51 protein-coding genes and 2 pseudogenes (1 of these 53 running past the window's edge) are annotated in these 56810 nt (G+C 71.7%); 20 read left to right on the top strand and 33 right to left on the bottom strand.

Annotated elements, in window-relative coordinates; all coding sequences use genetic code 11:
- A protein-coding gene (locus tag PUR53_RS25445) for a glycoside hydrolase family 6 protein (protein WP_329895125.1) crosses the window boundary here: on the bottom strand, positions 1-1696 show its 5' portion. Its footprint begins 17 nt before the window's first position; only the first 1696 of its 1713 coding nucleotides appear in the window; its start codon is at positions 1694-1696; its stop codon lies off the left edge, out of view.
- 376 nt (positions 1697-2072) lie between these two features.
- On the opposite strand from PUR53_RS25445, the gene PUR53_RS25440 reads away from it, so the two are divergent.
- The 3 genes from PUR53_RS25440 to PUR53_RS25430 all read left to right on the top strand — a co-directional run bounded on the left by PUR53_RS25440 (position 2073) and on the right by PUR53_RS25430 (position 8882).
- On the top strand, positions 2073-4988 hold the full coding sequence (locus PUR53_RS25440) for a glycoside hydrolase family 48 protein (protein WP_329909740.1): 2916 nt from the start codon (positions 2073-2075) through the stop codon (positions 4986-4988).
- Between the two features lie 112 nt (positions 4989-5100).
- A complete protein-coding gene (locus PUR53_RS25435) occupies positions 5101-7767 on the top strand; it encodes a cellulose binding domain-containing protein (protein ID WP_329909739.1) in 2667 nt (888 codons plus the stop codon).
- 161 nt (positions 7768-7928) lie between these two features.
- Positions 7929-8882, top strand: a complete 954-nt coding sequence (locus tag PUR53_RS25430) for an endonuclease/exonuclease/phosphatase family protein (RefSeq protein ID WP_329909738.1) — start codon at positions 7929-7931, stop codon at positions 8880-8882.
- A 52-nt stretch (positions 8883-8934) separates the two neighbouring features.
- On the opposite strand, the gene PUR53_RS25425 is transcribed toward PUR53_RS25430, so the two are convergent.
- On the bottom strand, positions 8935-10800 hold the full coding sequence (locus tag PUR53_RS25425) for a rhamnogalacturonan lyase (RefSeq protein ID WP_329895121.1): 1866 nt from the start codon (positions 10798-10800) through the stop codon (positions 8935-8937).
- A gap of 39 nt (positions 10801-10839) precedes the next feature.
- Positions 10840-11829, bottom strand: a complete 990-nt coding sequence (locus tag PUR53_RS25420; protein WP_329909737.1) for a helix-turn-helix transcriptional regulator — start codon at positions 11827-11829, stop codon at positions 10840-10842.
- Between the two features lie 39 nt (positions 11830-11868).
- Between PUR53_RS25420 and PUR53_RS25415 the strand changes: the two genes are divergently transcribed.
- A complete protein-coding gene (locus PUR53_RS25415) occupies positions 11869-12351 on the top strand; it encodes a hypothetical protein (protein ID WP_329895119.1) in 483 nt (160 codons plus the stop codon).
- Positions 12348-12824, top strand: coding sequence for a hypothetical protein (locus tag PUR53_RS25410; protein ID WP_329895118.1), 477 nt, complete (start codon positions 12348-12350; stop codon positions 12822-12824). Before PUR53_RS25415 ends, PUR53_RS25410 begins: the two co-directional genes overlap by 4 nt.
- Here PUR53_RS25410 and PUR53_RS25405 read toward each other — a convergent pair.
- Both PUR53_RS25405 and PUR53_RS25400 read right to left on the bottom strand, forming a co-directional pair.
- A complete protein-coding gene (locus PUR53_RS25405; RefSeq protein WP_329909736.1) occupies positions 12784-13536 on the bottom strand; it encodes a class I SAM-dependent methyltransferase in 753 nt (250 codons plus the stop codon). The genes PUR53_RS25410 and PUR53_RS25405 overlap by 41 nt on opposite strands.
- 5 nt (positions 13537-13541) lie before the next feature.
- Complete coding sequence (locus tag PUR53_RS25400; RefSeq protein WP_329895116.1) at positions 13542-13847, bottom strand: 4a-hydroxytetrahydrobiopterin dehydratase; 306 nt, start codon at positions 13845-13847, stop codon at positions 13542-13544.
- Positions 13848-13976: 129 nt separating this feature from the next.
- Here PUR53_RS25400 and PUR53_RS25395 point away from each other — a divergent pair, with 129 nt between their 5' ends.
- A complete protein-coding gene (locus tag PUR53_RS25395; protein WP_329895115.1) occupies positions 13977-14828 on the top strand; it encodes a helix-turn-helix domain-containing protein in 852 nt (283 codons plus the stop codon).
- 3 nt (positions 14829-14831) lie between these two features.
- On the opposite strand, the gene PUR53_RS25390 is transcribed toward PUR53_RS25395, so the two are convergent.
- Positions 14832-15275 carry a hypothetical protein gene (locus tag PUR53_RS25390; RefSeq protein WP_443078036.1) on the bottom strand — a complete coding sequence of 148 codons (444 nt, stop codon included), beginning with the start codon at positions 15273-15275 and terminating at the stop codon, positions 14832-14834.
- 216 nt (positions 15276-15491) lie between these two features.
- Between PUR53_RS25390 and PUR53_RS25385 the strand changes: the two genes are divergently transcribed.
- A complete protein-coding gene (locus tag PUR53_RS25385) occupies positions 15492-16355 on the top strand; it encodes a helix-turn-helix domain-containing protein (protein ID WP_329895114.1) in 864 nt (287 codons plus the stop codon).
- A gap of 58 nt (positions 16356-16413) precedes the next feature.
- Here PUR53_RS25385 and dnaK read toward each other — a convergent pair whose 3' ends face one another.
- The 6 genes from dnaK to PUR53_RS25355 all read right to left on the bottom strand — a co-directional run bounded on the left by dnaK (position 16414) and on the right by PUR53_RS25355 (position 24777).
- Positions 16414-18294 carry a molecular chaperone DnaK gene (gene dnaK / locus PUR53_RS25380; protein WP_329909735.1) on the bottom strand — a complete coding sequence of 627 codons (1881 nt, stop codon included), beginning with the start codon at positions 18292-18294 and terminating at the stop codon, positions 16414-16416.
- A gap of 123 nt (positions 18295-18417) precedes the next feature.
- Positions 18418-18843 carry an OsmC family protein gene (locus PUR53_RS25375; protein ID WP_329895112.1) on the bottom strand — a complete coding sequence of 142 codons (426 nt, stop codon included), beginning with the start codon at positions 18841-18843 and terminating at the stop codon, positions 18418-18420.
- 87 nt (positions 18844-18930) lie between these two features.
- Positions 18931-20742 (bottom strand): vWA domain-containing protein, encoded by a 1812-nt coding sequence (locus tag PUR53_RS25370; RefSeq protein ID WP_329909734.1) that lies wholly within the window; start codon positions 20740-20742, stop codon positions 18931-18933.
- Positions 20739-21800, bottom strand: a complete 1062-nt coding sequence (locus PUR53_RS25365; RefSeq protein ID WP_329895110.1) for an ATP-binding protein — start codon at positions 21798-21800, stop codon at positions 20739-20741. Before PUR53_RS25365 ends, PUR53_RS25370 begins: the two co-directional genes overlap by 4 nt.
- A gap of 96 nt (positions 21801-21896) precedes the next feature.
- Entirely contained in the window at positions 21897-24023 is a 2127-nt protein-coding gene (locus PUR53_RS25360; RefSeq protein ID WP_329895109.1) for a phage holin family protein, read from the bottom strand.
- 238 nt (positions 24024-24261) lie between these two features.
- Positions 24262-24777, bottom strand: a complete 516-nt coding sequence (locus PUR53_RS25355; protein WP_329895108.1) for a hypothetical protein — start codon at positions 24775-24777, stop codon at positions 24262-24264.
- A 162-nt stretch (positions 24778-24939) separates the two neighbouring features.
- On the opposite strand from PUR53_RS25355, the gene PUR53_RS25350 reads away from it, so the two are divergent.
- Positions 24940-25713 carry an MBL fold metallo-hydrolase gene (locus PUR53_RS25350; RefSeq protein ID WP_329895107.1) on the top strand — a complete coding sequence of 258 codons (774 nt, stop codon included), beginning with the start codon at positions 24940-24942 and terminating at the stop codon, positions 25711-25713.
- A gap of 43 nt (positions 25714-25756) precedes the next feature.
- Positions 25757-26371, top strand: coding sequence for a DedA family protein (locus PUR53_RS25345; protein ID WP_329895106.1), 615 nt, complete (start codon positions 25757-25759; stop codon positions 26369-26371).
- 10 nt (positions 26372-26381) lie between these two features.
- Here PUR53_RS25345 and PUR53_RS25340 read toward each other — a convergent pair whose 3' ends face one another.
- From PUR53_RS25340 to PUR53_RS25325, 4 genes are all read right to left on the bottom strand, one after another.
- Positions 26382-27455, bottom strand: coding sequence for an MBL fold metallo-hydrolase (locus tag PUR53_RS25340; RefSeq protein WP_329909733.1), 1074 nt, complete (start codon positions 27453-27455; stop codon positions 26382-26384).
- Complete coding sequence (locus tag PUR53_RS25335) at positions 27452-28669, bottom strand: aminotransferase class I/II-fold pyridoxal phosphate-dependent enzyme (RefSeq protein ID WP_329909732.1); 1218 nt, start codon at positions 28667-28669, stop codon at positions 27452-27454. The genes PUR53_RS25340 and PUR53_RS25335 overlap by 4 nt, the downstream gene beginning before the upstream one ends.
- Before the next feature lie 202 nt (positions 28670-28871).
- Positions 28872-29567, bottom strand: a complete 696-nt coding sequence (locus tag PUR53_RS25330) for a PT domain-containing protein (protein WP_329909731.1) — start codon at positions 29565-29567, stop codon at positions 28872-28874.
- Between the two features lie 322 nt (positions 29568-29889).
- A complete protein-coding gene (locus tag PUR53_RS25325) occupies positions 29890-30606 on the bottom strand; it encodes an ANTAR domain-containing response regulator (protein ID WP_329895101.1) in 717 nt (238 codons plus the stop codon).
- Positions 30607-30716: 110 nt separating this feature from the next.
- On the opposite strand from PUR53_RS25325, the gene PUR53_RS25320 reads away from it, so the two are divergent.
- Positions 30717-31829: a PAS domain-containing protein gene (locus PUR53_RS25320; protein ID WP_329895100.1), complete on the top strand. Its 1113-nt coding sequence runs from the start codon at positions 30717-30719 to the stop codon at positions 31827-31829.
- A gap of 104 nt (positions 31830-31933) precedes the next feature.
- On the opposite strand, the gene PUR53_RS25315 is transcribed toward PUR53_RS25320, so the two are convergent.
- The gene (locus tag PUR53_RS25315; protein ID WP_329895099.1) at positions 31934-32725 is read right to left on the bottom strand and encodes an RNA polymerase sigma factor SigF; all 792 of its coding nucleotides are present in this window, start codon (positions 32723-32725) and stop codon (positions 31934-31936) included.
- Between the two features lie 233 nt (positions 32726-32958).
- Here PUR53_RS25315 and PUR53_RS25310 point away from each other — a divergent pair, with 233 nt between their 5' ends.
- From PUR53_RS25310 to PUR53_RS25285, 6 genes and pseudogenes are all read left to right on the top strand, one after another.
- The gene (locus PUR53_RS25310; protein ID WP_329895098.1) at positions 32959-34767 is read left to right on the top strand and encodes a thiamine pyrophosphate-requiring protein; all 1809 of its coding nucleotides are present in this window, start codon (positions 32959-32961) and stop codon (positions 34765-34767) included.
- A 72-nt stretch (positions 34768-34839) separates the two neighbouring features.
- A complete protein-coding gene (locus tag PUR53_RS25305) occupies positions 34840-35307 on the top strand; it encodes a DUF2795 domain-containing protein (RefSeq protein ID WP_329909730.1) in 468 nt (155 codons plus the stop codon).
- Between the two features lie 90 nt (positions 35308-35397).
- A pseudogene (locus PUR53_RS25300) lies at positions 35398-35826 on the top strand (CBS domain-containing protein); the annotation flags it as partial.
- A 432-nt stretch (positions 35827-36258) separates the two neighbouring features.
- Positions 36259-37755: an aminotransferase class I/II-fold pyridoxal phosphate-dependent enzyme gene (locus PUR53_RS25295; RefSeq protein ID WP_329909729.1), complete on the top strand. Its 1497-nt coding sequence runs from the start codon at positions 36259-36261 to the stop codon at positions 37753-37755.
- Positions 37756-37876: 121 nt separating this feature from the next.
- Entirely contained in the window at positions 37877-38419 is a 543-nt protein-coding gene (locus tag PUR53_RS25290) for a type 1 glutamine amidotransferase domain-containing protein (RefSeq protein WP_329895095.1), read from the top strand.
- Positions 38419-40524: pseudogene (locus tag PUR53_RS25285) on the top strand (catalase). Before PUR53_RS25290 ends, PUR53_RS25285 begins: the two are co-directional and overlap by 1 nt.
- Positions 40525-40666: 142 nt before the next feature.
- On the opposite strand, the gene PUR53_RS25280 reads toward PUR53_RS25285, so the two are convergent.
- The 3 genes from PUR53_RS25280 to PUR53_RS25270 form a co-directional block, all read right to left on the bottom strand.
- The gene (locus PUR53_RS25280) at positions 40667-41260 is read right to left on the bottom strand and encodes a TIGR03086 family metal-binding protein (protein WP_329895093.1); all 594 of its coding nucleotides are present in this window, start codon (positions 41258-41260) and stop codon (positions 40667-40669) included.
- Positions 41257-41490, bottom strand: coding sequence for a DUF6158 family protein (locus tag PUR53_RS25275; protein ID WP_329895092.1), 234 nt, complete (start codon positions 41488-41490; stop codon positions 41257-41259). The genes PUR53_RS25280 and PUR53_RS25275 overlap by 4 nt, the downstream gene beginning before the upstream one ends.
- 87 nt (positions 41491-41577) lie before the next feature.
- A complete protein-coding gene (locus PUR53_RS25270; RefSeq protein ID WP_329909728.1) occupies positions 41578-43197 on the bottom strand; it encodes an ABC-F family ATP-binding cassette domain-containing protein in 1620 nt (539 codons plus the stop codon).
- Positions 43198-43316: 119 nt separating this feature from the next.
- Between PUR53_RS25270 and PUR53_RS25265 the strand changes: the two genes are divergently transcribed.
- From PUR53_RS25265 to PUR53_RS25255, 3 genes are all read left to right on the top strand, one after another.
- The gene (locus tag PUR53_RS25265; RefSeq protein ID WP_329895090.1) at positions 43317-44810 is read left to right on the top strand and encodes a bifunctional phosphatase PAP2/diacylglycerol kinase family protein; all 1494 of its coding nucleotides are present in this window, start codon (positions 43317-43319) and stop codon (positions 44808-44810) included.
- Between the two features lie 126 nt (positions 44811-44936).
- Positions 44937-45758: a class I SAM-dependent methyltransferase gene (locus PUR53_RS25260; RefSeq protein ID WP_329895089.1), complete on the top strand. Its 822-nt coding sequence runs from the start codon at positions 44937-44939 to the stop codon at positions 45756-45758.
- Positions 45759-45801: 43 nt separating this feature from the next.
- On the top strand, positions 45802-45972 hold the full coding sequence (locus PUR53_RS25255) for a hypothetical protein (protein WP_033529789.1): 171 nt from the start codon (positions 45802-45804) through the stop codon (positions 45970-45972).
- Between the two features lie 2 nt (positions 45973-45974).
- Here the strand turns inward: PUR53_RS25255 and PUR53_RS25250 are convergent, their stop codons facing one another.
- From PUR53_RS25250 to PUR53_RS25190, 13 genes are read right to left on the bottom strand one after another with little or no spacing between them, the layout of a single operon-like run.
- Positions 45975-46256 (bottom strand): gas vesicle protein K, encoded by a 282-nt coding sequence (locus PUR53_RS25250; RefSeq protein WP_045556598.1) that lies wholly within the window; start codon positions 46254-46256, stop codon positions 45975-45977.
- Positions 46253-46441, bottom strand: a complete 189-nt coding sequence (locus PUR53_RS25245; protein WP_033529791.1) for a gas vesicle protein — start codon at positions 46439-46441, stop codon at positions 46253-46255. Before PUR53_RS25245 ends, PUR53_RS25250 begins: the two co-directional genes overlap by 4 nt.
- Positions 46438-47214, bottom strand: a complete 777-nt coding sequence (locus PUR53_RS25240) for a GvpL/GvpF family gas vesicle protein (RefSeq protein ID WP_329909727.1) — start codon at positions 47212-47214, stop codon at positions 46438-46440. Before PUR53_RS25240 ends, PUR53_RS25245 begins: the two co-directional genes overlap by 4 nt.
- A complete protein-coding gene (locus PUR53_RS25235) occupies positions 47211-47576 on the bottom strand; it encodes a gas vesicle protein (protein WP_220645509.1) in 366 nt (121 codons plus the stop codon). Before PUR53_RS25235 ends, PUR53_RS25240 begins: the two co-directional genes overlap by 4 nt.
- Positions 47573-48826 carry an SRPBCC family protein gene (locus PUR53_RS25230; RefSeq protein ID WP_329909725.1) on the bottom strand — a complete coding sequence of 418 codons (1254 nt, stop codon included), beginning with the start codon at positions 48824-48826 and terminating at the stop codon, positions 47573-47575. Before PUR53_RS25230 ends, PUR53_RS25235 begins: the two co-directional genes overlap by 4 nt.
- Complete coding sequence (locus PUR53_RS25225; RefSeq protein ID WP_329895086.1) at positions 48819-49397, bottom strand: DNA primase; 579 nt, start codon at positions 49395-49397, stop codon at positions 48819-48821. Before PUR53_RS25225 ends, PUR53_RS25230 begins: the two co-directional genes overlap by 8 nt.
- The gene (locus tag PUR53_RS25220; RefSeq protein ID WP_329895085.1) at positions 49394-49657 is read right to left on the bottom strand and encodes a gas vesicle protein GvpG; all 264 of its coding nucleotides are present in this window, start codon (positions 49655-49657) and stop codon (positions 49394-49396) included. Before PUR53_RS25220 ends, PUR53_RS25225 begins: the two co-directional genes overlap by 4 nt.
- A gap of 29 nt (positions 49658-49686) precedes the next feature.
- On the bottom strand, positions 49687-50436 hold the full coding sequence (locus PUR53_RS25215; RefSeq protein WP_329895084.1) for a GvpL/GvpF family gas vesicle protein: 750 nt from the start codon (positions 50434-50436) through the stop codon (positions 49687-49689).
- A complete protein-coding gene (locus PUR53_RS25210) occupies positions 50433-50858 on the bottom strand; it encodes a gas vesicle structural protein GvpA (protein WP_033529797.1) in 426 nt (141 codons plus the stop codon). Before PUR53_RS25210 ends, PUR53_RS25215 begins: the two co-directional genes overlap by 4 nt.
- Before the next feature lie 45 nt (positions 50859-50903).
- Positions 50904-51278 (bottom strand): gas vesicle protein GvpO, encoded by a 375-nt coding sequence (locus PUR53_RS25205; protein ID WP_329909745.1) that lies wholly within the window; start codon positions 51276-51278, stop codon positions 50904-50906.
- A 52-nt stretch (positions 51279-51330) separates the two neighbouring features.
- Positions 51331-52254, bottom strand: a complete 924-nt coding sequence (gene ligD / locus PUR53_RS25200) for a non-homologous end-joining DNA ligase (protein ID WP_329909724.1) — start codon at positions 52252-52254, stop codon at positions 51331-51333.
- 36 nt (positions 52255-52290) lie between these two features.
- Positions 52291-54138: a transketolase gene (locus PUR53_RS25195; RefSeq protein WP_329895082.1), complete on the bottom strand. Its 1848-nt coding sequence runs from the start codon at positions 54136-54138 to the stop codon at positions 52291-52293.
- Positions 54135-55556: an NAD(P)/FAD-dependent oxidoreductase gene (locus tag PUR53_RS25190; protein WP_329895081.1), complete on the bottom strand. Its 1422-nt coding sequence runs from the start codon at positions 55554-55556 to the stop codon at positions 54135-54137. The genes PUR53_RS25195 and PUR53_RS25190 overlap by 4 nt, the downstream gene beginning before the upstream one ends.
- A 167-nt stretch (positions 55557-55723) precedes the next feature.
- Here PUR53_RS25190 and PUR53_RS25185 point away from each other — a divergent pair, with 167 nt between their 5' ends.
- The gene (locus PUR53_RS25185; RefSeq protein ID WP_329909722.1) at positions 55724-56689 is read left to right on the top strand and encodes an LLM class F420-dependent oxidoreductase; all 966 of its coding nucleotides are present in this window, start codon (positions 55724-55726) and stop codon (positions 56687-56689) included.
- Positions 56690-56810: the final 121 nt, after the last annotated feature.

Here is a 56810-nt window from a genome sequence, read left to right as displayed (position 1 = left end):
CGTTCTGCATCAGCTGCTGGAACTGGGCGGAGAACCAGTGCCCGGAGAGCGGCGAGTTCGGCAGGGCGCCGGACATGTTGTTGCCGTTGCGCGGGTTGCCCGTGTACGTCGGGTCGCACATGCGGTCGAAGCCCTTGCCCTCGTCGTTCGGGATGGCGGAGCTGGACCCGTCGGACTCACCCGGCGGCTTCATCCACACATAGGCGTCGATCCCCGGCTCGGGCGAGGCCTTCGGCCGTTCACCGAGCCCGGCCCCGGACTGGTTGCACCAGTTGCCGATGTGGATACGGCGGTCGTAACGGCCACCGTTGACGAAGGTGTCCACATTGGTCGTGGCACCCGGACCGGTCGGCCGCGCGCTGCCGCCCCAGCCGTTCCTGGAGGTGTCGATCAGCATGCCGATGCTGGAGTTGAACCCGACCGAGACCAACTGGTTGCGGAAGGCCTGGGCGAAGGACAGCTCGTCGACGTAGCGGTTCCAGTCGACCCACTTCGACTCACGGACGGAGGTGCCGCCCACGGTCGAGTTGATGGTGAAGTTGTTCTCCTTCAGGGCGCTGTAGTTCGCCGTGTTGGTGATGAAGCCGTGCACGTCGTTGACGGTGGCACCCTCGGCGGTGGCCGCCTCCTTGAAGGTGTTCGCGGAGGCCCCGAAGTTGTCGTCCCACCCGATCCAGCCGTGGTGGCCGGCGTCGACGTAGTTGTAGACGTTCGGCACGTCACCGAGCTTGTTGAGCGCGTAGCCGACGCCCTTGACGTAGTTGCCGTTGGCCTTCATGACATCGCACTGGGGAGTGGCCGTCGGGCGGCTGCCGGTGTTGGTGACCAGGTTCGGCAGCGAGTCGATCTCGACGGTCGTGACGATCCGCAGGCCCGCGTACTTCGGGTCGGCGAGGATCGCCTTGATCGGGTCGATGTACTGCGTCTTGTACTTGTCGATCTCCGTGGGGCCCAGTTCGCCGTTGGAGGCGAGGGCCGCGCAGTCACGGCCGGGCAGGTTGTAGATCACCAGCTGGATGGCGAGTTCGCCGGAGCCCTTCTGGCGCAGCGCCTCGTCGAGGTGGTCGCGCAGGCCCATGCCGCTGCCCACGCCCTCGATGGCGGCGATCCGGTCCAGCCAGACGCCGGTGGGCTGGTTGGAGATCCGGCTGCCGCCCGGCTCGGCAGCGGCCTTCGCGGACCACTCCGGGTTCACGTACACCTTGGCGCCGGTGTACGGGTTGTCGACCTTCGTGCCCGGCGTGCCCGGGCCCGGATCGGTGCCGCCTCCCCCGCCGTCGTCGACGTTGCAGGTCACGCCGTCGAGGGTGAAGGTCGTCGGGAGCGCGTTGGTGCCGCTGTAGGAGGCCTGGAAGCCGAAGCTGACCGAACCGCCGGTGGCCAGCGTCCCGTTGTACGACTCGTTGGCGGCGGTCACCGCCGTACCGCTCTGGGTGATCCGAGAGTTCCAGCCGCTGGTGACCTGCTGGTTGCCCGCGTACGACCACTTCACGGCCCACGAGGACTTGGCGGCGCTGTTGTTGGTGACCGTGACGGCGGCGGTGAAGCCGGTGGACCATTGGTTCTGCACCTTGTAGTCGACCGTGCACGGGATCGCCTGGGCGCCGACGTCGTCGGGCACCGCGGCCATGGCGGTCCCGGCGGCGCCGGCGACCAGCGCCATCGCCGCGAGGAGTGCTGTTCTGGTACGGCTCATGAGTGCGGGTTCCTCTTCCGTAGTGGGGTGTACGAGGAGGAGTCGTCGCGCTGTCGCCGAGGCGAGTAAAAGACCTGAACGCTGGGGGTGCTCGGAGCGTCCCTCGCGGCTCGGACACGCCTGGGACGAGCGCGCCGACGGGTGGAACCGCTCCCACTGGTGCTGGTGAAGGTAGCGCCAAGTGACGGTAAAAAACAGAGGTGTTGCGTTATTGCGCTCGATGAATTGTTTCCGCCTGATCGAATCTTTTCGACTCTTCAAACACCTTGACCCCCTCGGCCCTCCTCCTCAATATGGGAGCGCTCCCACTGGTTCAAGGCTTGTTGTTGCTGCTCCGCCCCCACCTTCGCAAGAGCCGCACGGAAGGAACCAGAGCATGCACCCCAGACGGAGACGCCGTGCCTCGCGGCGCCTGTGGACGGCCGTGGTCGCGGCCCTCACCCTCCCCTTGACGATGCTCGGTACGGGCTCGACTCCCGCCAGCGCGGCGGCGGTCGCCTGCAACGTCGACTACAAGACCAACGACTGGGGCTCCGGTTTCACCGCGGAGCTCACCCTCTCCAACCGTGGCACCGAGGCCATCAGCGGCTGGACCCTGACCTACGACTACGCGGGCAACCAGACGCTCACCAGCGGCTGGAGCGGCACCTGGTCGCAGTCCGGGAAGACCGTGACCGCGCGCAACGCCTCCTGGAACGGCACGATCGCCGTCGGGGCCGCGGTGACCACCGGCGCCCAGTTCACGTACAGCGGCACGAACGCGGCGCCGACCAACTTCGCGATCAACGGCACCACGTGCGTGGGCGCGCACCAGCCGCCGATCACGGTACTGACCAGCCCGGCGCCGGGCGCGGTGTACTCGCAGGGCACGGCCGTGCCGATGGCGGCCACCGCCGCCGCGGCGGACAACGCGACGATCACCAAGGTCGAGTTCTACGACGACACCACGCTGCTGGGCACGGACACCACCTCGCCGTACACGTATTCGGCCACGGCCTTGAGCGTGGGCAGTCACTCGCTGGTGGCCAAGGCGTACGACAGCCTGGGCGCGTCGGCGAACTCCACGCCGGTCGGCATCACGGTCGCCTCGGGTCCCGCCGTGGTGGTCTCGCCGACTCAACTGGGCGTTCGCCAGGGCCAGTCGGGCACGTACGACGTGAAACTTTCGACCCAGCCGTCCGGCAACGTGACGGTGACGACCGCGCGGGCGTCCGGCAACACCGGTCTGTCGGTGACGGGCGGCGGGTCGCTGACCTTCACGCCGTCGAACTGGAGCACCGCGCAGAAGGTGACGATCACCGCGAACGCCTCCGGCACCGGCTCGGCCGTCTTCGACTCGACGGCGACCGGCCACGCCAAGGCCTCGGTGACCGTGACCCAGCTGGCCGCGTCGAGCGAGTACGACGAACGGTTCCTGGAGCTCTACGGCAAGATCACCAACCCGGCGAACGGCTACTTCTCACCCGAGGGCATCCCGTACCACTCGGTGGAGACGCTGATGGTCGAGGCGCCGGACCACGGCCATGAGACCACCTCGGAGGCGTACAGCTACCTCCTGTGGCTCCAGGCCATGTACGGCAAGGTGACGGGCGACTGGTCCAAGTTCAACGGGGCCTGGGAGATCATGGAGAAGTACATGATCCCGACCAAGCCCGACCAGCCCACCAACTCCTTCTACAACGCCTCCAAGCCGGCTACGTACGCCCCCGAGCACGACACCCCGGGCGAGTATCCGGCGCAGCTCAACACCGGTGTCTCGGTCGGCCCGGACCCCATCGCCGGGGAGCTGAAGAGCGCGTACGGCACGGACGACATCTACGGCATGCACTGGCTGCAGGACGTCGACAACGTCTACGGCTACGGCAACTCGCCCGGCAAGTGCGAGGCGGGGCCGACGGACACCGGGCCGTCGTACATCAACACCTTCCAGCGCGGGCCGCAGGAGTCGGTGTGGGAGACCGTCCCGCAGCCCACCTGTGACCAGTTCAAGTACGGCGGCCCGAACGGGTATCTGGACCTGTTCACCGGGGACGCGCAGTACGCCAAGCAGTGGAAGTTCACCAACGCGCCGGACGCCGACGCGCGGGCCGTGCAGGCCGCGTACTGGGCGGACATCTGGGCCAAGCAGCAGGGCAAGGGCGCGGACGTCTCCGCGACCATCGGCAAGGCCGCGAAGATGGGCGACTATCTGCGCTACGCGATGTACGACAAGTACTTCAAGAAGATCGGGAACTGTGTGGGGGCCACGTCCTGCCCGGCCGGCACCGGCAAGGACGCCTCGCACTACCTGATGTCCTGGTACTACGCGTGGGGCGGCGCCACCGACACGGCGGCCGGCTGGGCCTGGCGCATCGGCTCCAGCCACACGCACGGCGGCTACCAGAACCCGCTGGCCGCTCACGCCCTCGCCAACTACGCCCCGCTGAAGCCCAAGTCGTCGACCGGGCAGGCGGACTGGGCCAAATCCCTCGACCGGCAGATCGAGTTCTACCGCTGGCTGCAGTCGAACGAGGGCGGCATCGCGGGCGGCGCCACCAACAGCTGGGCGGGGCGGTACGCCACTCCCCCGGCCGGGACGCCGACCTTCTACGGCATGTTCTACGACCCGAAGCCGGTGTACCACGACCCGCCGTCCAACCAGTGGTTCGGCTTCCAGGCGTGGTCCATGGAGCGGGTCGCCGAGTACTACCAGCAGACCGGCAACACGGCCGCCAAGACCGTGCTGGACAAGTGGGTCGACTGGGCGCTCTCCAAGACGACGATCAATCCGGACGGCACCTACCGGATCCCGTCGACGCTGCAGTGGTCGGGCGTGCCGGACACCTGGAACGCGTCGAGTCCCGGTGCGAACGCGGGGCTCCATGTCACCGTCGCCGACTACACCGACGACGTGGGTGTGGCCGCCGCGTACGCCAAGACCCTGACGTACTACGCGGACCGCTCCGGTGACGCGGACGCGGCCCGGGTCGCCAAGGCGCTGCTCGACGGCATGTGGGACCACCACCAGGACGGGCTCGGGATCGCGGTTCCGGAGACGCGCGCGGACTACAACCGGTTCGACGACCGGGTGTACGTGCCGAGCGGGTGGACCGGGACGATGCCGAACGGCGACGCGATCAACGCGAACTCGACCTTCACCTCCATCCGGTCGTTCTACGAGGACGACCCGGCCTGGTCGAAGATCGAGGCGTATCTGGCCGGCGGGGCCGCGCCCTCGTTCACGTATCACCGGTTCTGGGCCCAGGCGGACATCGCCTTGGCCATGGGTTCCTACGCAGAGTTGCTGGAGTAGCCGCGTAGGTCGTCCATCGGCTGCGGGCGGTCCGTGGCTGGTCGCGCAGATCCCCGCGCCCCTTCGGGGCGCGGGGATCTTTTCCCCCCACTGTCAGGAGAGGCCCCCCACTGTGCGAAGAACCCGCATCCTCACCACCGTCCTGGCCCTCGCGGCCGGCCTTCTCGCCGGATCCCCACCCGCGCTGGCCGCCGACAAGCCGGAGAAGTCGGTGTCCATCGCCGCCGACACCTACACCTGGAAGAACGCCCGGATCGACGGGGGCGGCTTCGTCCCGGGCATCGTCTTCAACCGCAAGGAGAAGAACCTCGCGTACGCCCGGACCGACATCGGCGGGGCCTATCGCTGGGTGGAGTCGTCGAAGACCTGGACCCCGCTGCTCGACTCCGTCGGCTGGGACGACTGGGGGCACACCGGGGTCGTGAGCCTCGCCTCCGACCCGGTCGATCCGAACAAGGTGTATGTGGCGGCCGGGACGTACACCAACAGCTGGGACCCGGGGAACGGGGCCATCCTGCGGTCGTCGGACCGGGGGGCCAGCTGGCAGAAGGCGAACCTGCCGTTCAAGCTGGGCGGGAACATGCCGGGGCGGGGCATGGGAGAACGGCTGGCGGTGGACCCGAACCGCAACAGCGTGCTGTATCTGGGGGCGCCCAGCGGGAAGGGGCTGTGGCGGTCCACGGATTCGGGGGCCACCTGGTCGCAGGTGACCAACTTCCCGAACGTCGGCAACTACGTGGCCGATCCGTCCGACACCAGCGGCTACTCCAGCGACAACCAGGGCATCGTCTGGATCACCTTCGACGAGTCGACGGGCACCTCCGGGAACGCCACGCGGACCCTCTACGTCGGGGTCGCCGACAAGGACAACGCGGTCTACCGGTCGACGGACGCGGGCGCCACCTGGTCGCGGCTGGCCGGGCAGCCGACCGGCTATCTGGCCCACAAGGGCGTCCTCGACACCGTGAACGGCCAGTTGTATCTGTCGTACAGCGACAAGGGCGGTCCGTACGACGGCGGCAAGGGTCAGCTGTGGCGGTACGCGACCGCGTCGGGCACCTGGACGAACATCAGCCCGGTGGCGGAGGCCGACACCTACTACGGCTTCAGCGGGCTGACCGTCGACCGGCAGGACCCGGGCACGGTCATGGCGACGGCGTACAGCTCCTGGTGGCCGGACACGCAGATCTTCCGCTCCACGGACAGCGGCGCCACCTGGACCAGGGCCTGGGACTACTCGTCGTATCCGAACCGTGCGAACCGCTACACCATGGACGTGTCCTCGTCCCCCTGGCTGACCTGGGGCGCGAACCCGTCGCCGCCCGAGCAGAGCCCCAAACTCGGCTGGATGACCGAGGCGCTGGAGATCGACCCCTTCAACTCGAACCGGATGATGTACGGGACCGGCGCGACGATCTACGGCACGGAGAACCTGGGGAACTGGGACAGCGGCGGCCAGTTCACCATCAAACCGATGGTGCAGGGCCTGGAGGAGACGGCCGTCCTCGACCTGGCCTCTCCCCCGTCCGGCGCGCCGCTGCTCAGCGCGCTCGGTGACATCGGCGGCTTCCGGCACACGGATCTGACGAAGGTCCCGTCGATGATGTTCACCCAGCCGAACTTCACGACGACGACCAGCCTGGACTACGCCGAGTCCAACCCGAACACGGTGGTGCGGGTGGGCAATCTGGACTCCGGCCCGCACATCGCGTTCTCCACGGACAACGGCGCCAACTGGTTCGCCGGGACCGACCCTTCGGGGGTCAGCGGCGGCGGTACGGTCGCCGCGGCCGCGGACGGCAGCCGGTTCGTGTGGAGCCCGGCGGGCACGGGCGTGCGGTACGCCACCGGTTTCGGCAACTCCTGGTCGACGTCCAGCGGTATCCCGGCCGACGCGATCGTGGAGTCCGACCGGGTGGACCCGAAGACCTTCTACGGCTTCAAGTCCGGGAAGTTCTACGTCAGCACGGACGGCGGGGCGACCTTCACCGCGTCGAACGCGACCGGGCTGCCCAGCGGTGACAGCGTCCGTTTCAAGGCGCTGCCCGGAGTGAAGGGCGACGTCTGGCTGGCCGGTGGCGCGACCGACGGGGCCTACGGGCTGTGGCACTCGACGGACGCCGGCGCGACCTGGACCAAGCTCTCCGGTGTCGAGCAGGCCGACACGATCGGCTTCGGCAAGGCGGCGACGGGAGCCTCGTACCAGACCCTCTACACCAGCGCCAAGATCGGTGGCGTACGCGGCATCTTCCGCTCGACGGACAAGGGCGCGACCTGGACCCGCATCAACGACGACGCCCACCGGTGGGGCTGGACGGGTGCGGCGATCACGGGTGACCCGAGGGTGTACGGGCGGGTCTACATCGCGACCAACGGGCGCGGGGTCATCTACGGCGACTCCTCCGACACCGGGGGCGGGGGCGGAGGCGGGGGTACGGATCCCGATCCCGAGCCGACGGGGGCGTGCGCGGTGACGTACACGATCACCAGCCAGTGGTCGGGCGGCTTCCAGGCGGACGTCAGGCTCGCCAACACGGGCGCGAGCCCGTGGTCCGGCTGGGCGCTCGGCTGGACCTTCCCCGACGGCCAGGGCGTCTCCCAGATCTGGAACGCCGCCCATACGCAGACGGGGTCGGCGGTCACGGCCCGGAACATCGGCTGGAACGGCACGGTGGCGGCGGGTGCGTCGGTGAGCTTCGGCTTCACCGGAAGCTGGTCGGGGACGAACGGAAAGCCGACCGCGTTCAAGCTCGGTGACCAGTCCTGCACGGTGACCTGACACCCCGCGCAGGACGAGAAGAGGGCGCGCGTCCGGGTCGGCGCGCGCCCTCTTCGATCCCCATACACCCGCCTCTTGCGACATGTTCATGGCGGGCGGGGAGGGGCATCCCAGAATGTGTACGCACGGCTCGCCCGGAGACCTTCACAGAAGGAGCCCCTGTGCCGCACCACAGCCGCGTCACCCGCCGACTGGGCCTCAAGACCGCCCTCGCCGCGGCGGTCCTGCTGCCGTTGTCCCGCACCACCGGACTCTCCGGCGCGCCCGCCGTCGCCGCGCAGGACGAGGCCGCCGCGGAGGAGGAAACCACCGCGGAGGAGGAGACCACCGCCGCCCCGCCCCTGTCCACCATGTCCTTCAACCTGCGCTACGCGAGCACCGTGCAGCCCAACAGCTGGGCCGTGCGCAGGCCGGTGATGAGGGCACTGCTGCGGCAGGAGGCACCCCATGTCATCGGCACCCAGGAAGGCCTCCACCAGCAACTGCGCGACATCGAGGCCGACCTCGGGACGGACTACCGCTGGATCGGCACCGGCCGGGCGGGCGGCAACCGCGACGAGTTCATGGCCGTCTTCTACGACACCCGCCGGCTCGCGCCCGTCGAGTACCGGCACTTCTGGCTCTCCGACACCCCGGAGGTACCGGGGTCGAACACCTGGGGCGGCGGCTCCATCCGGATGGTCACCTGGGTCCGCTTCCGTGATCTGCGGGACGGCGACAGACAGTTCTACGTCCTCAACACCCACCTCGACAACCTCAGCCAGTACGCCCGCGACCGCGCGGCCGCCCTGATCGTCCAACGGATCGCCGGGCTCGACCGGTCGCTCCCCCTGCTCGTCACCGGCGACTTCAATGTGGCGGCCCACCGGAACACGGTCTACGACACGATGCTCGGCGCCGGGCTCGTCGACACCTGGGACGCGGCGGCCGCACGCAACGACCTCTACGCGACCTTCCACGGCTACCGCCCGCTGACCCCGGGCGGCGACCGCATCGACTGGATTCTGACCACCCCGGGCATCACGGTGCACCGGGCGGCCATCAACACGTTCGCGTCCGGCGGCCAGTTCCCCAGCGACCATCTGCCCGTCCAGGCGTCGCTGACGCTGGGCTGACGCCCCCTCACCGCAGTCCGTGGGCGGGCCGGGGCCCGCCCACGGGCCGGTTCTACGGGGTGTACACCGTCGGCCGGGGCGCCGTCGGCATGTTGTTCCCGATGAAGAAGCTGGTGTGCGGGGGCTGGTTGTAGGCGGTGTTCTGCCAGGCCAGTCCCGTGCGGTACATCGGGTCGTGCAGCAGGGTCGTGATCTTCGTGTTCGTCTCGATCGGCGTCGAATAGATCCGCAGCGCCGTGTTGCCGCTGGTGCGCCAGACGACCTCCTCGCGCCAGTCGCCGAGGATGTCGCCGGAGAGCGCCGGGGTGGCCTTGGTGCCGTTGTTGGAGGAGACCCCGGATCCGGTCAGCAGGCGGGTGTCGGCGGAGGTGCCGTACTTGTCGATCCGGGTGCCGTCGAGGAGTTCGCGGACCGGGTCGCCGTCCCACCAGGAGAGGAAGTTGACGGACGAGGGCTCACGGCCCTTCGTCGCGCCGGCCTCGTCGCGGACGGAGGTGTCGGAGGCCGACCACATCTCGGGCCCGTCGTTGCCGGCGTGGATGTCACCGGCGACACCCCGGCCGTTGTCGCAGCAGGCGGCGAGCTGCCAGCGGACCGCGCCGTTCGCGGGGTTGATGTACAGCTCGGCGGGCTGGGAGGTCGACTCCGAGACCTTGAAGTACTCCAGGCCCGGGGTGGACGCGTCGAGGTCGCCCAGGTGCTGGGCGTCGCCGTGGCCCGTCCGGGTCGTCCACAGGGCGTTTCCGTTGTCGTCCACGGCCATCGAGCCGTACACGATCTCGTCCCGGCCGTCGTTGTCGACGTCACCGACGGAGAGGCTGTGCGAGCCCTGGCCGTCGTAGCCCCGGCCGGAGTTGGTGGAGGAGCTGGTGTCGAAGGTCCAACGGCGGGTGAAGGAACCGTTGCGCCAGTCCCAGGCCGCGATCACCGAGCGGGTGTAGTAGCCGCGCGCCATGATCAGGGAGGGGCGGGCGCCGTCCAGATAGGCGGTCCCGGCGAGGAAACGGTCCACGCGGTTGCCGTAGGAGTCGCCCCAGGACGAGACCGTGCCCCGCCCGGGGACGTAGTCCACCGTCTGCATCGCCCGGCCGGTCTGCCCGTTGAACATGGTCAGGTACTCGGGCCCGGACAGGATGTAGCCGCTGGAGTTGCGGTGGTCGGCGGAGGAGCTGCCGATGACCGTGCCCGCCCCGTCGACCGTGCCGTCGGCCGTCTTGGCGGCGATCTCCGCCTTGCCGTCGCCGTCGTAGTCGTACACCTGGAACTGGGTGTAGTGCGCGCCCGAGCGGATGTTGCGGCCCAGGTCGATGCGCCACAGCCGGGTGCCGTCGAGCTTGATGCCGTCGATGATCGTGTTGCCGGTGTAGCCGGACTGGGAGTTGTCCTTGGCGTTGGTCGGCTGCCACTTGAGGACGAACTCCAGGGCGCCGTCGCCGTCGAGGTCGCCCACGGAGGCGTCGTTGGCCTCGTAGGTGTAGGCGACGCCGTCCGGGGTGGTGCCGCCCGCGGGTGCGCTGATCGGCACGTCCTTGTAGCCGGTGCGCAGTTGCACGGCGTGCACCGAGTCGCCCTGCTCGACGCCGTTCACGATCGCGCGGACCGTGTAGTCGGCCTGGGCGGGGGCGCCGGCGTGGAAGTAGTTGGTGGAGCCGGTGATCGGGGCGGAGTTGACCTTCGTACCGGCCCGGTAGACGTTGAACGACACGTCGTTCGGGTCGGTGCCCAGCCAGCGCCAGCTGACCAGGTTGCCGCTGTCGACGTGCACGCTGACCACGCCCCGGTCGAGGCGCTCGACCTGACGGGCGGTGGCGGCCTCGGCGGGCGTGCCGGTGAACGTGGTGAGTCCGGCGGCGACCAGGGCCGCTGTCACCAGCGAGCCCAGGGCTCGGCGTCTGTGGTGCCTGTGCGGGTGGGGCACGTGACGAACCTCCAGAAAGGACGGACGGGTTCCGCACCTTCAGTCGCCGCCGTTCCCGGCCACGTTGCCGTATCTTTCGGCCAGTTCGGCCACGGTCCGGGCGATCCTCCGGCGCAGTTCGGCCGGTTCCAGCACCTCGATGTCCGTGCCCAGCCGCAGGAACTCGCCGTGGGCGTGCTCGACCGACTCGACGGGCACCCGCACCGTGGTCCAGCCTCCCTCCCCCGGGCTCCCCTCGACCGGCACGGCCCTGGGCAGGGTCACGCCCGGCGCCAGCCGGACCAGTGCCTCGAACCGCTGCAGCCGGGCGTGGAAGTCGCGCTGGTACGCCGTCCAGTACGCGGCCAGGTCGAAGCCGTCCGGGCGGGTGAACTCCTCGGCGGGGGCGCCGGCGTCCGATGCGTCGGAGGCGTCGGGTTCGAGGACGTCGAGGATCTGGTCCACCCGGAACGTACGGGGCCCCGGGCCCGCGACGACGTACCAGCGGCCCGCCTTGAGGACCAGCCCGTACGGTTCGAGGCGGCGCCGTACATCGGTCGGCTCGGCCCAGCGGCGGTAGAGCACGTGCAGCACCCGGCCGCTCCAGACGGCGTCGGCGACGACGGCCAGGAACGGGGTGTCGTCGGCCTCCGCGTACCAGCCGGGGGCGTCCAGGTGGAAGCGGCCGGCGATCCGGTCGGCGTGGGCCCTCAGCTCGGCGGGGAGGGCTGCGCGGACCTTCCGCTGCGCGGCGGCCAGCACCGCGCCGAGGCCCAGGTCGGCGGCGGGCCCGGGGGCGCCCGCGAGGAACAGGGCCTCTGCCTCGTTCCTCGTCAGCCCGGTGAGGCGGGTGCGGTAGCCGTCCAGGAGGCGGTAGCCCCCGGCGTGGCCCGCGTCGCCGTAGAGCGGGACACCGGCCGCGCCCAGCGCCTCCACGTCCCGGTAGACCGTGCGGACGGAGACCTCCAGCTCCTCGGCGAGCTCGGCGGCCGTCATCCGTCCCCGGGTCTGGAGCAGCAGCAGGATCGAGACGAGTCGACTGGACTTCACTGACACATGGTGTCAGTGAAGCGGCCCTAACGTGCGGCCATGCCCTTCACCGAGAAACTGCTGACCGTGCCGCCGCCCGTCGAGGTGGCCGGTCGGCGGATCAAGCGCTACCACGTCACCGCGGATCCGGCCGGCCTCGCGCCCGAGGTCGCGGAGGCGGCGTACGCGCTCCTGCCGGACCTGCTGCCGGAGCCCGACGCCACGACCCCGCCCGCGACCTTCGTCGTGCTGCACCGGGGCGGCGACACCGGCGCCTACCTCAACGTCTACAGCTGGGTGTGGGACAACGTCCTGCACTTCGCCGGCGCGGCGGCGGGCCAGCCGGTGCTCGGCTGCCCGGACACCGACCCCACCCACTTCGTCGCCACCGACCGCCCCTGGATCGGCTGTGTCTGGGAACTCCCGCCGATCCAGCACGAACGCGACGCCTGGGTACGGCACATCCTCGCCCCCGAACTCCCCGACCTGGAGGCCTACTTGACCGATTCCCTGCCCGCCGGCACCACCGGGGGCCACCGATGAGCAGCCCGCACGACTTCGACTTCTTCCACGGCGAGTGGGAGGCCCACCACCGCCGCCGCACCGACTTCCTCACCCCGGACAGCGCGTGGGAGGAGTTCACCTCCACCAGCTGGTGCCGGCCGCTCTTCGACGGGGCCGCGAACATCGACGAGATCGACATGCCGCACCTCGGCTCGAAGGGGCTGACCCTGCGGCTGTTCGACACGCGGGCGCGGACCTGGTCGCTGAGCTGGGCCTCCAGCCGCACCGGCACGCTGTTCCCGCCGGTCACGGGCCGCTTCGAGGCAGGCCGGGGAGAGTTCTACGGCGACGACACCCACGGAGACCGGCACGTGCGGGTGCGCTTCGTGTGGTCGGAGACGTCCGAGTCCTCGGCCCGCTGGGAGCAGGCGTTCTCCCTGGACGAGGGGGCGACCTGGCTGACCAACTGGATCATGGAGTTCCGACGGCCTTCCGGAACGCCCGCAGGGTGAACTCCGGGTCCGGGCGCGGCACATCCTGGTGGGGCAGGGCCGCGAGCCGCAGCGCGAAGTCGTCGGCCAGCGGATCGCCCGGGGGCAGCGTGACGAACCAGCCCCGGCGCAGGTCGGCGACCGTGCGGCGGGGGCTGCGGCCCTGGCCGCGCCCGGGAAAGCGGGCCTGCCCGGCGGCCCGCAGACCGTGTTCGCCGGCGTACTTCTCGACGGCCCCGGCGGGGTCCATCGCCGGTGCTCGGGGCCGTGGGGCCAGCACCGCGTCGATGTCGCTGCCCACGTTGTGGGAGGCCGCCTTGTCGACGGTGGTGACGTACACACCGCCGGGGCGGAGCACCCGGGCGCACTCCCCGACCACGGCCCGTACGTCCTCGGGGCCGCCCAGCAGATGCAGCAGCCACACGCTGGTGACGGCGTCGAACTCCGCGTCACGGAACGGGAGTCGGCGGCCGTCGCCGATCACGACGGAGCCGGGCAGCCGGGCGGCGGCCCGGCTCGCCATCGCGTACGTGAGGTCGACCCCCGTGACCCGTGCCCCGGGCCGCGCGGCCGCGAGCCGCCGGGTGACGATCCCGGTGCCGCAGGCGATGTCGAGCAGACGGCGGGCGCCCTCGGGCACGAGGCCGAGCACGGCGCGGGCGGCGGCCTCGGCGCGGGGCTCGCCGCCGCGCAGGGCGTCGTAGTCGCCGGCCTCCTTGTCGTAGTCCAGCACCCGCCTCAGCTCGCCCCGTGGCCGGGGGCGAGCGCCTCCACCCTGCGGGCCAGCTCGAAGTCCTTCTCGGTGACGGCACCGCCCGCGCTGTGGGTGTGGACGGTCAGCGACACCGTGTCGTAACCGAGGGTGAGGTCGGAGTGGTGGCCGAGCTCCTCCTGGGTCTGGGCGATGTGCACGACCAGCGCGGTCGCCGCGAAGTGCGAGTCCAGCCGGTAGGAGCGGGCGATCCGGCCCCCGTCCAGCGACCAGCCGGGCAGCTCCGCCAGCCGGTCCTCGATCTCCTTCTGCGACAAGGGTTCGACGGGCATGGCCGACTCCTTCCGGGACGTCCCCTCCGTGAGGTGCGGTCCCTCCCAGCGTGCCACAGACGGACCGCCGAGTCCCTGGTCAGGAGCCCGGACCCGCCACACCTCGATCGGCTCGGCTACGTTGTGGGCATGACCACTGTCCCGACCGGCACCCCGGGCCGTCCCACGGCGCCCGCCGACCAGGGCGTGGGCCCGCTGCTGCGCGCCTGGCGGGAGCAACGGCGGGTCAGCCAGCTGGAGTTGGCGTTGCGCGCGGGTTCCTCGGCGCGGCACGTCAGCTTCGTCGAGACGGGCCGCTCCCGCCCGAGCGAGGAAATGGTGCTCCGGCTCGCCGAGCACCTGGACGTACCCGTACGGGAGCGGAACGCGCTGCTGCTCGCGGCCGGTTACGCCCCGCACTACCCGGAGACCCCGCTCGACGATCCGTCGATGGGCGCGCTGCGGGAGGGCATGGAGCGGCTGATCCAGGGCTACGAGCCGTATCCGGCGCTGGTGATGAACGCGACGTACGACGTCCTGGCCGCCAACCGGGGCATCCTCATGCTCCTCGACGGGATCCCCGAGTCGCTGCTCGTCCCGCCGCTCAACGCGATGCGGCTGACGCTGCATCCCGAGGGCATGGCGCCGCGCATCCGCAATCTGCGCGCCTGGCGCGGGCACCTGCTGGAGCAGATGGAACGGCAGGTGGCGCTGCACCGCTCGAAGCCGCTGCGGGTGCTGTACGAGGAGGTGGCGGCGTATCCGCTGCCGCCGGGCACGCCCGAGGCCGAGCCCGGCGGGGACGCGGGGGCCGGCGCGGAGCCGAGTGCCTGGTTCGCGCTGCCGATGCGGATCGAGCACGAGGGCCGGGTGCTGTCCTTCGTCTCCTCGGTCTCCACCTTCAACACCCCCATGGACGTGACCGTGGCCGAGCTGGCCATCGAGACGTTCCTCCCGGCCGACCCGGCGACGGTCAAGTACCTGCACGCGCTGATGTCCTGACGCTCACCCGGCGTCCGTTCGTTTCCCGGCCGCACGGAGGGTGAGGTACTGGACGGCCGCGAACCCGGCCACGGTGACCGCCTGGAGCAGCGTCCACACCGCGCCCGCCGTGCTCGGCGTCAGCCACAGCGCCAGGGCGACGAGGCTGAGGACCGTCCAGGCGAGGTTGGCCTCGATCACGGCCCGGACGGGCAGCGTCGGCGGCCGCTCACGCGCGGCCAGCAGGGCGACACCCGCCGCGTACGCCGAGAGGAACGCGCCGAGCCCGACGAGCAGCCCGGAGTCGACGCCGAGGAAGCGGCCGAGGGGGCCGGAGGCCAGAAGGTAGGCGAGCCCGTTCGCCCCGGTCACCGCCGCGTCGGCGGCCAGGAAGCGGCGCAGCATGGTGCGGGGGTCGGCGCTCCGCGCGAGCACGGCGAGCCTGGCGGTCTGGATGGTCATAGACATGGCAGTCACGCTCCGTCGAGGTGGTGGGTGGGCGGTGACCTCACCTTGCCTCGCGGGGTGTACGGCGGTCGATTACCTCCGAGGTCATGGCTCCCGTACCCTGCGGGGGTCGCCGTACCGGAGTCCGCCGGAGCATTGTCTTCCGGTCACCCCTGTGAGAGATCCACCGGGGCATGACAGACTGGTGGGGTATCTCGGCGCGTGGGGAGGCGTGGCGTGAGTGAGCGGCGGGCCGCGCCCACCGTGGGTCAGGTGGTGCTCGGAAGACGGCTCCAGGAACTGCGGGAGTCCGCCGGGCTCAAGCGCGAGGAGGCGGCACGCGTCCTCCGGGTCGCCCCGGCGACCGTACGGCGCATGGAGACCGCCGACGTCGCGCTCAAGATCCCCTACGTCCAGGTGCTGCTGACGACGTACGGGGTCGCCGAGCACGAGGTCGCCGCGTTCGTGACGCTGGCCGAGGAGGCGAACAAACCGGGCTGGTGGCAGCGGTTCCACGACGTGATGCCCGACTGGTTCAGCGTGTACGTCAGCCTGGAGGGCGCGGCCCATCTGATCCGGCAGTACGAGCCGCACTTCGTGCCGGGGATGCTGCAGACGGAGGAGTACGCGCGGGCCGTGATGGAGGCCGGGACGGTCGGGCAGACCGGTCCCGAGACGATCGAACGGCATGTGTCGCTGCGGATGGCGAGACAGAAGCTCCTCACCCAGGAGAAGCCGCCGCACCTATGGGTGATCATGGACGAGACGGCCCTGACGCGGCCGGTGAGCATCCGCTCCCAGGTCATGCGCGACCAGATCGACCGGCTCCTCGACGTCACCGAGCAGGACCATGTGATCCTCCAGGTCTGCGAGTTCGCCAGCGGCCCGCACCCCGGCACCTACGCCCCGTTCTCCCTCTTCCGCTTCGCCGAACCCGAACTCCCCGACATGGTCTACACCGAGTACCTCTCCGGCGCCCTCTACCTCGACTCCCGCAAAGAGGTCTCCCTCCACCTCGAGGTCCTCGACCACATGGCGGCGCACGCCGCGTCCGCCGAGGCGACGAGGGACATCCTGAAGCGCTACCGCGACCGGTACTGAACCTCCACCCCACCGCCGCCCGCAGTCGCCGCCCGCAGCCGGTTCGGCCCCGGAAAGCCTACGCCGCCCCTCCCTTCGGCCCCTTCTCCTCGTCCACGATCTCCGCGTCGACCACGGTCCCGTCCTCCGTCCCGTCCGCCGTCCCGGCCTCGGCGGGGCCGGGGGGCGGTGCGTCGGCCCGGCCGGCGGCCGCCGCGGCGTACATGGACTGGCCCATGCGTTGGCTGACGGTGGTGAGGTGGTCGGTGGCGGTGCGGAGGGGGGCGATGTCCTCCGGGTGCTCCAGGAGGCGTTTCACCTCCGCCACCGCGGCCTCCACCTCGGCCCTGCTGTCGGCGGGGACCCGTTCCTCGTTGTCGCGGAGGAACCTCTCGGTCTGGTAGGCGAGTTGCTCGGCGTGGTTGCGGGTCTCGGCGGCCTCACGGCGCCGGCGGTCGTCGTCGGCGTACTGCTCGGCCTCCCGCATCATGCGGTCGATGTCGTCCTTGGGGAGCGCGGAGCCGCCGGTCACCGTCATCTTCTGTTCGCGGCCGGTGGCGAGGTCCTTCGCCGAGACGTGCATGATGCCGTTCGCGTCGATGTCGAAGGCCACCTCGATCTGCGGGACGCCACGCGGCGCCGGCGGCAGCCCGGTGAGGTCGAAGACGCCCAGCTTCTTGTTGTACGCGGCGATCTCCCGCTCGCCCTGGTAGACCTGGATGCCGACCGAGGGCTGGTTGTCGGCGGCCGTGGTGAAGATCTCCGAACGGCGGGTCGGGATCGTGGTGTTGCGTTCGATGAGCTTCGTCATGATGCCGCCCTTGGTCTCGATGCCCAGGGACAGTGGGGTGACGTCGAGGAGCAGCACGTCCTTCACGTCGCCCCGGATGACGCCCGCCTGGAGCGCGGCGCCGACCGCCACCACCTCGTCGGGGTTCACCCCCTTGTGCGGGTCCTTGCCGGTGAGTTCCCGCACCAGGTCGCTCACGGCGGGCATCCGCGTCGAACCGCCGACGAGGATGACGTGGTCGATCGCGGCGAGCTTCACCCCCGCGTCCTTGACGGCCTGGTGGAACGGTGTCCGGCAGCGGTCGAGCAGATCGGCGGTCAGCTCCTGGAACTGGGCGCGCGTCAGGCCCTCCTCCAGGTGGAGCGGCCCCTCGGCGGACGCGGTGATGTACGGGAGGTTGATGGACGTCTCGGAGGAGCTGGACAGCTCGATCTTGGCCCGCTCCGCCCCCTCGCGCAGCCGCTGCAACGCCATCTTGTCGCGGCCGAGATCGACACCGTGCTTCCCCTGGAACCGTTTGACGAGGTGCTCGACCACCCGCTGGTCCCAGTCGTCGCCCCCGAGCCGGGTGTCGCCGTTGGTGGCCTTCACCTCGATGACCCCGTCGCCGATCTCCAGGAGGGAGACGTCGAAGGTGCCGCCGCCGAGGTCGAAGACGAGGACGGTCTGCTCCTCGCCCCGGTCCAGGCCGTACGCGAGGGCCGCGGCCGTGGGCTCGTTGATGATCCGCAGGACCTTCAGGCCCGCGATCTCCCCCGCCTCCTTGGTCGCCTGCCGCTGCGCGTCGTCGAAGTAGGCGGGCACGGTGATGACGGCGTCCGAGACGTCCTCGCCGAGGTACGACTCGGCGTCCCGCTTCAGCTTCTGCAGGACACGCGCGGACAGTTCCTGGGCCCGGTAGCGGGTGCCGTCCACGGAGCCCTCCGCCGGGAACCGCCAACTCGCGTCGCCCATATGGCGTTTGACGGAGCGCGCGGTGCGCTCCACGTTCGTCACGGCCTGCCGCTTGGCCACCTCGCCGACGAGCACCTCGCCGTTCTTGGCGAAGGCCACCACCGACGGTGTGGTCCGCTGCCCCTCCGCGTTCACGACGACGGTCGGCTCACCGCCCTCCAGCAGGGCCACCACCGAGTTCGTCGTACCGAGATCGATCCCGACCGCACGCCCCATCGCCGTCCCCTTCCAGCGGAGTCCACAAGGATCCGCGAGGTCCGCCAAGTGTTCCCACCACCAGCACAAAACTTGAGTGGGTTCTTGTCAACGGGGCGGAGACGGGGCGCACGAAGCAGGCGGTCAGACCAGTTCGGCCGTCAGCGTGATCGTCGTGCCGGTCAGGGCCTGGCTGACCGGGCAGTTCTTCTTTGCGCCCTCGGCCGCCTCCTGGAAGCCGGCCTCGTCCAGGCCGGGGACCTCGCCGCGGACGGTGAGGTGGATGCCGGTGATGCCCTCACCGGGCTGGAAGGTCACGTCGGCCTTGGTCTCCAGGCGGGTGGGCGGGTTGCCCGCGCCGGTGAGGCCGTGGGAGAGCGCCATGGAGAAGCAGCTGGAGTGGGCGGCCGCGATCAGCTCCTCGGGGCTGGTCTTGCCGTTCGCCTGCTCCGCGCGCGACGGCCACGACACCGGCTGCGAACCGATGCCGGAGGAGTCGAAGGTGACGGTGCCGGTGCCCTTGAGCAGCTCGCCTTCCCAGACGGTGTGTGCGGTGCGCGTGGTGGCCACGGTGAGTCCTTTCTGTGGGTCATGATGCCGGAGTCCCGTCGCCGGGTTCCGTGCCCCCATCCGATCACACTCCGGCGGGTCCGAGGCTCATCTCACCCTGAACACCGGCCCCCGCGCGGTGAACGGCAGGCGAGCACCTTGTGGAATCAGATACGCGTGCTCCCGCCGCACCCGCAGCACGTCGCACCAGCCGTCCGTGATGACGAGGACCGGCGCGCGCGGCGGGAAGTCCTCGGCGCGGTGCAGCAGATCGACGCCCGGCTGCAGCTCCGTACCGCCGCGCCCACGCACCCGCACCCGCCCGGCGATCTCGGTGACCGGCACGAACCCCGCGTCGTGCGGAGCCGCGTCGCAGAAGACGACCCGGGCGGCCGGTACGTCACGGGCCGCGGCGTACGAGGCGATCGCGCCCAACGCCTTGCCGAGCAGCGTGCGGTCCATGGAGGCGGAGGTGTCGAGCACGACGCCGAAGGTGCAACGGGCGATCTCCTCGGGCGGGAAGTACCGTCCGGCACGCGGGATGTCGGGGGTGGCGGACTGACGGCGCGAAGGGCGCGCGTAGGTCCGTACGGCCTGCGGGCGGGGCACGAACTCGTCGAACCAGCGCGCGAGTTGCGCGTCCCAGGGCAGGGGCGGATGACTGAGGGCGCGGATCTCCTCGACCAGACCGGCGGGCAGCAGGCCGCGTTCCTGCCGCTCGTGCAGATCGAAGCCCCGGGCGAGGCCCCGGCGGTAGAACTCGTCGAGGTCGACGTAGTCGCGCGGCGAGCCGAGCGGGCCGCCGAGGATGTCACCGGCGCCCTTTCCGCGCAAGGTGGCGAGCCGGCGCATCCGGCGCAGGTCGCCGGCAATCCGGTCGTAGACCTCCTCGGCCGACAGCCCGGACAGCTCGGGGTCGTACAGCAGCCCCTCGGGCATCGTGCCGACCCGCATCTCGCGCAGCCAGTCGTTGATGACGTAGTCGGCGGCGATGTTGAACAGATACGGGTCGCGGGTGCCGCAGCGGTCGCCGTGGCGCAGGGCGGCATGCAGCATCTCGTGGGCGAGGATGAAGCGCCACTCCTCGTCGTCGAACTGGCGCAGCGGGTTGATGTAGATCTCCCCCGCCTGCGCGTCGACGGCCGCGATGGAGATGCCGTGGGCGTGAGCGAGTTCGACGTCGGCGACGACGCGGATACCGGCCGCGATGCCGCCGAGCAGCGGGTAGGAGGAGATGAACCAGCTCAGCGCCTTCTCCCAGGGCCGCCTGAGGGTCGGCTCGTCGTCCAGGGACGCGCGGCGTCCCCCTGCCATGTCCATCGCGGCGGACATCGTGCGGGTGAGGGCGTGCGCGAAGGCGAGCTGCCAGTCCGTGGGCGTACCGCGCCACTTGGGCCAGGACAGCAGGAACTGGTCGGGCTCGCCACCGGCCGTCCCGCAGCGCGCGTACGCCGCCGGGAGCCCGTCCCGGCGCCAGCGGGCGGCGAGGCGCTCCTCGTCGCCGTCCGGGTAGCGGGCGGGCAGGTTCTCGGGCGTCAGGCCGACGGGGAAGGTGAGCAGGAACCGGTTGACGGCGACACAGCGGGCGGCGAGGTCGAACCGGTCGGGCTGGGTCCGCACGCCCTGCGCCGCCGGGACGTGCCCGAAGCCCAGGTGGACGGCGGCGTGGGCGATGGCCCAGGCCCAGGCGTCGGGGGCGGCGAGCCGGTCGGGGTGCGCGTGCAGCACGCCCTCGGAGTCGACCCGGACGAGGCCTTCCCGGGGCGCGAGATCGCACTTCTCCTTGCGGCAGACGCTGAACCCGACCGCCCGCAGCGCCGCGTTGTACCGCACGGCGTCCAGCCCGGCCTCGAACGCCTCACCGGCGAGGTCGCGCTTCGTCTTCTTTCCGCCCTGCCGCCTGCCGCCGGCCGTGCTCACCGGCGGGCCTCCACCAGCCGGGGCATGTCGCGGGCCGCCTCGACCAGGAACCACGCGGGCAGCACGGGATTGCCGTCGGTGTCGTCGGCGATGACGGTCTGGGCGACCTCGACGGAGATCTCCGCGAGCCGCACCAGCAGGGACTTGGCGCGGTACGCGGTCTGCCGCCCGTTCGCCGACATGTGCTGCTTGCTGACCGGCAGTTCCTTGATCAGCCGGCCGCGGAAGGAGTCGGCGAGGTAGTACAGCAGGTCGCGGTCCTCCAGACGGTGCGGCCAGCCGGCCTCGCCCTTGAGGATCGCCTCGATACCGAACCGGCTGCGCACGATCTTGACGTAACCGCAGAAGGCCACCGCGTGCGCGGGCGTCAGCGTGCCGTGCGCCAGGACCTTCAGGGTCTCCTCGTCGAGGTCGCGCCCGAAGGAGTGCAGCGCGTCGGAGAGCATGTGCCAGGAGCGGGGTGTCGAGAACGGCTCCTCGCTCTTCGGCGGCTTCGACCACAGGTGGTCCGGGCGGTCGGTGAGGTGGTCCAGGATCCAGGGGTGGATGCCGTTGTCCTCCGCCCACACCAGCCAGTCCTTGGCCGACGCCTGGAGGTGGACGTGGGTGAGACGGTTGACCAGCGCGGAGGCGATGGGACGGGCGAGGGCGTTGTCGGTGGCCCGGTTGCCGGCGCCGATGACGATCGAGCCCTTCGGCAGCTCGTAGGCGCCGATACGGCGGTCCAGGATCAGCGAGTAGAAGGCCTTCTGCACATCCGGGGTGGCCGCGTTCAACTCGTCCAGGAACAGGCAGTACGGCTCGTCGCGGGCGATCGCCTCCGGCGGGCAGAACACGGAGCGGCCGTCACGGATCTGCGGCACGCCCATCAGGTCCTCCGGCGCGAGCTGCGTACCGAGGAGGCTCACGCACGTAAGGCCCAGCGACTCGGCGAAGTCCCGTACGAGGGAGGACTTTCCGATGCCGGGGGCGCCCCAGACGAAGACGGGGCGGACGGTGGCGAGGCCGAGCAGCAGCTCGGGGATACGGGAGGGGGTGACGGTGACGGCTGCCTGCAAGGCGTGGGCTCCAGGGGTTTGGTCCTGCGGACGTTGCGGACAGTGTGGGTGACCGCTTCGCTGGAGCGCAGCCGAATTTTTTGTGGGCCGGGGCGCCTATGCCTCTGCCGGGTTCTGTTCGGGGGCGGGTGCGGGTTCGTCGTGGCCGGTCGCGCAGTTCCCCGCGTCCCTGAGGGGCGCGCTGCCGTGGGCCAGGGGTACTTGGGGGCCGTTCGCCTCCCGTAGCCATCTTCTGAGTATCCGGTGGATGTGCTCCGCGCCGACCAGGTCCTCGTCCTGGTCCACCGGCTCGGAGAGGGCCAGGGGGGACATCAGGAAGGGGCGGGACTGGCAGCCGCCCAGGCCTCCGTGGGAGCCGATCTGTTCCTCGAAGGCGAGGACCTCGCCTTCGGTGGGGTCGTACCAGGAGTTGACCATGATGTCGGCGGTGTGGGGGAAGCCGTGGGTGCGGCGTACGGCTTCGGCGGCGCCGGGGCCGAAGTCGGCCAGGGGGCCCGGGTGTTCGTCGCTGAGTTCGTCGATCGGGATCTCCGCGCCGTGCGCGCCGAGGACGACGCCGCCGTGCTCCTCGCTGCGCACGAGGACGAACCCGATGCCGGGGTGGTTGGCGAGGGTGGAGAGCAGGGCGGGGTGGCGGGCGTCGATCTCCTCGCGGCTCATCCGGTGGGAGACGTCCGGGAAGGAGACGAGGCCCAGGTTGCCGGAGGCCAGGGTGATCGGCTCGGAGCGGCGGGTGGGGCGGTACTCCTCGACGCCCTCCTCGACGGGGATGCGCAGCGCGGCCCGGACCGCCGCACGGGCCTCGGCGCCGCTGTGGGTGCGCTGGGCGCGGCGCGGGACGGGCAGGCCGCAGCCGGCGCGGACCAGGTCGCCGAGGGTGAGGCCGTAGCGGCCGAGGAAGGTCTCGCCGGGGGTCTGGCCGTGGTCGGAGAGGAGAACGATCCGGTAGGCGCGCGGGGCGTGTTCGGCGACCTGGGCGATCAGCGCGAGGGAACGGTCGAGGCGTTCGAGGACCTTCGCGGCGTCCCGGCTGTGCGGGCCGGAGTGGTGGGCGACCTCGTCGTACGCCACCAGGTCCGCGTAGATCGCCGCGCGGCCCGCGAACATGTCCCCGATCACCGCGGAGACCACCACATCGCGCTCGATGACGGTCGCGAAGGCACGGATGAACGGGTAGAGGCCGCCGCGCGCGACGCGAGGCCGCTGCTGGGCGAACCGGGCCCGGGTGGACTGGCCGATCTCCCGCACGACGTCGGCGACGAAGGACATGGCGGTGCGGACGGCGTTGGCCGGGTCGGAGAAGTAGGCGAAGTACCCCGCCCGGGACCGGTTCCGGCGCCCTCGGCGGGCCGCCATCGACAGGACGAGAGCGAGTTGCTCGGCGCCGCCGCTGAAGAGATTGCCGCGGCTGGCGCCGTCGACGGTCAGCAGACCGCCGTCGCCGGTGCGGTCGACGGCCCGGCGCTGGAGTTCCGCGGCGCTGGAGGGCCGGTTGCAGACCATCACCTCCCGGGTGTCCTTCTCGTACCAGCGGAAGGCCGGCACATCGTGGTTGGTGCCGTGCAGGATGCCGAGCTGGCTGGCGCCGGTCTGGCTGGACCAGTCGGTGCGCCACGGGGTGAGCCGGTGCGTGGGCCGGGGGCGGGCGGTGCCGGCCGACGCGGGCGGCGGCGCGAGGCCCAGCCACTCGGCCACGGTCGGCATCAGCCCCTTCTCCGTCGCCGCCTCCAGCACGTCGTGGCCGACGCCGTCGAGCTGGAGGAAGACGGTGCCGGGTCCGGCGGGCCCCGGGCGGCCTTCGGCGTGCCTGCGGCGGCGGTCGGCCAGACGGTACAGCCGGCGTCGGTAGGCGTCGTCGTCCCGCACGGCGAGGGCACCGCCGGTGGCGGAGGCGACGGCGGACATCACCGCGGCGACGACCACGGCGGTCTCGGGCGCGGCCGCGCCCTGGCCGGAGGGGTTGAGCCGCAGGGCGAGGAGGAGCAGGGAGCCGTTGAGGAAGAAGACGAGCAGGCCGAGGACGAGCGCCGGGACCAGCAGCAGGGCCCGCACCAGCAGCGGCCACACGAGCGAGGACAGCAGACCGAACGCGCCGGCGCCGAACGCCGCGGTCACGGCGATCTGTGTGGCGCTCTCATCGCTCTCGGACCGGAGCCGGAAGTCGGGCAGCGCGCCCGCGAGCACGAGCATGGTCAGCGTGGACACCGCCCAAACGGCGAGCATGCGCCAGATCCCGCTCAGCACCCTCCGCCAACGACCACCGCCCACGTTCTGGCCACCTTTACCGTCACGATCCTGGGGTCAGCCTGTCATAGGGGGTGGGGGCGCCGGGGTGGCACTGCGGGGTGGCACGGGGGCACGGCTCGGGGAGGGGCGGGCAGGGGCCGAGGCTTGCCGTGCGTCGCGGGCCGCGGGTCACCGGTGGCTGGTCGCGCAGTTCCCCGCGCCCCTGAAGGGGCGCTCAGCGGCCGTCGTAGCCCGCCGTCGGCATCGACAGGCGGCGGTGGACGTGGGCCTTCATCTGGGCGTCGTAGGCGGGTTCGGCGTGGCCGACGGTCTCGACGCGGATGCCGCGTCGGGCGCACTCGGCGGTGAAGTCGTCGACGGAGGCCAGGGCGCGTTCCAGGACGCGGCGGCTGGGGGCGACGAAGAGATCGACCAGGCCGGCGTCGACATCGGCCCAGAGGGCGCAGTGATCGGGGCGCAGACCGCGTACGAGCAGCTCGCGCGTCACCACGTAGCCGCGCTCGGCCGCCCAGCGGGCGCACATGGCGTGCTGGCTGCGGGAGTCGACCAGGAAGGGATCCGCCTCCAGCTCCTCCAGCGGCGTCAGGCTCGCTATCGCCGCGACGCGCACCACGGCGCCACGTCCCGCCGGGCCGCGTCCCGCCGCGCCCCCCGCCACCGCGCCGCGTCCATGAGCGGCGTCCTGGCACGCCACGCCGGAGGCACCGCTCCTGTCTCCCTTGTCTCCCATGCTGTTCCCCCCTCCCCCGGGTCCGCGCCCCGTCCTGCGGAGCGAACCGCGGACGCCGGAACCGGCATGCCCGTCCACGGCATGATCCGCCGGACGGGCTCAGGCCGCAGACCCTACTCCAGCCCGTAGGCTCGGGGGAGTAGCGCGGAGGAGGCGAACGGAGTGCCGGTGGAGATCACCTGGTGGGGTCATGCGACCTGCACCGTGGAGGACTCGGGAACGAGGGTGCTGACGGACCCCCTGTTCGCGCGCCGGCTCGCGCATCTCAGAAGGCGCCGGGGCGCGCCCCCTCCGCCGGAGGCCGCGGTCGCGGACGTCGCGCTGGTGTCGCATCTGCACGCCGATCATCTGCATGTCCCCTCCCTGGCGCGGCTCGCCCCGGGGACCCGGGTCGTGGTGCCGAAGGGCGCGCCGCGCCAGGTGCCGGGGTTGCGCAGGCTGGCGCATCTGCGGCTCTCCGAAGCGGTGCCCGGGGACCAGGTCAGGGTCGGTGACCTGGTCGTACGCGTTGTCTCCGCCCGGCACGACGGACGGCGGCTGCCGGTCGGGCCGCATCGTTCGCCCGCCCTCGGCTTCGTCGTCGAGGGCGAGGCGCGGACGTACTTCGCCGGGGACACCGGCCTGTTCGAGACGATGTCCAAGGAGGTCGGGCCGGTCGACGTGGCGCTGCTGCCGGTCGGCGGCTGGGGGCCGTACCTCGGCGAGGGGCATCTGGACGCGGGGCGCGCGGCGGAGGCGCTTGCGCTGCTCGCGCCCCGGAGCGCGATTCCGGTGCACTACGGCACGTACTGGCCAATCGGCATGGACGCCGTGCGCCCCCATGAATTCCACGCCCCCGGCGAGGAGTTCGTGCGCCTGGCCGCCGCACGGGCTCCTGAGGTGGCCGTGCACCGGCTGGGGCACGGGGAGAGCGTACGACCGGGGGTGGCGCGATGAGACGCCCGCCGACGCGGGTCACCGAGGTCGCGAGGGAGGCTCGGTGATCGTCCTGGCCGCCGTGAGCACCCCCGTGCCGTACGCGTCCACCCAGCAGGCGATCGGCTACCCCACGCTGTTCCTGCTGGTGCTGCTCGGAGCGCTGGTGCCGGTGGTGCCGACCGGGGCACTGGTCAGTTCGGCGGCCGTGGTGGCGTTCCATCAGACGGCGCCGCTCTCACTGCTGATGGTGTTCGTGGTGGCGTCGGTCGCCGCGTTCCTCGGGGACATCGCGCTGTACTGGCTCGGGCGGCGCGGGATGGGTTCCAAGAACGGTTCGCGCTGGCTGGAGGCGATCCGCCGCCGGGCGCCGGAGGACCGGCTGACCCAGGCGCAGGCCAAGCTCGACGACCACGGGGTGGCCGTACTGGTGCTGTCCCGGCTGATGCCGGCCGGGCGTATCCCCGTGATGCTGGCCTGTCTGCTGGCGAAGATGCCCTTGCGGCGGTTCGCCCGGGGGAACCTGCCGGCGTGCCTCGCGTGGGCCGTGACGTACCAGTTGATCGGCATCCTGGGCGGGTCCCTGTTCAAGGAGCCGTGGGAAGGAGTGCTGGCGGCCGTCGTGTTGACGGTGCTGATCAGTGTGGCGCCGAGCCTGTGGCGCCGCGTCGTCCGCTGAGAGTCGTCGGTCAGTCCAGTACGCGGGAGCCGCCGATCGGCAGGTCCCACAGGTGCTCGCGCGGCAGTCCGGCCGCCTGCCACGCCGCCCGCACCCTCCGCAGGGGTTCGAGGACCGGTTCGGCCGACAGGACGAAGGTGGCCCAGTGCATGGGGGCCAGGTGGCGGGCGCCGAGGTCCTGAAAGGCGCGGACCGCCTCCTCCGGGTCGCAGTGCACGTCGCTCAGCCACCAGCGGGGGTCGTAGGCGCCGATGGGCAGCAGGGCGACGTCGATGCCGGGGTGGCGGCGGCCGATGAGGGAGAACCAGTGGCCGTAGCCGGTGTCGCCGGCGAAGTAGACACGCCTGCCGTCGGGGGCCGTGAGGACCCAACCGCCCCACAGGGAGCGGCAGGTGTCGGTGAGGGTGCGCTTGGACCAGTGGTGGGCCGGTACGAAGTCGAAGCGCACGCCGTCGAGTTCGGCCGCCTCCCACCAGTCCAGCTCGGTGACCCGGTCGAACCGGCGCCGCCGGAACCAGCGGCCGAGCCCGGCGGGCACGAACACCGGGGTCTCGCGCGGGAGTCTGGCCAGGGTGGGGGCGTCGAGGTGGTCGTAGTGGTTGTGGCTGATGACGACCGCGTCCACGCGGGGCAGCGCGTCCCAGTCGACGCCCACGGGGGTGATCCGTGCCGGGGTGCCCAGGATGCGGCGGGACCAGACGGGGTCGGTGAGGACGGTCAGCCCGCCGATCCGCACCACCCAACTCGCGTGCCCCGCCCAGGAGACGGCCACGGTACGGGCGTCCACCCTCGGCAACGGGCCCGGCTCGTACGGCAGTCGCGGGACGTCGGCGAGCCCGTCGGCCCCGGGCCGTACCGAGCCCTCCCGGGCGAACCGCGCGAACGCCTTCAGCCCGGGGAGGGGCGTGGTGAGCCGGTCGGCGAACGACCGCGGCCAACGGCGCGGCTCACCGAGCGGGCGGGGCTCCGCGAGCGGCGGGAGGGGTGTCGTGGTGGAGGTGGTGCAGGTGGTCGTGGAGGTAGTGCAGGTGGTCGTGGAGGTGGTGGCGGTGGAGGTGGTGGTCGACTCGGAGGGGAGGGTCATCGCAGGTCCTCGAAGGTCGCGCCGAGGTGGGCCAACGCCCTTTCCACATGCGGGAGTTCCAGGGGATCCGGCGCGGCCAGGGCCTGGGCGCGCTCCGTGTCGGTGGTGCCGAGGAACGCCTCGGTGGACAGCCGGACGCGCAGCGCCCCGAGGTCGTCCCCGAACCGGTGACCGCCGGGCGCGGGCATCCCGAGCCGGTCGGTGAGGAAGTCCTCCGCCTCCTGGGCGTCACCGACGCCGTACCCGGCGAGGGTCGAGCGCAGCGGGGCGAGGTCGGCGTACAGATGCCGCCCGGCGCGCGGCGGCAGGGCGAGCGCCCCGGCGGCCACCACGGCCCGGTGCGCGGCGTCGGCGAGACGCGCGTGCAGGCGTACGGCGGTGGCGAGCCGTTCGGTGACGGGGGCGGGCTCGTCGAGGGCGTGGGCGGCGGCCGCCGCGACCGGGGTGGCGACCCGGGCGCCCAGCGCGGTGAGCACGTCCAGGACCCGGTCGCGCAGCCCCGTACCGCCCCCGTTCCCCGGGAAGCGGGCGACGGCGGCCGGCCAGCCGGCCGGCAGGAAGGCGCCGGCGAGGTCGGCGACGACGGTGACCCGGTCCGGCACCATCTCGGCGGGGCTGAACAGCACGGTGTCGTGCGGGTCGTGCACGGTGTCGCGCCAGGTCTCGTCGCTGACCAGGTGCAGCCCCTCCCCCAGGGCCGCCTCCATGGTCTCGTGCACCAGTTCGGGCGGGGCCACGGTCGCGGTCGGGTCGTCGGCGACGCACAGCACGAGCAGCCGGGGATCGCCTCCCTCGGCCCGGATCCTGCGGACGGTCTCCAGGAGCGCGTACGGGTCCGGCACACCCCCGCACTCGGCGGGCGTGGCCACGTGGAAGACGGATCTCCCGAGCGCCCGCGCCTGTGGCTCCCACCAGGCGGCACACGGCCGCGGCAGCAGCACGTCGCCGCCGATCGCGGCGGTCAGGGCGAGGAGCAGGGCGGGCGCGCCGGGGGCGGCGAGGACCCGGTCCCGGGTGGTGGCCAGTCCGCGCCGGTCCCAGTAGCCGCAGGCGGCGTCCAGGAGGGCGGGATCACCACCGAGCGGGACGGGGTCGGGGCGGCCCGCCGCGGCGGACAGGACGGTGGCCAGTTCGGGCAGGACGGGCAGTCCCTGGGCGGGAAGGGGCGGGCCGTAGCGGACCGGACCATGTCCTTCCGGATCCGTCCGCCGCATATGTGCCTCCGCCCGCTCCTGGTGCGTGGCCCGGCGCTCACCCCTCCGGGATCGCTCCGGGATGTCGATGGTGCTCCCTCGTGCGTCGGGGTGCGTCGGCGTGCCGTGTCGAACACGGTAGGCGTCGCGCGCACCCTCGGCCTGTCAGTACCCAGGCTCACGCGCCCCATGGGCCCCGGCACGGGTTGCGCCGGTCACACGCTCACGGCGTCCAACGGTTCCGGCGGCGCAGCCGGTGCACGGCCGCGCCGAGCGCTCCCGCGACGAGGAGGCCACCGGCGACCATGGCGGGGACGGAGTCGGTGAAGGCACCGCCGTCGCCCGCGTGGACGCCCCGCTGGACCGGGGCCGGTTGGTAGGTGGAGTCGTGGGAGGGCTGGTGCGTGGGCTGATGGGTCGGCTGGTGCGAGGGCTGGTGGCTCGGCTGGTGGGTGGACCAGGACTGGTCGCCGCCGACGGAGACGTCGAACGCGGCGCTCCACTGTTTGCCCTCGCCGCCAGGGGCCCCGGGGCACGTGCCGTCGATGCCCCACTCGGTGGCCGGGGCCGCCGCGTCGACGCCGGTCTCGAAGTCGGCGGCGGGCGCGATCTTCGCCGTGCCCTGGTAGGAGGGGCCGGCGGCGGAGTCGCCGTCGCCCGGGAGGCGTTGCAGCGTGACGGTGCCCTGTTCGAACGCCTGTGAGCTGGCGTCGATGGTCTCGGGGGCGGTGCCGCCGGTCGGGTCGCAGGCGACGGAGAAGGTGAGTGTGCCGCCCGGTTCGACGGACTGCGGGTTCACCTCGGCCGCGGGATCCGCGTGGGCGATCGGGGCGGCGGCGCCCAGGACGACGCCGATCAGGGCGGTGGCGGACAGGACACGGGCTCTGCGGCGCGTGGGCGGGCGCGTGGGCGGGGGCATGGATGGGACTCCTTCGGCCGGCTCCGGCGGGGGTGGGGGCACGACCGCCGTGCCCCGCGTCCATCAGAGCGCCGAGCCCGGCGGGGCGCGCGCCGCCGGGCACCATTCGCGGGACACGGAGGGCCGACCGGGTGACGGTTCGCTCCGCTGGGTTCAGCCGGTGGGCGCCGGGGCGGTGGGGTTGGTTGTCAGCTGCGGGTTCGTCGTGGCCGGTCGCGCAGTTCCCCGCGCCCCTTTGGGGCGCGATGCTGTTCGACTCAGTCGGAGTCGTGGCCGGTCGCGCGGTTCCCCGTGCCTCTGACGGGGCGCAGTGCTGTTCGGCTCAGTCGGAGAGGGAGACCAGTTCCTTTTCCAGGCCCCTGCCCCGCTTCTCCACCACCGCCGACGCGACGTCCGCGAGTTTGCGGTTGGTGCCCTGGGAGATGCGGCGCAGGACGGTGAACGCGGCGTCCGCGTCGCAGCCGAGGACGTGCATGACCATGCCGCAGGCCTGGTCGACGACGGGGCGGGAGCGCAGGGCGGCGCCGAGCTGGTCGAGTTCGGTGAGGGCGGCCCGGTAGGAGAGGTCGCGGACGATGCAGGTCGCCGCGAGGTCGCCGAGGGCGCGGGCCGGGCCGTGCGGGGCGTCCTCCAGAGCGTGGGGGCGGAAGCTGTAGAGGCTGAGGGTCACGGTGAGCCCGGAGCGCCTGAAGGGGAGCGTGATACTGGACCGTACGCCCGCGTCGAGGGCCACCGCCCGGTACTCCGGCCAGCGTTCCTCCCGCAGCAGATCGGCGGAGTCGACGGGTTCACCGCGTTCCAGCGCGGCCGGGAGCGGTCCGTGGCCCGAGCGCAGTTGGACGGCGACGAGTCCGGCGAGGTCGGGGTGGGTGACCGCGGCGGGCCGCTCGGTGCCGCTGTCGGACACCATGCCGCTGGCGCCGCAGCAGTCCTGGGTGCAGCGGGCGGCCTGCTCGACGAGTTCGGAGAGCCTCCTGCCCGGATGTGCGGATTCCGCCGACTCCCGGCCCACACGGCCGAGTTGTTCGCTTTCCGGCATGATGCACGCCTCCTCCTCCGATCGCTTTCCCGCGCACCCGCGCGGAAAACGAATCTTCGGCTTTCGGTCCGGCCGTGCCCTCACCGCCTGTCAGGCGCTACGTTCGTCGCATGACGCAGACGGACGAATTCGGTGAAGAACTCGCGGATTTCGTACGCCGTGTCGCTGAGCTCAAGGCAGCACGCTCGGTACCGACGGGAGATCTCCCGACGGTCCTCGACGCGGCCTTCTTCGAACTCGACCATGTCGCGGACCAGTTGTGGCCGTGGTACGAGCGGCTGACCGCCTCGGGGCCGGTCGGCGGCACCTCGTCCGCCGCGCAGGAACACCAGCTGCTGAAGACCGTGTTCCAAAGTCTGCCGCTGCCGGTGGTGTTGGTGGACCGCGAGACGGTGGTGCGGCGCCTCAACCGGGCCGCGACCGCCTTCACCGGCGTACAGTCCGGTTATGCGACGGGCCGCCCGCTCAGCGGTTTCCTCGCCCATTCCGACCGGGGCGCGTTCCGGTCCCAGGCGGCCGCCGTGGCCCGGGACGAGGGGGACCGCAGTCTCACTGTCCATCTGCAGCAGCGCCCGTCGTTGCCGGTCCGCGCCACGCTCACCAAGCTGCGCCCCGGCAGCGGCGAGCCGCGCAACACGGTCCTGGTCGTCCTCCAGCCGGCCGGGCACCGGATGCCGACCGTCGAGCCGCTGCGGCCGTTGCCCAATCTCACCGAGACCACCCGTCACGCGGCCCTGATGGACCTCGTCGACGCGATGACCACAGCCCTGCTGACGGCGCCCGCCGGCGCGGCCCTCGACCGTGCGGCCCGTGTCCTGCACGGCCGCTTCGCCGACTGGGTGGTCGCCGACACGACGACCCCCGGCCTCGTGCGCTCGACGGTGCTGGCCCCTTCGGAGGAGGCGGCGAAGCTCCTGGTGTCCCAGGACCCCGCCACCTGTCCCCTCGTCGTCACGGCGGCCCGAGGCGGCTCCCCCGCTCTCCAGATCCGCCCCGCCGACCCGGCCGCCTTCGGCCACGACGGCTCCGGGGCCCCGGTCCTGGTGACGGCCGACGTGACCTCCCTGCTAGCGGTGCCGCTGGCGCTCCCGGAAGGCCCGGTCAAGGGCGTCCTGACCCTCTTCCGCTCAGGCGCCCGCCTGGCCTTCTCGATGGCCGAGGCCCAGGCGATGGACACGATGTCCCGCCACATAGCCCTGGCAATGGAAACCCGGGCCCCGTAGGCAGCGCCCCGTAAGGGGCGCGGGGAACTGCGCGACCAGCCACGACGGACCCGCAGCCGACAGCGCACCCCACCCCCACGGCGCCCCCGGCCCACCCGGCGGAGCTACACCGCGTCCTTCATCACCTGGTCCCGCAGCCGATCACAGCACCGGCTGATCAACCGCGACACATGCATCTGCGAGATCCCCAGCTGTTCGGCGATCCGGCTCTGCGTCATGTCGCCGAAGAACCGCATGTAGAGGATCGCCCGCTCCCGCTCCGGCAGCGCGGCCAGCCGGGGCTTGACGGCCTCCCGGTCCACCACCGTGTCCAGCGCGGGATCGGCCGACCCCAGCGCGTCGCTCAGCGAGTAGCCGTCCTCGCTCCCCGGCAGCTCCGCGTCCAGCGACAGCGCCGTGAAACTCTCCAGGGCCTCCAGTCCGACCTGGACGTCCTCCTCGCTCATGTTCGCGTGTGCCGCGATCTCCGCGACGGTGGGCCGCCGCCCGGAGATCGTCTGGGACAGGTCCTGACTGGCGAACCGCACGCGGTTGCGCAGGTCCTGGACCCGGCGCGGCACGTGCAGGGTCCACATGTGGTCCCGGAAGTGCCGCTTGATCTCGCCGGTGACGGTGGGTACGGCATAGCTCTCGAAGGCGTTGCCCAGCTCGGGGTCGTAGCGGTCGACCGCCTTGACGAGGCCGAGCGAGGCCACCTGACGGAGGTCGTCGTAGCTCTCGCCCCGGTTGCGGAACCGGCCCGCGAGCCGTTCGGCCATGGGGAGCCACGCCTCGATGATCTGCTCACGCAGGGTGTCCCGCTGTTGACCGGGCGGAAGCGCGGCCAGCTGGCGGAAGGCCTCGGCGGTGTCGGGGGCGTCGTCGTGCGGATGGTGCTTCTTCGCCTGGGTACGCATGGTGCGTCGCAACTCCCTGGAAGGTGCCTCTGGGATGGACGGTCACCGTGGGGGCGCGGACGTGCTCATGGACAGCACACCCGTGAGCGAGAGATCGCCACTTCCACGGACGTGCCTCCTGTCCGAAGCACTGTTATGCGCCTGCCCCGGATCATGCTCGGCAAACACATTCGGGGTTTTCCATTCCGCCCGCGGGTGACTCGCTCGGGAGATCACACCCCGGGAGGTCCAGTATGAGCACCACCGTCGCCGATCACATCTTGCGGAGGCTGCGCGAATGGGGAGTCGAACAGGTATTCGGTTACCCAGGGGACGGCATCAACGGGCTGCTCGCGGCCTGGGGCCGGGCCGAGGACCAGCCGCGGTTCATCCAGTCCCGGCACGAGGAGATGTCCGCGTTCCAGGCGGTCGGGTACGCCAAGTTCTCCGGTCGGCTCGGGGTGTGCGCGGCGACTTCGGGTCCGGGCGCGATCCATCTGCTCAACGGCCTGTACGACGCCAAGCTGGACCATGTGCCGGTGCTGGCGATCGTCGGCCAGACGCACCGCAGCGCGATGGGCGGCTCCTACCAGCAGGAGGTCGACCTGCACACCCTGTTCAAGGACGTGGCCTCGGACTTCGTCGAGACGGTGACCGTGCCCGAGCAGCTGCCGAACGTCCTCGACCGGGCGATCCGCACGGCGTACGCCCGCCGCGCGCCGACGGCCGTCATCATCCCCGGTGACGTGCAGGAGCTGGAGTACTCGGCGCCGACCCACGACTTCAAGATGGTCCCGTCCAGCCTGGGCGGCGAGGCCTGGACGGCAGTGCCGTCGACCGAGTCGGTGGAGCGGGCCGCCGAGATCCTGAACGCCGGCGACAAGGTCGCGATCCTCATCGGGCAGGGCGCCGCCGGGGCCCGCGCCGAGGTGGCCCGGATCGCCGAACTGCTCGGCGCGGGTGTCGCCAAGGCGCTCCTCGGCAAGGACGCGCTGAGCGACGAGCTGCCGTACGTCACCGGCTCGATCGGGCTGCTGGGCACGCGCCCCTCGTACGAGCTGATGCGGGACTGCGACACCCTGCTGACGATCGGCTCGTCGTTCCCGTACTCGCAGTTCCTGCCGGACTTCGGCAAGGCGCGGGCCGTGCAGATCGACATCGATCCGCACATGGTCGGGATGCGCTACCCGTACGAGGTGAACCTCGTCGGGGACGCGAAGGCGACGCTGGAGCGGCTGATCCCGCTGATCGATCCGGAGCGGGGTCGCGAGTGGTACGACGAGGTGTGCGCGGGGGTGGCGCGCTGGCGTGAGGTGACGGCGCGCCGGGCGGAGCTGTCGGCCGACCCGATCAACCCGGAGCTGGTGGCCCACGCCCTTGATCCGCTGCTGCCGGACGACGCGATCATCTCCTCGGACTCCGGTTCGGCGGCGAACTGGTACGCCCGGCACATCACCATGCGGGGGCGTATGCGCGGTTCGCTGTCGGGCACGCTGGCGACGATGGGCTGCGGGGTGCCGTACGCCATCGGCGCGAAGTTCGCGCACCCGGACCGGCCGGCGATCGCCCTGGTCGGGGACGGGGCGATGCAGATGAACGGCATGGCGGAGCTGATCACGGCGGCCAAGTACCAGGACCGCTGGGAGGATCCGCGGCTGGTGGTGGCCGTCTGGAACAACCACGATCTCAACCAGGTGACATGGGAGCTGCGGGCGATGGGCGGCGAGCCGTCGTTCCTGCCCTCGCAGGAGCTGCCGGACGTCCAGTACGCCGCCTTCGCGCGCTCGCTGGGACTGACCGGCATCCGGGTGGAGAAGCCCGAGGACGTGGAGGCCGGCTGGCGGGCGGCCCTCGCGGCGGACGGTCCCGCCGTCGTCGAGTTCCTCACCGATCCGGCGGTGCCGCCGATCCCGCCGCACGCGACCTGGGAGCAGATGGAGTCCACGGCCGCGTCGATCCTCAAGGGCGACGCCGACCGGGCGTCCATGGTCAAGCAGGGCTTCAAGGCGAAGGTGCAGGAGTTCCTGCCGGGCACCCGCTCGAAGGACGACGGCCCTTCGTGAGATGCCGGGTCCCCGTGTCGGTGCCGGGCGTTCGGGTACGCGGGGGGCCACCAACCCATCTGGAGGGGAGTCATGCAGCGAGGCAGTGACCGGCTGAGCGCCCACCGCGACGACGAGATGAAGCACGAACTGCAGGGATTGCTCCGTTCGGGGCATCCCACCCGGACGGAGGAGTGGAACGACCCCGAGCCCTACGCCGAGGACGACCCGGAGGTGGCGTACGGGCCGGTGACGCCGAGTCGGGCGCCCGCGCGGGTGGAGGCACTGCGGCTGGACCTGGCCCGGGTCCTGGGCCGTACGTCGTTCCCGGCGGGCCCCGCCGAGCTGATCCGGGTCCTGCGGGACCGGCACGCCCCGGACGGGCTCGTGGCGCCCTTGGAGCGGCTGCCGCACAAGGCGCGCTACGACTCGGTCCACCAGCTCGCGGAGGCCGTGGTCCAGGCGCAGGACGACGACAGCGGTACGACCGGGGAGAGCGGGGGCGGGGCCGCACGGCCTCCGGCGGACACCACGGAATCCGCACATGACGGGGACACATAGGCGCCCTGCGCTCGGGTACTGCGGGCAGGGTCACGCCGACGCGGGCGTGCCCCCCGCGGTCGGGGCGGAGCGACGAAAGGCCGGGAGACCATGGCCGAGTTCGTGAGGGAAGTCATGACGCCAGGGGTGGTGGCGGTCCGCCCGGACGCCTCGCTCGTGGAGGCGGCGCAGTTGATGCGCGCCCAGGACGTCGGGGATGTGCTCGTCGCGGCCGACGGGCACATGATCGGGGTCCTGACCGACCGCGACATCACCCTGCGGGCCGTCGCCGACGGAGCCGACCCGCTGACGGTGAGCGCCCAGGCCGTCTGCACCCCGAACCCGGTCGTGGTCGGTCCGGACGAGGCCGTGTCCGCCGCGGTCGAGCTGATGCGCGACCACGCGATACGCCGGCTGCCCGTCGTGGAGGACGGACACCCGGTGGGCATGGTCAGCCTCGGCGACCTGGCCGTCTCCCAGGACCCCGACTCGCCCCTCGCCCACATCAGCCGAGCGGACCCGGCCCCTTGGCCGGGATCGGCCCCGCTCTCCGGAACCGGCCCGGGCGGGAACCCGCTCCCCAGGGCCGCCCAGGGAACGAACGTGCCCTCCGGGACCGGACCGGGAACGAACGCGATGTCCGCGACCGGACCGAAGACGGCCCCAGCCTCGGGAATCGGCACCGAAGCGGCCCCGATCACCGGGACCGACACGAGGGCGGACCCGACCCCCGGGGCCGGCCCAGGGACGGACGCGATGTCCGCGACCGGCCTGGGGACGGCCCCGGCCGCGGGAATCGGCCCGGGGCCGGTCCCGGCCTGACGGGCGGCCCGATCCCGGCCGCCGGACCGGGGTCGGGCCCGCCTCACCCCGCCGGACCGGCTCGCGGTCACCCCGCCCGCCGCCTCCGGCACCGACCGACCCCCGGCACCAACCCACCACCGCATCGGACAAGCGACCGGCACGGAGACCATGGACGACGACAGTGTGCGCACCGATCAGTGGCCCGATCACTCCCGTACCCCCGTCCTGGAGGCCCTGGAGCGCTACCGGCGCGGCGGGCGTCGGGCTTTCTCGCCGCCCGGCCACAAGGGCGGGACCGGTGTGGACGCGCGGGTCGCGCTCACACTCGGCCCCGATGTGTTCGCCTCGGACGTGCTCGCCCTCAACGGGCTCGACGACCGGCGGATGTCGGGCCGGGTCCTGGAGCGCGCCGAGGAGCTGATGGCGGACGCGGTGGACGCGGACCGTGCGTACTTCTCCACCTGCGGCAGCTCCCTGTCGGTGAAGGCGTCGATGCTGGCGGTCGCCGGGCCGCACGAGAAGCTGCTGATCGCGCGCAACGCCCACAAGTCGGTGATCGCGGGCGTGATCCTGGCCGGCGTCGAACCGGTGTGGGTGCGCCCGCGCTGGGACGCCGAGCACGCGCTGTCGCATCCGCCGGGCCCCGAGCAGGTCGCCGAGGCCTTCGAGCGGGCGCCCGACGCGAAGGGCATGCTGCTGGTCTCGCCCACGGCGTACGGCACCTGCGCGGACATCGCCGCGATCGCGGAGGTCTGCCACGCGCACGGCCGGCCGCTGATCGTCGACGAGGCGTGGGGCGCCCATCTGCCGTTCCACGAGGCCCTGCCGAGCTGGGCGATGGACGCGGGCGCCGACCTGTGTGTGACGTCGGTGCACAAGATGGGCGCGGGTCTGGAGCAGGGCTCGGTCTTCCATCTGCGGGGCGACCTGGTCGATCCGGCCGTGCTCAGGCTCCGCGGCGATCTGCTCAACACCACCAGCCCGTCGGTCCTGATGTGGGCGGCGCTGGACGGCTGGCGGCGGCAGATGGTGGAGCGCGGCCATGAACTCCTCGACCACGCCCTGCGGTTGGCGGCCCGGCTGCGTACGGAGGTGGCCGCACTGCCCGGACTCGTCCCGCTCGCCGACGCCGAACTCACCCGTCCTGGGCGGGCGTTCGCGTACGACCCGCTGATGGTCGTGATCGACGTCGCCGGTCTCGGCACGAGCGGTTACGCGGCCGTCGAGTGGCTGCGCGAGCACCACCGGGTCGATCTCGGGCTCGGCGACCACCGGCGTGTGGTCGCCCAACTCACCCACGCCGACACGGAGGAGAGCTGCGCGGCCCTGCTGGACGCCCTGACGGACCTGGTGAAGCGGCGCGAGTCGCTGCCGCCGCGGCCGGACATGCGGCTGCCCGAACCGGCGGAGCTGGAGCTGGAGAGCGTGATGCTCCCCCGCGACGCCTTCTTCGGGCCGGTGGAGCAGGTGCCGCTGGAGGAAGCGGTGGGCCGGGTGGCAGCGGAGCCCGCCAGCCCCTATCCGCCGGGGGTGCCGGTGATCTGTCCGGGCGAACGGATCGACCGGGCGGTCGTGGAGTACCTCGGATCCGGGGTGGAGCACGGCATGTACGTACCCGATCCGTCGGACCCGGAGCTGCGCACCCTGCGTGTGGTGGCCCGGTGACCGACGGCGGAACCAGCCACGGAACACGGCGTACACCCCAAGAAACACCCCGCCAAACACCGCAAGAAGCACCGCGAGAAACACCGCGAGGAACACGGCAAGGAGAGGAGACCGAGCAGCCATGCGTATCGCATTCCTGACGGCACCCGAGGGTGTCGAGCAGATCGAGCTGACCGAGCCCTGGCAGGCGGCGGAGAACGCCGGTCACGAACCCGTGCTGGTGTCGACGAAGTCCGGACGGATCCAGGCCTTCGACCATCTCGACAAGGCGGACACGTTCCCCGTCGACGCCGTGGTGGGCGAGGCCCCGGCCGAGTCGTTCGACGCGTTGGTCCTGCCCGGCGGGGTGGCCAACCCGGACTTCCTGCGCATGGACGAGGGGGCCGTGTCGTTCGTCCGGTCGTTCTTCGAGCGGGGCCGTCCCGTCGCGGCGATCTGTCACGCGCCGTGGACGCTGGTGGAGGCGGACGTGGTGCGCGGCCGGGTCCTGACCTCATGGCCGAGTCTGCGGACGGACATCCGCAACGCGGGCGGCACCTGGGTGGACGAGCAGGTGAAGATCTGCGACCACGGCGCGGGCAAGCTGGTCACCAGCCGCAAACCGGACGACCTCAAGGCGTTCTGTGAGGCGTTCCTCGACGTGTTCTCCCAGGAGGCCGCCTGATGAGCTCGCCCATGGACCGCAAGCAGGAGTAGCGCGAGGCCGCCCACCCGGTCGACCCGGCGTCGGGCCCCCTCACCACCGACCAGGGCGTGGCCGTCGACCACACCGACGACTCGCTGACCGCCGGTGAGCGCGGGCCGACCCTGATGGAGGACTTCCACTTCCGGGAGAAACTCACCCACTTCGACCACGAACGGATCCCGGAGCGGGTCGTCCACGCCCGGGGCGCGGGCGCCTACGGGTACTTCGAACCGTACGAGTCCTGCGCGGAGTTCACCCGGGCCGCGTTCCTCCAGGACCCCTCGGTCCGCACCCCGGTCTTCGTACGGTTCTCGACCGTGCAGGGGCCGCGCGGCTCGGCGGACACCGTGCGGGACGTACGCGGCTTCGCGACCAAGTTCTATACCTCGGAGGGCAATTACGACCTGGTCGGGAACAACTTCCCGGTCTTCTTCATCCAGGACGGGATCAAGTTCCCCGACTTCGTGCACGCGGTGAAGCCGGAGCCGCACAACGACATCCCGACGGGCGCGTCCGCGCACGACACGCTCTGGGACTTCGTGTCCCTCCAGCCGGAGACGCTGCACGCCATCATGTGGCTGATGTCCGACCGGGCGATCCCGCGCAGCTACCGCATGATGCAGGGCTTCGGCGTGCACACCTTCCGTTTCGTGACCGCCGACGGGCGGGGCACGTTCGTGAAGTTCCACTGGAAGCCGAAGCTGGGCACGCACTCGCTGGTGTGGGACGAGGCGCAGGAGTGCCGGGGCCGGGACCCGGACTTCAACCGCCGGGACCTGTGGGACGCCATCGAGGCCGGCGAGTTCCCGGAGTGGGAGTTGGGCGTCCAACTGGTGCCGGAGGAGGACGAGTTCGCCTTCGACTTCGATCTGCTCGACGCCACGAAGCTCATCCCCGAGGAGCAGGTGCCGGTGCGGCCGATCGGCCGTATGGTGCTGGACCGCAACCCCGAGAATTTCTTCGCGGAGACCGAACAGGTCGCCTTCCACACCGCGAACGTGGTGCCGGGCATCGACTTCACCAACGACCCGCTGCTCCAGGCCCGTAACTTCTCCTACCTGGACACCCAGTTGATCCGCCTCGGCGGCCCCAACTTCAGCCAGCTGCCGGTGAACCGACCCGTGGCCCCGGTGCGCACCAACCACCGCGACGGCTATCACCAGTCTGCGATCCACCGCGGCACGAACTACTTCCCGAACTCCCTCGGCGGGGGCTGCCCGGCCCACGCGGGCGTCGACCCGCAGGCCTACACACACCTCGCCGAGCGGGTCGACGGCGCCAAGATCCGCCGCCGCAGCGAGAGTTTCAAGGATCACCACAGCCAGCCGGCCATGTTCTGGAACAGCATGGCCCCCTGGGAGAAGCAGCACATCGTGGACGCCTTCCGCTTCGAGCTGGGCAAGGTCGGCGCCCTCTCCGTCCGCGCCCGCACGGTGGAGCAACTGACCAAGGTGGACCCGGAGTTGGCGGCCGAGGTGGCGAAGGGCATCGGTGTGCCCGTCCCGTCGGACGCCGAGCCGGTGGCGTACAAGCTCGCCTCGCCGGCGCTCAGCCTGGAGGCGCAGCGCGGCCCCGGTTCCCTCCGCACCCGGCAGATCGCCGTGCTGGTGGCCGACGGGGTGGATGCCGAGCAGGTGACCAGTGTGCGGGAGGCCCTGGCCGCCGAGGGCGCCGTCGTCGAGGCCCTGGCCGCCCAGGACGGCACGGTACGCGGGGCGGACGGCGCCGAGTACACCGTGGACCGGGCCCTGCCGACGGTGGCGTCGGTCCTGTACGACGCGGTGCTGCTGCCCGGCGGTCCCGTCGCCACACCGTCCCCGTCGACCGACCCCGACGCCATGCGCTTCGTCCGCGACGCCTACCGCCACGGCAAACCGATCGGCGCCCTCGGCTCCGGCGTCGGCATCCTCGCCGCGCTCCAGCCCGAGGGGGTGCGCCTCTCCTCCGAGTTCCACCACGTGGTCGCCGACCGGGGCGTGGTCACGGACACGGCCCAGGGCACCGCGAGCGACGACTTCACGAGGGAGTTCATCACGGCGATAGCGGCCCACCGCCACTGGAACCGCCCACCGACCCGCTGCTGATCGCTATGGGGGCGCCCCTCGCAACAAGGGGCGCCCCCTCCGCTTTAGGGGGCGCGGGGAACTGCGCGAGCAACCACGACGCACCCGCACCCCGCGACGCACAACCACCCCCACCCCCGAACCGGCCCTCGGGCCTCCGGCGCTAAGGCCTCCGCCCGAGCAGACACAACAACCTGGTCTGCGCATCCGCCCCCACCGGCGGAGCCACCGGCGCCGCGAACAGCCCGCTCTTCTCCAGATCACCGGCGTACGGAGCGATCTCGTCCACCGCGAACCGCACCAGCTCCCCCGGCAGCCGTTCGTCCGCGCCGATCGCCCGTGAAAGATCCCACGCGTGCACGACGAGATCGGCGACCATCTGCGCGCAGTACGCGGTCGCCGGGGTGTCGCCGTAGGACAGGTGGACCGTGCGGTCCAGCGCACCGGGGGCCGTGAGCGCCTCCCGCGCGGAGTGCGCGGCGGTGTCCCAGGAGGCCGCGGGGTCGGGCCCCAGCAGATCCCCTTCGAACGTGTCGCCGACCTCTTCGATCATGCAACCGTCCCGTACCAGCGAGGGCACCCACAGCTGCTCGGAGACGAGGTGGTTGACGAGGTCGCGGACCGACCACTCGGCGCAGGGCGTGTCCGCCCCCCACTGGTCGTCCCGGACGGCGTGGACCCGCGCGCCGAAGACGTCCTGGGCCTCGGCGTGCCGGTCGAGCAGCGCACGCCTCCCCGCGGTCGCGCCGGGTCTCATGTCGACGCCGGCCCTCGATCCCGCGCGCCGTCGCGCGTACGGCCCGGGACGACCGGCCGGCGCGGGTGGCGGCGCAGATACTCGCCCTCCAGCTGGGCCATCCGTTCGTTGTGGGTGCGCAGCGCCTCGGTCGAGCCGTGCAGCAGTGTGTCGTGCCGCGTGCGGTGGATCGACTCCAGTTCCTTCATCAACTGCTGGTCGTCCAGTTGGTCCGGGTGCACTCCGGTCATGGTGGTACCCCGATCTCGGTGGGTCCTTCCTCCACTGTACGAAGATCCCGGCCGCCGGGCCCCCGCGCGGGACTTTCGAAACACCCCCTAGCGGGCGCGCTCCACGCGTCGCTCGTCCCAGACCGGCTCGGGGGTCTCCCGGACCCGGCCGTCCGAGCCGAAGACCAGATAGCGGTCGAACGAACGAGCGAACCAGCGGTCGTGGGTGACGGCGAGGACGGTCCCGTCGAAGGCCTCCAGCCCCTCCTGGAGCGCCTCGGCCGACTCCAGGTCGAGGTTGTCCGTGGGCTCGTCGAGCAGGAGCGCGGTGACGCCCTGGAGCTCCAGGAGCAGGATCTGGAAGCGGGCCTGCTGGCCCCCGGAGAGCCGGTCGAAGGGCTGCTCGGCCTGCCTGGTCAGCTCGTAGCGGCGCAGCCGGGACATGGCGGCGCCCCGGTCCTGCGCGTGCTCCTTCCACAGGATGTCGAGCAGTGCCCGGCCCTCCAGCTCGGGATGGGCGTGCGTCTGCGCGAAGTGGCCGGGGACCACCCGGGCGCCGAGCTTCCACTGCCCGGTGTGGGCCACGTCGTCGCCGGCGAGCAGCCGCAGGAAGTGGGACTTGCCCGAGCCGTTGGAGCCGAGGACGGCGACCCGTTCGCCGTAGAAGACCTCCAGGTCGAAGGGTTTCATCAGGCCGGTGAGTTCGAGTCCCTCGCAGGTCACCGCCCGCACGCCCGTGCGGCCGCCCTTGAGCCGCATGGTGATGTCCTGCTCGCGCGGCGGCTCCGGCGGCGGACCGGCCTCCTCGAACTTGCGCAGCCGGGTCTGGGCGGCGGCGTACCGCGAGGCCATCTCATGGCTGACGGCGGCCGCCTGACGGAGTGTCAGTACCAGCTTCTTCAGCTGGGCGTGCTTCTCGTCCCAGCGGCGGCGCAGTTCCTCGAAGCGCTCGAAGCGCTGCCGCCGGGCCTCGTGGTAGGTGTCGAACCCGCCGCCGTGCACCCAGGCGTCCGCGCCCGCCGGTCCCGGTTCCACGCTGACGATCTTCTCGGCGGCGCGGGAGAGCAGTTCCCGGTCGTGCGAGACGAAGAGGACCGTCTTGCGGGTCTCCTTCAGCCGCTCCTCCAGCCAGCGCTTGCCGGGGACGTCGAGGTAGTTGTCCGGCTCGTCGAGGAGGAGCACCTGGTCGGTGCCGCGCAGCAGCGCCTCCAGGACGAGTCGCTTCTGCTCACCGCCGGAGAGCGTCCGCACCTGCCGAAACTGCGCCTTCTCGTACGGCACGCCGAGCGCGGCCATGGTGCAGATGTCCCACAGGGTCTCGGCCTCGTAGCCGCGCACCTCGGCCCAGTCGGAGAGGGCCTGCGCGTACGCCAGCTGGGCCGCCTCGTCGTCCACGGTCATGATCCCGTGCTCGGCGGCGTCGACCGCCTTCGCGGCCTCCCTGATCCCGGGCTGGGCGACGGACACCAGCAGGTCCCGCACGGTCGTCTCGTCCCGCACGGACCCCACGAACTGCCGCATCACCCCGAGGCCCCCGCTGACGGTGACCGATCCGCCGTGCGGCTTCAGCTCCCCGGAGATCAGCCGCAGCAGCGTCGTCTTCCCGGCCCCGTTGGGCCCGACGAGGGCGACGACGGCCCCCTCCCCCACCCGGAAGGACACGTCCCCGAGCAGCGCCCTCCCGTCCGGCAGGTAGTACTCCAGGTGAGCGGCTTCGAGATGTCCCATGGGGCGCATTGTCCGAGCCCGCGCCACACCCGAGCAAATCCATTTCACCGCCCGCCCATCTCCCACGCTCGCTCGCCCCCGCCCGACACGTAACCCGCCCCATGGGGTACTCGTGGACCATGACCCCAGACGTCGACCTCACCGTCCGCCCCCCGGGCCACCACATCCTCCGCGACCGTTTCCTCGCCGCGGACAGCCGCCTGTTCAACGCGGTGGCGACCCGTGACTGGCCGGGCGCCCACCCCTTCCTGCCGAAGCTGAGCCGCGCCGCGAACCACGGGGTGCTGTGGTTCGCCACGGCGGCGGCGATCGCGGCGACCCGGAGCCCGAGGGCCCGCAAGGCGGCCGTCCGGGGCGTCGCCTCGCTCGCACTCGCCTCGGCGACCATCAACACCCTCGGCAAGCGTTCGATCCGCCGCCCCCGTCCGGTCCTCGACAACGTGCCGCTGACCCGTCAGCTGAAGCGGCAACCGATCACCACGTCGTTCCCGTCGGGCCACTCCGCCTCCGCCGCTGCCTTCGCCGCCGGTGTCGCCCTGGAGTCGCGCGGCTGGGGCGCCGCGGTCGCCCCACTGGCCGCCGCCGTGGCGCTGTCCCGGGTGTACACGGGCGTGCACTTCCCGAGCGACGTCCTGGTAGGCGCCGCCCTGGGCGTGGGCGCCGCCTACGCCGTACGGGGCATCGTGCCGACCCGCGACCAGCTGCCACCGCCCGGCCGCCCCTACGTGGACGCGCCCGCGCTACCGGACGGCGACGGCCTGGTCGTGGTGGCCAACCGGGCCTCCGGCACGTCGGACCGGGTGCGCGCCCTGCGGGACGTACTGCCCGGGGCCGAAACAGTGGAGTGCGAGCCGGAGGACATGCGCGCCGAACTGGAGAAGGCCGCCGCCCACGCCCGGGTGCTCGGCGTGTGCGGCGGCGACGGCACGGTGAACGCCGCCGCCGAAGTGGCCCTGCGCCACGGCCTCCCCCTCGCCGTCCTGCCCGGCGGCACGCTCAACCACTTCGCGTACGACCTCGGCGTGGAGGACGTACGCGACCTGGGCCGCGCGGTGCGCCGGGGCGAGGCCGTCCGGGTGGACCTCGGGCACTTCAGCACCGGCGACACGGAGGGCCACTTCGTCAACACGTTCAGCCTCGGCGTCTACCCCGAGCTGGTGCGGGAGCGCGAGCGCTGGGAGAAGGTGGTCGGTGGCTGGCCCGCGGGCGTCATCGCGGCCCTGCGGGTCCTGCGCTCCGACCGGCATCCGCTGCAGGCCACGTTCGAGGGCCGACCCCGCCCGATCTGGCTGCTCTTCGCGGGCAACGGCACCTACCACCGGCTGGGCTTCGCCCCCGCCCGGCGTTTCGACCTGGCCGACGGCCTGCTGGACGTCCGGGTCGTGCACGGCGGCCGCCGCCCGGCCCTGCGGCTGCTGGCCGCGGCCGCCGCGGGCCCGCTGACCCGGACCCCGGCCCACGCGGCGGTCCGCGTACGGCGGCTGCGGGTGGACGGCATCGCACCGGGCACCCTCCTCGCCTACGACGGCGAAGTCACCGAGGTGCAGGGGGATCTGACGCTCCGGAAGCTCCCGGAGGCGCTGACGGTGTACCGCCCCGTACCGATGAGCTGAGACCCACCGCGACACCGACGCAGGCGTGTCCATAATTCAAGACGGCGGTCTCACCATTCGGCATGGTCGCGTACGGTTCGAGGACGAAGCCGCGGTCGTCGCGGTCCTCGTGGAAGGGGAACGGCCATGCCGAAGGCACAGGAGACCGCCGTCTACACGCACGGGCACCACGAGTCGGTGCTGCGCTCGCACACCTGGCGCACGGCCGCCAACTCGGCGGCATACCTTCTGGGTTCACTGAAGCCCGACATGAGGATCCTGGACATCGGCTGCGGCCCGGGCACCATCACCGCGGATCTGGCCGCCCTGGTTCCGGACGGCCATGTCACCGGCGTCGACCACGCGCCCGGCATCCTGGACCAGGCCCGGGCCACGGCCGCCGAACGCGGCCTGGAGAACACGGACTTCGCCGTAGCGGACGTCCACGCCCTGGACTTCCCGGACGACGCCTTCGACGTGGTCCACGCGCACCAGGTGCTCCAGCACGTCGGCGACCCGGTGCAGGCACTGCGCGAGATGCGCCGGGTCACCAGGCCGGGCGGGATCGTCGCCGTCCGCGACTCGGACTACGCCGCCATGACCTGGTTCCCCGAGTCGGCGGGCATGGACGACTGGCTGGACCTGTACCGCCGGGTGGCCCGCGCCAACGGCGGTGAGCCCGACGCCGGGCGCCGGCTGAAGTCCTGGGCGCTGCGCGCCGGGCTCACCGACATCACGGCCACCTCCGCCACCTGGACCTACGCCACGGCGGAGGAGCGGGCCTGGTGGAGCGGACTGTGGGCGGACCGGACGGTCGCCTCCGCCTACGCCGACCGGGCCACCGACGGCGGTCACGCCACGGCCGGGCAATTGCGGGCGATCGCCGAGTCCTGGCGGGAATGGGGACGACAGGAGGACGGCTGGTTCGCCGTACTCCACGGAGAAATTCTCTGCCGCAAGACGGCCTGAAAGCGGGAATACTGGAAACACGGACCATCAGGAGGTTCGCATAATGGTTCCCATCCTGCTGGTACTGCTTCTGGTGCTCATTCTCTTCGGCGCCGGATTCGCAGTGAAGGTTCTCTGGTACATCGCATTGGCCGTCCTGGTGCTGTGGCTCCTCGGCTTCCTGGTGCGCGGCACGTCCGCCTCCGGAGGAAGGAGCCGCTGGTACAGGTGGTGACGTCACTCCCGCGGTAGCAACGGTCCGAGCGGCCCGAGGTCCAGATTCAGGTCCTCGGGCCGCAGGCCGTAGCGCTCCCGCAGTTCGGTCATACGATCGTCCAGCAGCATCAGCGTGAGCCCGATGCGCTCCTCCTGGTCCTCCGAGAGCTCTCCGGTGTCGAAGCGGCGCAGTGCCTGCCGCTCCATGAGCTGACGGAGCAGCTCGACGACGGTCAGGACCAGCTTGACCAGGTCCCTCTCGACGGTGTCGGGCTCCAGTTCGAGACGGTTGCGGCCGCTCACTCGATGCCTCCCCAAGGTGACGGGACCTGTGCGTTCACGGAGCTGATCAGCGCGTTCAGATCGATGCGGACGAGGTCGACGTCCGCGATGCGCAGGGTGAGGTCCCCGGTGATGACGACCCCGCCGGCCAGCAGCCGGTCGAGGAGGTCGACGAGGGCGACCTCACGACGTTCGATCACGGTCACGGGCTTTCCTCCCCGGTCCCGGTCGTCTCACCGCTGAAGGAATAGGCGGCCCACGGCCCGGTGAGTTCCACTCGCAATCCCGGTTCCTCACCTTTCGTACGGTCCACCAGTTCCACGAACTCCTCGGAATGCGCGCGCGGCACCAAATAGGCCGCGTTCAGCACATTGCGTCCGGGAACGCCGGAGAGCGCGGAATTCTGCGGGGCGTGCAGCCGGGTATCCTCGGCGAATTCGGCGAGAGTTTCGTGCAGTTGCCGGGCGAACCGGTCGGCTTTCTCCCACATCTCCTCGTGGGCCCGGTGGCTCCGCCGCCGCTGCCGGAGATAGTCACGCCCGCTGGAGACCTTCGCGGGCGCCTGGGAGGCCTCTCGCTCCTCGGACTCCGCGTAGATCTTGACGCCCCACTCCACCCGGCCCGCGAGCCGGTCCAGGGTGCGCCGGAATCCCTCCTCGCGGGCCTCCAGCATGACCCGTACGCCACTGTCGTCGCGGAAGACGGTGCCGAGCCGGAGCGGCAGCGGGGTGGTGACGACGGTGAGGGCGTCGATCACGCTCTGGTGGGCCCGGGCCGTCTCGGTCAGCCAGTCCAGGTCCTCCAGATGGGCGCGGAGCGGCTGCTCCGCGAAGTCGCGCTCCGGCACCTCGCTGACCACGGCGATCAGGTCGTGGTGGCGCAACTGCCGGGGCGGCGCCCCCGCGACCCCTTTGAGCTGGGACTGGAGCGCCGCGTCGAAGGGGCGGCAGACGGCGTACACGTACCGCAGTCCGGTCATGAGGGCTCCTCTCTGGCGCGACCGCGTTCGATGGCGGGCTCCGGCTCCCGCCGGAGCCCGCCGTCGTCCAGCTCCGCGAGCCGGGCGCGCAACTCGGCATTCTCACGGGAGAGTTCGTCACGGCGCGCGTGGGACGACAACGCCGGGTCGGTCTCCCACCAGTCGATCCCCATCTCCTTGGCCTTGTCGACGGAGGCGACGATCAGGCGCAACTTGATGGTGAGCAGTTCGATGTCGAGCAGGTTGATGCGGATGTCACCCGCAATCACCAGGCCCTTGTCGAGGACACGCTCCAGGATGTCGGCCAGGTTGGCACTCCCGTTCTGCCCGTACGGCTCGGGGACTCGGCTCGGGAACGTCATCGGCGACTCCCGCCGGCGGCGGCCCGCTCCTCGTCCTCATCCTCGTACGGTTCCTCGTCGATGTCCTCCCCGGCGTCGTCCTCGGCCTCGGGAACGTCCTCGTACTCGCCCTCCGGTACCTCGTCCGGGTCCTCCAGGTCGCCTTCCTCGTCCTCGTCGACGTACCCTTCGACCTCTTCTTCGTCCTCGTCGGCGCCCTCGGCCTCGTCCGCCTCGTCGGAGTCACGCGGCTCCTCGTCCGGCTCGGCCTCGTCGGCGTCCTCGTCCTCCTCGTACTCGCCCTCGGCCTCGCCGTCCTCCGACGCCTCGCCCTCGGGCAGCTCCTCCTGCTCCTCGTCCTCCCGCTCCTCCTCGGCGACGGCGTCCTCGTGGCTGACGACGACCTCGCCGTCGCGGATCTCGCCGCGCCAGCCGTCCTCGGCCTCGCCCTTGAGGGTGATGAAGCGGGCGAAGTTCTTGAGGTCGAGCCGGGCCCGGCGGCCCTGGGCGCGCCAGATGTTGCCGGTCTTCTCGAAGAAGCCCTGCGGGTAGTACTCGATGACCAGCAGGACCCGGGTGAGGTCGTCGGCGAGGGAGTGGAAGGTGACCGCGCCCTTCGTGGTGCCCTTGGCGCCCTCCGACGTCCAGGTGATCCGCTGGTCGGGCACCTGTTCGGTGGTCTGCGCCTTCCAGCCGCGGCTGGACCAGAAGATCTTCATCTGCCAGTCGGAGTGGGTGTCGTCGGCCCGGTTGGCGCTCTTCACCCCCTTGGCGAAGGTGCTGAAGCTCTGGTACTGGGTCCACTGGTCGTACGCGGTCCGCACCGGCACCCCGACGTCGATGGACTCGATGATCACCGTGGGCTTGTTGCCCGAGCTTCCCTTGCGTTTGCCCTTGCCGCCGCCGAGGTTCTTGAACGCGCTGACCACCTTGTCCTTGGCGCGGCCGGCGCCCATCTCCAGGGCGGAGCGCAGCGGCCCCTTGCCCTCGGCGAGCTTACGGCCGCCGTCGAGGGCCAGCTTGGCGAAGCCGGGGCTGTTGCCGTCGGCGATGTCGTTGAGCTTGCCGGTCGTCTCGCCGAGTTTGCGGCCGGCGCCGACAAGCAGCCGCTGGGCCTGCGCGGCCACGTACTCCCGGGCCTCGGCCTTGAGATGGTCGACGGCCTCGCTGTGGGCGAGGTCTGAGAGCGGATTGCTCTTCGTCGCGTCCTTCGCCCGGTCCGCCACCTCGCCGGTCGCGCGGCCGGTCGCCGTTCCGAGGGTCTCAGTCATCGCCGCCGCCTCCTCTCGTCGTCCGTGACCGCGTGGCCTTGCGTGCGGTCTTCCTGGCCGGTGCGGTCTTCTTCGCCTGAGCCGCCTTCTTCGCCGGGGCGGTCTTCTTGGCGGCCGTCTTCTTGGCGGCGGCCTTCTTGGGCGGGGGCTTCTTCGCCGCCTGCCCGCGCGACGACCGCCGCGACTCCTCGGGCGCGTCGTGGCCGGACTCCGGCTCCTCCTCGTCCTCGTCGCGTCCGGACACGTCGGGCGTCACCCCGGCGAGTCGGTCGCGCACCTGCGAGGTACGTCCGTGCAGCCGGCCGGCGAGCCCTTCGATCTGCCGCTCGACCAGCGCCCCGGTGGCCGCCTTGCCCGCGCCGCGCAGGTCCTCGCGGAGCTGGTCCCCGAGCTCCTTGAACTGCGGGTTGTTCTGCAGCTGCTGCGATGCCAGCTCCGCGAGCGCCCGTGGGTTGAGGTGCATCCGCTTGCCGGCCACCATGGTGCCGACGGCGAACGCGAGTTTCATCTTCTTGGTACGTCCGAGGACGTATCCGGCCCCTACGGCGAGGCCCAGTCCGATTCGATTCATTGTGTCGTCCCGTTGCCGGTTCCTGTGCTCCTCCGCGCGCTGATCTCCAGCCGCTCCAGGAGCTCGTCCTCCAAGCGGTCGAACTCCTCCTCATCGATCTCGCCCGCGTCGAGCCGCTGCTCGAGGCGGGCGAGATCGGCGCGGACGGCCGCCGGGTCGTAGTACTGGCGCTCGGCCTCGGTGAGCACCTGTCTCACCGCCCAGAGGCTGCCGCGCACCGGTGCGAACGGCAGCAGCAGCACCTCGGTGATCAGTCCCATGTACCTGCCTCCTCGGCCGTCGCGCGCTGTCAGTGCGTCGTCTCGGCGGGCTGCGCGGGCCCGGGTTCGACGAAGCTGTACGGCGGCAGCGGCCCGTTCACCCGCACCTCGATGTGCGGATGGCTCTTGCGGACCTCCTCCACGGCGTCGAGGAAGACCGCGGCCGACTGCCGGTCCACGAGGAACGACAGGTTGGCCAGCCAGCCGGTCGACTCGGGGCCCGCGCTGACGGTCTCGGCGGCCTGCTCCAGCGCCTGCCGCAACTCCGTCGCGTCGTCGGCCTCCCGGGCCTGCACGGCGGCGACGACCATCTCGCCGAGCCGCAGCCGGTCCTCGTAGGTACCGCCACCCGCCTGCCGGTTGGCCTCGGTCATGGCCCGCAGCTCGGGGTTCTCCCCCATCACGCGATGCAGCACGGCCTCTTCGTCGTGGCTGGCCTTCACGTTGTACTCGACCTTGCCGTCGAGGGCGCCGAGCCGTTCCGTGTAGTGCTCCGCGCGTTCGGCGAGCACCCCGGTGACGGACGCGTCGTCCGGGGCGACACTGCCGAAGCGCATGGGCAGCAGGGGGCCGCCCGCGCCCGCCTCGCTCAGGACGTTCTGGTGGGCGAGCAGATCCTTGCGCTTGGGGCGCAGCCCCTCGGGGGCCTCACTGACGATCGCAGCCAGCTTCCCCTCCTTGAGGATGCGCACCGGGCGGGCCGGATCTCCCACACCGCCCATGCCCTCGGGGAGAGCGGGGTGCGAGCTCGCGGTGATGCCGTAGACGTACGTGCTCACTCCTGTTCCTCCCTCTTGCGCGAGCTCGTGGTCTTGCGGGCCCGCGGCCGCGACTCGGACTGACCCTCCTCGCGGGCCTGCTTGAAGGCGTCGGAGATCGTCTCGGCGGCGCCGGACAGCGCCCCCTTGGACTTGCCGCGCGCGCCGGACTCGGTGATCTCACCGACGAGGTCCGGCAGGCCAGGGTTCTTGCGCGGTCCGGCCTCCAGGTCGAGCCGGTTGCACGCCTCGGCGAAGCGCAGATAGGTGTCGACGCTGGCCACGACGACCCGGACGTCGATCTTCAGGATCTCGATGCCGACCAGGGAGACTCGCACGAAGGCGTCGATGACGAGCCCCCTGTCGAGAATGAGTTCCAGGACGTCGTACAGGCCGCTGCTGCCGCCTCCGCCGCCGGACTGCTGTGCCGGGACTACGGTCATGCCGGCTGATCCTCCTTGTCTGTGGATGCTGGAGCGGGACGCGGCCTACCGGCCACCGGGGCGATGTGGGTCAGCCCTCCCGCGTTCGTAACGGCGGACACGCCGATAGCCGGTGAGCTCACCCTGGGGGTCGAGTTCCACCCGGTAGCTCGCGAGCAGGCTCATCGTGTCGGGGACCCTGGCGATCTCCAGGACCTCGACCTCCAAGATCCAGCCGTCCTCGGTCTGTTCGAACGACGACACGGACTCGGGCGCCATGCCGGTCAGCTCCGCGAGCTGGGTCCGCGCATGACGCAGCACCTGCATGGGGCTGGGGCGCTCGTCCGCCGATTCCCGCACCTCTTCGGTTTCCTCGGTTTCGTCCGACTCATGTGCTGTACGTGAATTCTGTGCTTTTGATGTGTTCGATGTGTTCGACATGGCCACCTCGAACACCGAGTGGCCCCTCGGCCGTTGGCCAAACCTGTCGGTGTCAGCCGCGCAGGGCCGTGAGCCTGCGCCGCGCGGGGCCGAGCGCCCGGCCCCGGCGCAACGCCCCCGCCCAGGGATCTGTACGGGCCTGGTCGATGGCGTCCGCCAGAGTCCAGCGGCGGGCGTCGACGGCCGGGTCGTCGAGCTGTTCCCAGGTGAGGGGCGTGGCCACGGGCGCGCCGGGGCGGGCGCGCACGGTGTAGGGGGCGACCGCGGTCTGGGCGTAGGCGTTGCGCTGGATGTCGAGGTAGAGCCGGTCCCCCCGGTCCTTCTTGCGGGGCTCGACGGTGAGCCGCTCGGGATGGGCGCGGACGAGTTCGTCGGCGATCTCCCGGGCGAAGCCGCGCACCGTGTCGAAGTCGTCGTGCCCGTTCAGCGGTACGACGACGTGGACGCCCCGGGAGCCGGTGGTCATCGGCACGGACGGCAGTCTCAGCGCCTCCAGCAGCTCCCGCACATCCCGGGCCGCCTCCCTGACCTGGGCGAAGTCGTCCACCGCCGGGTCGAGGTCGAGGACCAGCCGGTCGGGCCGTTCGACGTCGCCGGTCCGGGAGAGCCACCGGTGCAGGGTGAGACAGGCCTGGTCGGCGAGGTAGACGAGGGTGGCCGCGTCGTCGCAGACGGGGTGGACGACCGTGCCGCCCTCCTTGGGCACCTCGACGCGTTCGATCCAGTCCGGGTAGTGCTCGGGGGTGTTCTTCTGCATGAACATGGGCCCGTCGAGCCCGTCCGGATGCCGTTCCAGCATCAGCGGGCGTCCCCGCAGGTGGGGCAGCATGAAGGGGGCGACGGCACGGTGATAGGCGACGAGGTCGCCCTTGGTGTACTCCTTGCCGCCGCCCTCGTCGGCGGGGAACAGCACCTTGTCCGGCCGGTGGATCTCGACGGTACGGCGGCCGACGCGCATCGTGTGCGTGTCCCCCATCGCCTGCTCCTTCCGGATCGCGATCGTTCAGAACGTTCAGGGCGTGATCGCGTGCTCCACCAGCATCCGTCCGGCCACCGCGATCGCCTCCGCGTCGATGCCCGCCTCGCGCAGCTGCTCCTCGGGGGAGGCCGAGCCCGGCATCGTACGGACGGCGAGGCGCACCAGGCGGGGCACCGGGCGGCCGTCGAGGAAGGCGTCGAGGACCGCGTCCCCGAGGCCGCCCTCCTCGTGGTGGTCCTCGACGGTGAGGATGCAGCCGGTGCGTTCGGCGGCCTCCCGCAGGGTGCGGCGGTCGACGGGCTTGACCGAGTACAGATCGATGACCCGGACCTGGATGCCCTCGCGGTCCAGAGCCTCGGCGGCCTTGAGGGCCTCGTGGACGGTGACGCCGGCCGCGACGACGGTCAGCCGGTCGGTGTCCGAGGCGCGCAGCACCTTGCTGCCGCCGACGGGGAACTCCTCGGTCGGACTGTAGAGGACGGGCGATTCGCCCCTGGACGTCCGCAGATAGCGGATGCCCTCGAGGCCGGCCATGGTGCCGACGAGCTTGGCGGTCTGGTTGGCATCGCACGGGTACAGCACGGTGGAGTCGTGCACCGACCGCATCATCGCCAGGTCCTCCAGGCCCATCTGCGAGGGCCCGTCCTGGCCGATGGCGACACCGGCGTGGGAGCCGACGAGGTTGAGGCCGGACCCGCTGACGGACGCCATGCGGATGAAGTCGTGGGCACGGGTGAGGAACGCCGCGAACGTGGCGGCGTACGGCACCCAGCCGCGTGCCGCGAGGCCCACCGAGGCGGCCACGAGCTGCTGTTCGGCGATGTAGCACTCGAAGTAGCGGTCGGGATGCTCCTTGGCGAAGAACTCGGAGCGGGTGGAGTCGCCGACCTCGCCGTCGAGGGCGACGATGTCACCGCGGGCGGAGCCGAGCGCGGCAAGGGCCTGCCCGTAGGCGTCCCGGGTGGCGACCTCGTCACCGGTCTCGTAGCGCGGCAGTTCCAGGTGTCCGGTGCGTACGGCGTGCAGCATCCGGGCGGCGGGCGGCTGCCGGACCTCGACGCGCAGGTCGCGTACGCCGCCGAGTTCCGTGATCGCCTCGTCGGCGTCCTTGAGCGGCTTGCCGTGCATGCCCTCCCGGTCCTGGACGGCCTCGACGCCCTTGCCCTTGAGGGTGCGGGCGAGGATCACGGTGGGCTGGCCCTTGGTGGACTCGGCCTCGCCGTAGGCGCGGTCGACGGCGTCCACGTCGTGTCCGTCGATCTCGATCGTGTGCCAGCCGAAGGCCGCGAAGCGGCGGGCGTAGGCGTCCAGGTCGTGTCCGTGCCGGGTGGGCCCGCGCTGCCCGAGCCGGTTGACGTCGACGATCGCCGTCAGATTGTCCAGGTGCTCGTACGCGGCGTGCTCGGCGGCCTCCCACACGGAGCCCTCGGCGAGTTCGCTGTCACCACACAGCACCCACACCCGGTAGCCGGTGCGGTCCAGCCGCTTCCCGGCCAGCGCGATACCGACGCCGACGGGCAGTCCCTGGCCGAGCGATCCGGTGGCCGTCTCCACCCACGGCAGGCGCCGCGGCGTGGGGTGCCCCTCAAGCCGGCTGCCGAGCTTCCGGAACGTCATCAGCTCGGTCTCGCTGATCGCGCCGGCCGCCTTGTACGCGGAGTACAGCAGGGGCGAGGCGTGTCCCTTGGACAGGACGAAGCGGTCGTTGCCGGGGTGCTGGGGGCGTTCGAAGTCGTACCGCAGATGGTTCGCGAGCAGCACCGCCATCAGCTCGGCGGCCGACATGGACGACGTCGGGTGCCCGGACCCCGCGGCGTCCGACGCGCGCACGCTGTCGACCCGCAACTGCTGTGCCAGCTCGGTCAGTTGACGGCTGTTCATGACTCTCCTTTCGAACCCTCGGCGGGCTTCGGTGGGTCTTCGGACACCGTGCCGAGCTTGCGGCCCGGTGATGCGGTCGGCGACTTCCCGGCGCCCGCCCCCGCCTTCTCCGGCGCGCCCGGCATCCTGGCCAGTTCCGGTGACGCCGTGTCCAGGGGGACGGACCAGGACCGTACGAGGCCCAACTGGACGCCCTGGCGGGGCAGTACGGCGTCGAGGAGCCAGTCGGCGGCGACCCGGACGCGGTTGCCGGGCATGGCGGCGAGGTGGTAGCCGCGCGTGACGGCCCCGGCGACCGGCCCGGACAGCGGTACGCCGAGCGGGTTGGCGGCGGCCTTCACCCCGCCGAGGTCCACGACGAAGCCGAGGTCGCTGTGGCGGTAGGCCTCGGGCTCGCCGCGGCCGAGGGAGGCGGCGACGTTGTAGGCGGCCACCTTGCCCTGCCGCCAGGCGTGTTGGGCGGTCATCGGGGTGTACTGGCCGGGCTTGGTCAGATCGGGTACGGCGGCCGCGTCACCGCAGGCGAACACGTCGGGCCGCCCCGGCACCTGCAGCGTGGGCTCGACGAGCAGCCGCCCCCGTTCCATCGGGAGGCCCAGCGACTCGGCGAGCGGATCGGGCCGTACGCCCACGCACCACACGAGGGTGCGGGTGTCGACGAACTCCCCGTCGCTCAGCAGCACTCCGCCCGGTGTCGCCTCCTTCACGGAGGTCCCCATGCGCACGTCGACGCCCCGCTGCCGCAGCACCTTGTCGGCGGTCCGCGACAGCTTCTCGTCCATCTCGGGCAGCACCCGGTCCGCGATGTCGAGCAGGATCCAGCGCGGCCGCATGCCCGCCCGCAACGGCTGTTTCCGTACCAGCGCGTCGGTGAACAGCTGGCCGTGGGCGGCGACCTCGGTCCCGGTGTACCCGGCGCCGACCACCACGAAGGTGCATCGCGCGTCGCAGCTCTTGGGGTCCTCGCTGCCGGCGGCCAGCTCCACCTGCCGGGTGACGTGGTCCCTCAGGTACAGCGCCTCGGGCAGCCCCCGGAAGCCGTGGGCGTGCTCGGCGACGCCCGGGATGGGCAGCAGCTTGTTGACGCTGCCGGCGGCGAGCACCAGCCGGTCGTAGGTGAGGGTGCCGACGCCGCCCTCGGGGTCCGAGTAGCGCACGGTGCGCGCGTCGAGATCGATGTCGTCGGCCTCCCCCAGCACCAGCCGCACCTGGGGCAGGGTGCCGGTGAGGGAGACGGTGACCCGGCGTGGTTCCAGGATGCCGGCGGCGACCTGGGGCAGCAGGGGGAGATACAGGAAGTAGTCGGTCGGGTTCAACAGGGTGATGTCGGCCTTGTTCCGGGCCAGCCGCGCGAGGGTGCGGGCCGTCCGGTAGCCGGCGAAACCGGCACCGACGATCACGATGCGGGGTCGACTCACGGTTCGCCTCCGGCGGGTCGCGTGCGTACGAACCTTCCGCGTCCCCCTGGTCAAGGGGCCCAAACCGGCGGACCGCCCGATCGTGCGCGGGTTTCCGCCGTGATCCCCGGGTACTCGGACCGCGTTCCGGCCCCGCCCCGATCGCATCTGTCGCGGAGGTACCCCCCATGCCCGAGTACGGATACTTCCTGGCGACCGAGGAGTTCGGTCCCGCCGAGCTGATCGAGCAGGCGAGGATGGCCGAGCAGGCCGGATTCGACTGTCTGTGGATCTCGGACCACTTCCACCCGTGGAACGACGCCCAGGGCCAGAGCCCGTTCGTGTGGTCGGTGATCGGCGCGCTCTCCGAGGCCGTGTCGCTGCCGATCGAGACGGCGGTGACCTGCCCGACCGTCCGGATCCACCCGGCGATCGTGGCCCAGGCGGCGGCGACGAGTTCGGTGATGACCGGCGGTCGTTTCCGGCTCGGCATCGGCTCGGGCGAGGCGCTCAACGAGCATGTCCTCGGCACCCGTTGGCCCCCGGTGGACGTCCGTCTGGAGATGCTGGAGGAGTCGGTCCAGGTGATGCGGCGCCTGTTCACCGGCGAGGAGGTCACCCACCGCGGTACGCACTACACGGTGGAGAACGCCCGCCTCTACACGCTCCCCGACGCGCCGGTCCCCATCGACATCTCCGGTTTCGGGCCGAAGGCCACCGCCCTCGCCGCCCGCGTCGGCGACGGTTTCATCACCATGAGCCCCGACGAGGAACTGGTGACCCAGTACCGCAAGGGCGGCGGGGGCGCGAACCCCGTCAGCGGCGGGACGAAGGTGTGCTGGGGCCCCGACCGGGACGCCGCCGTCCGGCTCGTCCGCCACCTGTGGTCGAACCAGCTGCTGCCCGGCGAGATGGGGCAGATCCTGCCCACGCCCAGCCACTTCGAACAGCTGGAGCCGCTGGTCACCGAGCAGATGGTCGGCGAGAACACGGTCTGCGGCGACGACGTGGACGAGCACGTCGCCGAACTGACCGCCTTCGCCGACGCCGGCTTCGACCGCGTCTACGTCAGCCAGATCGGCCCCGACCAGCGCGGGTTCTTCGACTTCTACCGCACAAAGGTGCTGCCGCAGCTCCAGCGGGGTACGCGCTGACCGGCACCGCCCCCGAGTTCTCGGCCCAGATGGTGTTTCCCTCTCCCCATCGTCTGGGCCGAGTGCACGTTCCCCGCGCGGACCGCCGAGCGCGGGCGCACGGAGAGCACGGCGAGCGGGG

The organism is Streptomyces sp. SP18BB07, assembly GCF_036322545.1.
Taxonomy (GTDB): domain Bacteria; phylum Actinomycetota; class Actinomycetes; order Streptomycetales; family Streptomycetaceae; genus Streptomyces; species Streptomyces deccanensis.
This window is presented reverse-complemented; position numbering and strand designations above follow the sequence as displayed.

Coding starts and splice junctions, on each gene's coding strand:
- PUR53_RS25320 (WP_329895100.1), top strand. CDS start 30,717: ATGACGCAGACGGACGAATTCGGTGAAGAACTCGCGGATTTCGTACGC.
- PUR53_RS25330 (WP_329909731.1), bottom strand. CDS start 29,567: ATGCCCCCGCCCACGCGCCCGCCCACGCGCCGCAGAGCCCGTGTCCTG.
- PUR53_RS25185 (WP_329909722.1), top strand. CDS start 55,724: ATGCCCGAGTACGGATACTTCCTGGCGACCGAGGAGTTCGGTCCCGCC.
- PUR53_RS25325 (WP_329895101.1), bottom strand. CDS start 30,606: ATGCCGGAAAGCGAACAACTCGGCCGTGTGGGCCGGGAGTCGGCGGAA.
- PUR53_RS25410 (WP_329895118.1), top strand. CDS start 12,348: ATGAGCAGCCCGCACGACTTCGACTTCTTCCACGGCGAGTGGGAGGCC.
- PUR53_RS25400 (WP_329895116.1), bottom strand. CDS start 13,847: ATGCCCGTCGAACCCTTGTCGCAGAAGGAGATCGAGGACCGGCTGGCG.
- PUR53_RS25275 (WP_329895092.1), bottom strand. CDS start 41,490: ATGACCGGAGTGCACCCGGACCAACTGGACGACCAGCAGTTGATGAAG.
- PUR53_RS25280 (WP_329895093.1), bottom strand. CDS start 41,260: ATGAGACCCGGCGCGACCGCGGGGAGGCGTGCGCTGCTCGACCGGCAC.
- PUR53_RS25235 (WP_220645509.1), bottom strand. CDS start 47,576: ATGACGTTCCCGAGCCGAGTCCCCGAGCCGTACGGGCAGAACGGGAGT.
- PUR53_RS25395 (WP_329895115.1), top strand. CDS start 13,977: ATGACCACTGTCCCGACCGGCACCCCGGGCCGTCCCACGGCGCCCGCC.
- PUR53_RS25270 (WP_329909728.1), bottom strand. CDS start 43,197: ATGGGACATCTCGAAGCCGCTCACCTGGAGTACTACCTGCCGGACGGG.
- PUR53_RS25255 (WP_033529789.1), top strand. CDS start 45,802: ATGGTTCCCATCCTGCTGGTACTGCTTCTGGTGCTCATTCTCTTCGGC.
- PUR53_RS25195 (WP_329895082.1), bottom strand. CDS start 54,138: ATGAACAGCCGTCAACTGACCGAGCTGGCACAGCAGTTGCGGGTCGAC.
- PUR53_RS25230 (WP_329909725.1), bottom strand. CDS start 48,826: ATGACTGAGACCCTCGGAACGGCGACCGGCCGCGCGACCGGCGAGGTG.
- PUR53_RS25290 (WP_329895095.1), top strand. CDS start 37,877: ATGCGTATCGCATTCCTGACGGCACCCGAGGGTGTCGAGCAGATCGAG.
- PUR53_RS25335 (WP_329909732.1), bottom strand. CDS start 28,669: ATGCGGCGGACGGATCCGGAAGGACATGGTCCGGTCCGCTACGGCCCG.
- PUR53_RS25205 (WP_329909745.1), bottom strand. CDS start 51,278: ATGTCGAACACATCGAACACATCAAAAGCACAGAATTCACGTACAGCA.
- dnaK (WP_329909735.1), bottom strand. CDS start 18,294: ATGGGGCGTGCGGTCGGGATCGATCTCGGTACGACGAACTCGGTGGTG.
- PUR53_RS25265 (WP_329895090.1), top strand. CDS start 43,317: ATGACCCCAGACGTCGACCTCACCGTCCGCCCCCCGGGCCACCACATC.
- PUR53_RS25310 (WP_329895098.1), top strand. CDS start 32,959: ATGAGCACCACCGTCGCCGATCACATCTTGCGGAGGCTGCGCGAATGG.
- PUR53_RS25390 (WP_443078036.1), bottom strand. CDS start 15,275: ATGTCTATGACCATCCAGACCGCCAGGCTCGCCGTGCTCGCGCGGAGC.
- PUR53_RS25340 (WP_329909733.1), bottom strand. CDS start 27,455: ATGACCCTCCCCTCCGAGTCGACCACCACCTCCACCGCCACCACCTCC.
- PUR53_RS25305 (WP_329909730.1), top strand. CDS start 34,840: ATGCAGCGAGGCAGTGACCGGCTGAGCGCCCACCGCGACGACGAGATG.
- PUR53_RS25260 (WP_329895089.1), top strand. CDS start 44,937: ATGCCGAAGGCACAGGAGACCGCCGTCTACACGCACGGGCACCACGAG.
- PUR53_RS25355 (WP_329895108.1), bottom strand. CDS start 24,777: ATGGGAGACAAGGGAGACAGGAGCGGTGCCTCCGGCGTGGCGTGCCAG.
- ligD (WP_329909724.1), bottom strand. CDS start 52,254: ATGGGGGACACGCACACGATGCGCGTCGGCCGCCGTACCGTCGAGATC.
- PUR53_RS25415 (WP_329895119.1), top strand. CDS start 11,869: ATGCCCTTCACCGAGAAACTGCTGACCGTGCCGCCGCCCGTCGAGGTG.
- PUR53_RS25315 (WP_329895099.1), bottom strand. CDS start 32,725: ATGCGTACCCAGGCGAAGAAGCACCATCCGCACGACGACGCCCCCGAC.
- PUR53_RS25295 (WP_329909729.1), top strand. CDS start 36,259: ATGGACGACGACAGTGTGCGCACCGATCAGTGGCCCGATCACTCCCGT.
- PUR53_RS25360 (WP_329895109.1), bottom strand. CDS start 24,023: ATGCTCGCCGTTTGGGCGGTGTCCACGCTGACCATGCTCGTGCTCGCG.
- PUR53_RS25210 (WP_033529797.1), bottom strand. CDS start 50,858: ATGACCGTAGTCCCGGCACAGCAGTCCGGCGGCGGAGGCGGCAGCAGC.
- PUR53_RS25440 (WP_329909740.1), top strand. CDS start 2,073: ATGCACCCCAGACGGAGACGCCGTGCCTCGCGGCGCCTGTGGACGGCC.
- PUR53_RS25240 (WP_329909727.1), bottom strand. CDS start 47,214: ATGACCGGACTGCGGTACGTGTACGCCGTCTGCCGCCCCTTCGACGCG.
- PUR53_RS25225 (WP_329895086.1), bottom strand. CDS start 49,397: ATGAATCGAATCGGACTGGGCCTCGCCGTAGGGGCCGGATACGTCCTC.
- PUR53_RS25220 (WP_329895085.1), bottom strand. CDS start 49,657: ATGGGACTGATCACCGAGGTGCTGCTGCTGCCGTTCGCACCGGTGCGC.